Source organism: Microcoleus sp. AT8-B5, from assembly GCF_036705565.1.
GTDB lineage: Bacteria > Cyanobacteriota > Cyanobacteriia > Cyanobacteriales > Microcoleaceae > Microcoleus.
In genome coordinates, this window is record NZ_JAUBUY010000040.1 from 1 (window position 1) to 57,111 (window position 57,111).

Sequence of the window (57,111 nt, forward strand, 5' to 3'; positions counted from 1 at the left end):
TACAATCATGAGTTAGCTCTAGCCGATTAAAATTAAAACTTCTGATTATAACATATATCTTTTTTGCAAGAGGTCTAATAAAAGAATGAAAAAGCCCGCACCCACCAGAGAGCAGAAAAAAACCGAAATCGAGCGGTTGAGCCAAGCTGAAAGAGTGGAAATGGTACTGGATCTGCAAAAAATTATTGCACAATTGCAAGAAAAACTAGCTATTGCTGCGGGCAAAAGTCGAACCACCAGTCAGACTTCATCCAAACCCCCATCAACGGCTCCGATCCAAAAACCCGATAAACCAACAGTTAAACCAGAAGCAGACCAAAAAAAGAAACCAAGCGGACAACCAGGTCTTGACGGGGAGAACCCGCAAAGGGTTTGGACGAGTACACAGAACCGAAATTAGCTCACCCCACATCTGTCTCAGGGCTTAAAGAATGGCTATGGACGGCTAGTGGAGAAGGATTCTGTTTGTTTCATGCGGCAAATACTTTTGTGACGTGTGGAAGTAGAAACCATGCTGGGTACAAAACTTGCAGGAGCCTTAAGCTCAGATGATTTCAGCGTTTATAATGTTGGGAAAGTTGCAGCCCAACAGAAGTGTCTGGCTCACTTACGACGGCATTTCAAGAAAGTGCTGGGACTTCCTGGCAACAATAATGCAGCAGTCCCTCAAATATTTCTGTCATTAATAGATGAAGCTTTTACCGCCCCTGAGTCCTGGCGAAAGACAAAGGATCGACTGTTATCGATCGCGGATTCATCCCTCCGATAGGCTGGTCGCTTTTTAACTATTCGAGGGGGTCTAGGGGATCAATAAGTCCCACACCATAATCTTTGATTTGGTGTTGGGATACATGGACACCCCCACACCGATTTTATCCGGTCAATCAGGCGTAAAATCGGTAGCAGGTATAGATTTATAGATTTGCAATTCTGTGTTAGACTTGATTGCATGACTCTGATCATGAACTACTGCTACCGAATTTATCCCGACGCCAGCCAAGAAGAAACGATGCTTCATTGGTTGGAAATTTCTCGCAAGGTTTATAACTACGCCTTGCGAGAAATCAAAGATTGGGTCAATTCGCGTAAATGTAGTTTAGATTATTGTTCGCTGGAGAGAGAATACATCGTTCCAGCCGACAAGCCATTCCCTACCTATTACGTTCAACAGAACGAACTTCCCAAAGCGAAGAAAACGTTCTCGTTGTTGGGCGAAGCCCCTTCTCAAGTTCTGCAAACTACTATTCGTAGATTGCATGATGCTTGGAATTATTTTCAGTCGCGGGGGTTTGGCTTTCCTCGCTTCAAGAAGTTTGGACAAATCAAGTCCATGCTCTTTCCTCAATTCAAAACCAATCCTATTACGGGATGGCAGATAAGCTTGCCCAAACTTGGGAAGATGCCTATCAACTTGCATCGACCTATCCCAGAGGGGTTTGTGGTTAAGCAAGCACGGATATTGAGGAAAGCTGATAGGTGGGAAGTTGTAGTAACAATTGAGTCTGATGTGTCGATACCTGACGCTCAACCGCATGGAGATGGGCTGGGTATCGACTTGGGATTGTCCAAGTTTTTGACAACCTCGGATAAAGAGTTTATTGCTAGACCCCGATTCCTGACATCCTTGTACCGCAAGCTGGAATTGCTGCAACGTAAGTATGCCAGAACGAAAAAGGGTTCTAAGAACCGTGAGAAAGCTCGAATCAAGGTTGCCAGATTCCACAACCACATCGCTAGAGTTCGGAAGGATTGGCAATTCAAACTGGCTAACCATCTGTGTACCAAGGAAGGTATTGGGATGGTCTTTGTTGAGAACTTGAACTTGAAAGCGATGTCCAGGGGGATGTTGAGAAAACATACCTTGGATGCTGCTTTTGGTCAATTTCTCAATCTGTTGGAGTGGGTCGCCAAGAAGCATCAAATCTATTTTTGTCGCGTCAATCCAGATGGAACGTCTCAAACTTGCCCTAAGTGCAACACACATACGGGTAAAAAAGAGCTTTCCGAACGAGTTCATAAATGTGGTGAGTGCGGATATCAAACCGATAGAGATCACGCAGCATCCGAAGTTATTAGGTTGCGTGGTTTAGAACTCATTAGTACGCAAGGACTTTGCGGAATAGAAAATGCCTATGCAGTCGGTCTGCCGGGGATTGATGAAAGTCAGTCGCCGTCAGAGGCGAAATCCCGCAGGGGAAGAACTAGGAAATCTTCCAACAGTGATGTTGGGAAGCCCATACCATAATCTTTGATTTGGTGTGGGAGGATGTCACATTTTGCGCTATAAATGGAAATTGCAACAGCATCAAGCACGCTCCGAACACAGCTTTAAGTTTTAGGAGAATTTTCATGGCAACGCAAAACCAATCTCAAACCTCACAGCAAAATTCAGCTAGCGACGATCGCCCTGAATCTCGGCAGCCGATCCGCACTTCTGAAGATTGGGAAAAACCAGAGCTCGAAGAATTCGATTTGTGTTTGGAAGTCACCGCCTACATCTACAACCAGCAATAGCAGGAAATAACTATCATGCTTTTGTTGATAAAACACTCAATTCTGAGGATTGGGCTGGCAAGTGCTGGAATCACGATCGCAGCTTGCTCTGTCGCTCCCCCAAATACGGCTACTGTTGCCCCTACTGCTGCCCCTACTGCTGAAGCATCCCCCGTTCAAGCAGTATCTCCAAGCAGCACGGCTCAGGGGTTCAAGCAAGCAACGGTCGCGGAAGGGTTAGAACGCCCCTGGGGCATGGCATGGCTGCCCGATGGCAGTATGTTGATTTCGGAAAAAGCAGGGCGACTGCGGTTGCTGAAAAATGGGGTGTTGGAACCAACTCCGATCGCGGGCGTGCCGTCCGTGATGTCATCAGGCCAAGGTGGATTGATGGATGTTTCCATTCACCCTCGATTTGCCGAAAATCGATTTGTGTATCTGACTTACGCCTCGGGCACCGCCGATGCGAATCGGACTCGCATTGCCAGAGCGAGATTTGACGGCAAAGCTTTGCAGGATTTGCGCGTCATCTTCGAGGTGTCTCAAGTCAAGTCGGGTACGCAACATTTTGGATCGCGCATCCTGTGGCTGCCGGATGGCACCATGTTAGTCGCGATCGGAGATGGCGGAAATCCACCGGTGCAGCTAGAAGGCGCTCTGATTCGGAAGCAAGCACAGAATTTAGGCAGCCGTCTGGGCAAAATAGTGCGGTTAAACGATGATGGTTCAATTCCTCGCGATAATCCCTTCGCAACAAATGCCAATGCAGATCCGGCTATTTGGAGTTACGGACACCGCAATATTCAAGGGATAGCCTTCGATCCGGGAACAAAACGAGTTTGGGTAACGGAACACGGGGCGCGCGGCGGCGATGAATTGAATCTAGCTGAAGCGGGCAAAAACTATGGATGGCCGCTCGTCACCCACAGTCAGGAGTATGCAGGCGGCGAGATTTCACAGGAGCGATCGCGCCCCGGTATGGTAGATCCAAAAGTCGTTTGGACTCCGGCAGTGGCTCCTTCTGGACTGGCATTTTATACTGGCGATCGTTTTCCTGCTTGGAGGGGCAATCTGTTTGCCGGGGGCTTAGTTTCTCAAGACGTGCGGCGGATCGAGCTCGATGCAGCAGGAAATGTCCTCCGCCAGGAAGAAATTAGCATCGGGCAGCGGGTGCGGGATGTGCGGCAAAGTCCAGATGGGTTGCTGTACGTTCTCACAGATGACTCGAACGGTAAATTGATTCGGCTGGAACCGACTAATAACTGAGGTCGATTTGATTCTGGCTGCTGAATTCTGAATTCAGAATTCTTATTTTTAACGGATTTTGATAGATGATCGTGAGAATTTTGGGAGCAGCGGCGGGCGGGGGATTTCCCCAATGGAACTGTCATTGTCGGGGCTGTGAAGCGAGTCGATCGGGCCGGGCAACAGCGCTAACTCAATCATCGATCGCAATTCGATCGAACGGCGGGGATTGGTTTTTAATTAATGCTTCGCCGGACGTGCGCCAGCAAATTGAACTAATGAGAGCGCACAACTGTTTTGCTCCGCAAAACGGGCGCTCGCTGCCTTTTGCTGGCATCATTTTAACGGATGCTGAAATCGACCATACGACTGGGTTGATGTTGTTGCGGGAATCATCGCATCCTTTAAAAATTTACAGTTCAGATCGAGTCAAATTCGCCCTGACAACCGGCTATCCATTATTTTCGACACTGCAAAATTATTGCGGTGTCGATTGGTCGCCTCTAGATGCTGCCATCTCGCTGGCATCGGATCTGGAAGTCGAGGCTTTTGCACTTTCGACAAAACCGCCGAAATATATGCAGAACGAAGATCGATCGCCGGATGAAGTTTGGGGCGTAGGATTGACAATTCGCGATATCAGCACTGGTAAAACTCTAACTTATGCACCCGGATTGGCGGCGATCGACGAGACAATGCAGCGCCGTTTAAATGCCAGCGATTGCATCGCGATCGACGGCACGTTTTGGACTGATGACGAACTTCCAGCCTTAAGTGTTGGAGCGCGATCGGCACTGCAAATGGGACATTTACCTTTATCGGGAGAGCGAGGCAGTTTGCGGCAGCTTGAAGGACTAACTGGGTCGCGCAAAATTTTAGTTCATATCAACAATACCAATCCAATTCTAATTCCAAATTCTCCTGAGCGACAAGCAGTTGAAAGTCAAGAGGTTGAAATTGGTTGTGATGGATTAATGTTTGATTTGTGATAGGGCAATCATAAATGATTCATAAATTTTTTACCCCAAAAATTCCCCAAACTCGCTCGATCGGGAGTAAGAACTTCACAAATGATTTTCCGTAATGCCAGCCTTTTTTATTAGGTCGAGCGAGCGGAGGCGAGATATAGCAATCCTGAAAATATGCAATGATAAATTCATCACAAACTAGATCCGCTCGAACCATGCAAGAATTATTGTCACCGATTGAATTCGAGAATTTGCTGCGCCAGCAACACCACCGCTACCACCACCTGCACCCGTTTCACCAACGCATGAATGCAGGAGAATTGACTCCAGAAGAAGTTCGGCGCTGGGTAATTAATCGCTTTTATTATCAACGCAATATTCCGCTTAAAGATGCTGCAATTTTATCGAATTGTTCCGATCGAGAAGTGCGGCGCGAGTGGATTCAACGCATTATCGACCATGACGGCCGGAATATCGATCGCGACGTTAGGGGTGCGGAAGCAGGAGGAATTGAAGCATGGTTGCGATTGGGTGAAGCGGTGGGACTGTCGCGCGATCGACTGTTGGACGATGGAAATGTTTTGCCCGGAGTGCGATATGCTGTCGATGCTTATGTCAATTTCTGCAAGACTAAACCTTGGATTGAAGCGATCGCATCTTCGCTGACAGAGTTGTTTGGACCTGATGCAATTCGCGATCGATTGGTTGCGTTGGAAAAATACTATTCATGGATCGATCCGAGTGGATTTGATTATTTCCGAGTGCGATTGCATCAAGCCCCTCAAGATGCTCGCTACGCACTGAATTTAGTGGTGCAAAACTGTCAGACTGTTGAGATGCAACAGAAAGCTGTTCGGGCATTAATTTTCAAATGCGATCTGTTGTGGAGCCAGCTTGAAGCGATCGAACGAGGAGACACTCGTCCCTCAGAAACATGAGGGGAGAGGGGAAGAGGGGAAGATTTTAGATTGGGGGATTGGGGGATTGGGAGATTGGGACAATTACTAACTGTCAACTATCAACTATCAACTGTCAACTATCAACTGTCAACTATCTTGAAAACTAATGAATGGTAACAGTTATCCCTATCTTGCTTGTGGAGTGCGGCTGTTTTGGGATGAGATCAGGCAACAGCATTTTCTCTTGTTTCCCGAAGGCGCAGTCAAACTGAATAAAACGGCTTGGGCAATTTTAAAACTGTGCGATCGCCACCATACGACCGACGAAATTATTGCAGAGTTATCCGCGCAGTTTGCTAGCCCCAATGTAGAAGCAGATGTCCGCCAACTAATCGCTCAAATTTCGCAGCGAGGTTTTTTAAATGAATGAAATTGCGCTACCTTTTAGCTTGGTTGCAGAGTTAACCTATCGCTGTCCTTTGCGCTGTCCTTACTGCTCGAATCCGATAAATTGGAGCGATAATTCTTACCAGCAAGAACTCCAGACAGAGGATTGGTTGCGAGTAATCCGGCAAGCTCGAAAGTTGGGTATTTTGCAGTTGGGGCTGACTGGTGGAGAACCTTTGCTACGCAAAGACTTAGAAATATTGGTGGAAACCGCGGCCGAGTTAGGACTTTACACGACATTAGTTACGGCCGGAACTTTACTCACAAAAGAACGGGCGGCAAATTTAAAAAACCTGGGTTTAGATCACGTTCAAATTAGCATTCAAGATAGCCTCGCGGCGCAGTCCGATCGCATTGCCGGAACGCGATCGTTCGACCAAAAAATCGCTGCGTCTCAACTGGTAAAAGAGTTAGGTTTGCCGCTAACATTGAACTTTGTTTTACACCGTCAGAATCTGGATCGCCTTGAGGAAATGCTATCGCTGGCCGAGATGTTGCAAGCCGATCGCGTTGAATTAGCAAACACTCAATACTACGGTTGGGCGCTGCACAATCGGGATGCTTTATTGCCGACTCGCGAACAGTTAGCCCGCGCGGAACAAGTGGTGAAAGCAGCTCAACAAAGGCGCAAAATTCCGATGGGAATTCTCTATGTTATTCCAGATTACTACGCTCAATATCCCAAACCTTGCATGGGCGGTTGGGGGAATCGGACGTTAATTATTACTCCCAATGGCGACGGTTTACCGTGCCAAGCGGCAATGGCAATTCCCGATATTGAGTTTGGCAATATTCGCGATCGCGCGCTTGATTGGATTTGGTTTGAGTCTGCGGGAATGAATCGATTTCGCGGCACGAATTGGATGCCGGAACCTTGTCAGAGTTGCGATCGTAAAACCTTGGATTGGGGTGGTTGTCGCTGTCAAGCATTTCTGTTAACCCAAGATGCACGGGCTACCGATCCTGTTTGCCATCTTTCACCCCAACACTCTCAAATTCGATCGGTGTTAGATAGATTGTCCGTGCACAAAGAAGATTTTGTCTACCGCGATCGATCGGCAGGAACAAAAGGATTTAATTAAAAAGGGACAATCTGGAATTGCAACCTCTATTAATCTAATTTAAAACAGAATGGCGATCGCCATTCTTCCACCGCTTAAACAATTCCGGCGTCACCAACTTTTGCGTAAAAAAGATTGTCTCCAAAACTATCAACAATCCAAAAATAATCAACCGCATATCTCTCAAAAATTGTGCCAACCCAACCGGCAATTTCTGAATAGTAGCCAATCAGCCATCTCCGAATCAAACATGGATTGATTTGAATTTCAGCTAGCAATGCTGCAAAAAGAAGCAGAGGAACTAAAGAAAAAATAGCTAACTTTAATACAATTGAGGGATATTGTTGGCGGCTGCTTGGCGAACATCCGAGTTTGGGAGTTTATCAGTTGGTTGTGGAAGTCGAAGGAGATTGAAGGGAATTGATAGCTATATCACACCGATGTATTGTATCCCACAATGGTTTTAAGCAATAGCGAGATAAATGCGTCCGAAGTAATAAGAGTAAGATGCGAATACTTCTCTTGTTTGCACCGTACCATCTAATGCGGCAGAAATCTTGGAATTGATTTTCGGTCCCAATAAAACCCTGCTATTGCTGTCGATCGTACACTCAACTTTTCTCGTAAGCAGGTGGCCGATACTCGAATAATTCTTGCTCTGCCGCCGCAAATTTAGACCCATCCCTCCCAGAAGCAGGCCGAGCAAAGGACGCTTTGTTGCGAATCCCCTGGATATCTTCAGAAGAACGCTCAGACGATAGCACAAACTGAGTTCTCTGATAACGCAGATCGGCCAATTCAATTTTACCAGGTCGCCCTTCACAATAAGCTCGCTGGGCACAGCGTTTAACTGCGATCGCAATTTCAGCACTCGTTGCTCCGGCATAATCAGATAGTAGCAAATACCACTGTCTGTCGCTCCAAAGATTCTCTTTTCCTTCCCCAAACTGCTCTGGGAAATACTTAGCCAAATGCAAATTGAAAATCTCATAGCGAGCGCCGCTGTGCGGCAAATCCACAAACCAGATTCCGCCGTCGTCAAATCTGCGGATAAGTTCAGCCGGCAGCATTTCTAAGCGGTTAACAGTAGCTAACATTAACACGGGGCTTTCATGCTCCTGCATCCATGTGAGCAATTTCTGCGACAGCCGCCTAGCTACACCGCCATCAGCATTTGATGCCCAGCCAGAAAAACCCTTGTCAAAATCGTCAAAGAACAACACGCAGCCGCCCAAATTATCGGCTGTATCCAGCATTTTGTTGAGAGCGCGATCGGGATTAGAAGAACCTAGAATATTGCCCCAACTTGCTGCTAAAAGCGCATAACCTAATTTCTTAGCAGCTAGCTTTGCACTCAAACTTTTGCCCGTCCCCGGCGGCCCCCACAGCAGCATTCCTTTGGGGGGTCTGAGGTGATATTTCTTGGCATCAGCTTCTGACAGCTTTACGACTTCGCTCAAATAAGCGTCTAATAAATCTAAACCGCCAGCATGAGGCACGTCTGGAGAAGCAATGAACTCCAACCCCTGGTCTCGAAGTTGCGATATTTTATGCTCTAATACCAACTGTGCGATTTGGACAACTGAAGCGGTCACAGAGAGCGATCGATCTAACACTAATTCAATTTCAGCCTGTGGCAGCCCTAGACTAGAAACAGCCAGCCGTTTTTTAGCAGCTACCGCATCTGAACCAAAATCAAGGGAACAATTGCGATCGCAAAAATTATCTACAAGAACTTCGACTTCAAAACGATCGGGTAACGGACATTTGAGTAGAGGAATTAATGGACTTAGCTTTGATGGCAGTTGGATGTACTCACCCAGCAGTACCCAATATTGGTGGGCCCAACGCCCTTTCAGTTCAAAGAATGCGTTAGCCAATTGAGAATAACGGCGGATAAGAGGCTGTTCGCTACTCTCTGATTCCAAAATATCCTCTAACAAAAAGATACCGGGGCAGTCATTTTCCAGCAGAAATTGCAGGACATCGCTTTCGACAGATAGCTCAGTTTTGCAGAGGACGCATTCACTATTATACATCTCTGAAAAAGCATCTGAAACGCTTGTCATGTTTGAGTGAAAACCTAAATTTGGGAGATGTTTATCGAAACACTGCACCTGTTGAAGAGTTGACTGCACCTGTTGAAGAGTTGACTGCACCTGTTGAAGAGTTGCATAGCCCGGATTCCAATAATAAACAGGTAAACAACACTCATTAGCGTACTGATGAAATGATGACAAGATTGTTTGGCGATCGGCACTGTAATATTCGAGGGCAATAATGGGAGTTTGAATAACTCTTAAGTTAGACCAGTTATTGGAAATCTTCATGCGTTATACACCACTACTTACAGGAGATTTAACATAAAATTTAACTAATGTAATTAAAATTTAACTTCCTGCTAATGAGCGAAATTCTCCCCCTCAACTGGAGGGGGTAATTGTGCCTAACGGCACTCATAAATTGATGTTATGTAAGTTAAATTGTCAATCATGGCCACAACTAAAAAACAAACAGCAGCCACTCCAAATCGCTCTCAGTCACCAGTGCCTGCTAAATCTAAACCGCCCGAAAAACAGAACAGTCAAACAGTCGGCAGTAACAATGGAGCTAAATCAAAACCTCAACTTAACCTCAGCTCCGAGCAACTTGCTGTCGAGCTAGTCAAACAGATTCGCAATACAATTCATAAGAAGTACGGTGTGACAATTCAGCGTCGCGATAGCCGTATTTCGACAAAGGTTGGCCACGCAATTCGCGAAAAACTGGGATTGGATATTCAAGCTCAGTTGAATAAGCGCAACGGTAATGGCAATGGTAAAAAGTTCGACTGGCAAGAGTGGAACAATACTGTGTTTCCCAAGCTAGTTGGCCGGCCCGAGGAACTCAAGTATGGTGTCGAAGTTGTTGCCTTAGCGATGAGCCAACTTTACGATACAATTGCTGACAACCCGCAAGCTGCCATTGCCGATTTAATGGAGTTCAATGCTCAAAGCTTAAAGCGTCGCAACGAGTTAGCTAAATCCTCAGAAGAAGATACTGAAGAACTCGATGAGGACGACGAACTCGATGATGAAGATGATGAAATTGATGACATACTCGATGAAATTGATGAGGATGACGAAGACGAAGAAGGCGATGAGGATGAGGATGAGGATGATGACGATGAGGAGGATGATTTTAGTTTAGACGAAGACGAAGAATTTGAGGAAGACGACGAATAATTGCTAAAGTTTGACTAGAAAGCTCTGCTGAAAAAGCAGAGCATTTTTTTGCCTCTATCGAGGCCTTTTCCACGAATCGCGATGCTGGGTAATGATTGTCGCCACCGTCCGAATCAGGACGCTCTGGGAAGCAGACCCAACAAATTCACAATCAAGGAAAATTGGACCTTGGTTGTGAATTTAATTTTACCCACTCACCCACCCACTAAATTTTTTGAATTAATTGTAATTAGCAGACTGCCGTCGCTTTAGTTGTGAAAAAAAACACGCTTGAGGGTTAATCATGGCTAATCGCAAATCCGCTCCAACTCCGATGCAAAAGCAATTTGCAGAAACTCTTGAAGAACAGCGCTTCGAGATGTTTTTGCACGTTGCCCGCGAGTTAACGGGACGTGCCAAACAACGACAGTTACAGAAAGGTAAAGCTCTTGACTGGGAAGCGTTCAATACTTGGTTTAACAAGCAATATGAAGGCTACTCGGCTGACGAGATGCTTGAAGAAATCTTGAGCAACGTTTACTGGCTTTCATCTGAGCAAGCAGTGATTGACTTGCACTTCCGTTATATCGAATCGGCAGTCAAAGCTTCTCATAAGAAAAAGGCAACTGACGATAATGAAGAGATTGATGATTTTGTCAAATAATCAATGACGACCCCCGATAAAGGGGATAAAATCCTGCTCCAAGCAGGATTTGTTTGGCCCGCCCACCCACCGCACCAGTTCGATTTGCGACATTTATGATCGCATTCTCACAAGGATTTAGTTAATAGCACTTATGGAGTAATAACTTGATTATGTCATTCTGAACCCTTGACGGAGTTTACCATCGAGCGTAGGAAAGCTTCCGCAAGTAATGCGAATAATCTCAAACCTTTGCAACACAGTTACAAACCGTAAGTTATATATAGTTAATTGGTTTTATCCGAGAATGTAGGTTACTTAATAAGTCAGCGTAAAACCGTTTTGCAATAAATTAAATAACTGTTCTTGTTAAAAAGCTTTGATATTAAACGCGAGCGCGTTTGAGAGATGTTCCACTTGCAAATTATAATCATGTACGAACCTATTCAGCATTTTCTTACCCTCACAATTGAAACTGTGGTAATTTTTGGTTACGGTGGCTTAATTGTTCACTATCTCGCTACGCTGTTAGCATCGAAGCGGATGAATCATTCTGAAAAACTCTCAGCAGAACTTGCCCCAGATTTTGTGCCTCTTCTCAATGAAATTGCTTCCTTTCCTGCTGTTACCGAATCGGCAGCAACTCCAGAACCCACAGAAGAACAGCGCCTCACCTCTTCGCTACAATTTAAAGCCGAATTTGCTTCTAATATTCAACTCGATACCGATACATTAAATCTACCCTTCATTCAAGTCGATAGCCTGACTCTTCGACAATGCCGCACCGTTATTAGAGCGCTCAATTCCACTCTCCCACGAAGTGAGCATATTCGCGTGAAACTCAACAAAAAAGATGTGCCAGCAGATTCGTTAAAATTTCAAATCAAGAAGCACTTTGACCATCGACCGCAGCAAGTTGTCTCCCTAATTGAGCAAATTTTGAGAGTTAGTTAGCACGATCGGGGAATCAACAAGCCAATTAGTCTTTTATTTCAAAACAACTTATGGTAACGATTTGATAGAAAGTTTTTTTGAATGCACCCTCCTTTTCCTGACCCAGCTATTAGTTACTTTCTTGAGCGCCAAGGGGAATCCGACCCTTGCCAATCTGTTCGCTCAACTCGTTGAGACTCAATCCCCGTTCAATTGTGATCGCACGAATTTCCTCCATCCTACCGACGTTACCTAGATATAAGCTACATAGCAGCATATCTGCCGGCAGCGAAGATTTTTTGTGCGGTTAATTGCAAGTCAGGAAAGATTGATGAAATAAGCCGATCGTCATTTTGAAACAACTGTTTTTGATACTCGTCTTCTCGCAGCGTACAAATTGTAACTGTCGGCTGTTTGGGTTTGCCAATATATTCTCTGCCACCAATGCCCAAATAGTCAACAATCCAATACTCAGGCACTCCAAGCAGGGCGTAATCTTCAACTTTGCGAGCGTAATCGTTCTGCCAGTTGGTGCTAACGACTTCAGCAATCAGTTTAATTGAGGAACCTGATGTAATTACAGGTTCTTGTTGCCACAAAGGTTCATTAATTAGTCGAGTTTGGTCTAATACAAGCACATCGGGGCGAAATGCTGTTGCTGTTCCTAATAGTTTGATGAGACAGCGAGGGGGGATAAGGTAGGGTAGATCCAGGCGGTCAATTTCTACATTCAGTTTTCGTCCCAGAAAACCGGATACTTGTTCGTGCGGCCCTGTTGGTTCCATTTCGGTTAATTCACCATCAATCAGTTCGTAGCAATCGCTGTCGCCGTAGTTTGTAATAAATTCATCAACAGTTATAAGTTTTGGAGGTGATTGAACCATTGTGTTTGTTCCTCATCCGACGGCAATGTACGTCTTTATTCAAAGCCTCCCCATACCTGAAAGATTGGCTGTGGGTTGTTTGCGACTTTGTTCCTCGGCGTCAGTCAAAGTAATCTTGCGCCTGCCAATCTGTTCGATCAACTCGCTCAAACTCAATCCGCGCTCTCTAGCAATAGCGCGAAAACCTTCCCACCCTGCAGATGTTACCTGAATGTTCCTTTGCTTTTTTGGCTCCTCATATCGAGGTTCGCCTCCGCCTAACTTTAAATTAGCTAGAGAGTTGGGGTGGAGCTGCGTTCCTTTGCTTGGGGGCATTTTGCAACATTATCCTTTCGACTTTTTTCTTTATTATCCCACATTACGAGCATAATTCCGTGGTACTATAGGTAATATGGAATCAACCTATACGAGTCAACTTCTTCAATCTGGTGTCTGGCTTTGGGGCTGGCAAGTCAGGGGTTGACTTATCTCAGGAGGCACTAGGAAATGCACCCAACTCAGGAGACACCGGGCAGCGAGCAGCGTCAACCTTTAGTAGTTTTGCTCGGCTCAACCCAAAAGCACCACCACACTGTTGCAGACTCCCTGCGGATTGACCCTGATTTCCAAACGCTCATCCCTCCTTTGAGTGCCAGCGAGTTTGCTACCTTAGAAGCCAGCATTCAAGAGAAAGGGTGTCGGGACCCTTTGGTGGTTTGGGCTGAGGAAAAAATTCTCATCGACGGTCACAACCGCTATGCTATTTGTACGGCGCACGGCATCCCCTACCAAACTGTAGAGATGTCTTTCGACAGCCCTAACACCGTCAAAGTTTGGATGCTCCTCAATCAACTCGGCCGCCGCAATCTCACGTCTGAGTCAGTCAGCTATTTGCGCGGCACTTGGTACGAACTCACCAAACAGTCCCGCGGCGGAGACAGAAAATCAAGTGGTCATTTTGACCACTTGAAAACAGAGACAAAGTTGGGGGCACAGTTCAAGGCATCCCCAAAAACAATTCGCAGAGACGCTCAGTTTGCTAAAGCAGTAGATACCCTGAGTTCTATTGGAGGAGAGGATATGAAGTGGAAAATACTGAATCGCTCTGCGGGGATGACCAAGAAGCAGGTCATCGCTTTGGCGATTGATGCTCGCAGCCGTCCGGCTAAGGTTGCCAAAACTTTACAGGGGCGCGACCAAAAAGTAAAGCCTGAAGGTGAACCTACCATCGCTCATCACCTGACGCTCAAAATTGGTTCGTTAGTAGAAGTGTACGCGCCAGATCGCGAAGATGTTAACGGCAGGTTAGGCCGCATTCAGTCAGTGGGCGAGAAAACGGCCACTGTGTGGATGCGACACATCCCCACCGTTACTATGCAGTCATACACCTTCAAGCACTCGGCTCTCACTGCTGTACCGCTAGACAATCAACCCGGACTTCAAGAAATTTGCGATCGCACTGGCCGACTTCACCAATTAGGAAATCTAGACCCGTTTGAAGTCGAAATTCTGAACTTGTTAGAAAGAGCAACGGTTCTTACTCCCACCGAATTGCAGTATTTAGAACAGATTGAGGATAGACACAAACTTGATTGAGTGCCTCATGGTGTTGCTGAATCAAATATTCGGGGAGATTTGCAGGCGGGGCTTCGTCGTAATAGTAGATAAATAGACAACCGATGATGCTGTCGCTGTGTTCTAATAACCAGCAGAAAGAAAGGGGTTTTTTGATTTAATTGATGACGTATTTTTCAAATTCAAAGTTAGGTTTGACTAGCATTGAGGGGTCGATCGATTCGCGTTCAGCAGCGAATGCTTGCCAGAGAGGGGCGAGATCCTTTGCGTCGGTTGCGGTGGCTAGACGGTGGCTGTAAGGGGCGATAGGGGCGATCGGCATAGTTGTGGCTGTCATAGTTTTTGGGGAGTGAATTTGCTCCGAAGGTGAAAGCCTTCCATTGTGTATTGGGATTTCGCGGGGTATTTTTACGCAAAATCGGAGTTTTTATAATAAAAGTTAATATATAGGACTCAAAGAGGGAGGCCCAGAAACCGGGTTTTTTACGAAAATACTGAATCGCAGTGTTGAATCTGCTGAAAAACCCGGTTTCTTTAGTTGGCGGGTGCAGGAGTGGAAAGCAGGCTATCTACTCAATCAAGGAGAGGATGGAGGAATAGAATCAATATTTGCCAAAGCAAAGTTGAGCATTTCTTCTGCCCGATCTATTGTTTGCACTGCGTCTGTTTGTGAGATTTGTATATCAGCGTTATAGTCAGCTTCTAATCGAGTTTTTTGGGCATCTATTAGGTAACGATGGAACTGCACCGGAACGCGGCCCGAACGAGCAAATTTTTGACCGAAACCGGCGATGACAGCGGAGTGGCGAGAATAAGATAATTTCTCTGACTCTAAAAATGCAGTGACTATGTAAAACATCACATAATAAGCGCGGGAAGCGGCAGAATCAAAAAAGCCTTGCTCACATAAAACCCGTGCAGCCTGCAAAGTTCTATCAGCTTTATCAAGTAACCTTTGTTGCTCTGGGTTCATATTGGGACTCCTTCGCGACGGATATTGCGAAAGAAACCGCTTTCATACTCTTGGTACTTCTGAAGTGTGGCAAACATACAGCTAATCACGACGGTATGTTCTAAGCATATATCGGCAATCAAAACAGAAATACGCTCGCTTTCTTGGGAGTAATTGAAGGGTTGTTTGAGAAGGATTAATATATCAATATCGGAGTCCGGTCTAGCATCGCCTCTGGCTTGGGAACCATAGAGAATGATTCGGATTAACTGTTCGCCATAAAGATTTTCTAATCCCTGGCGAATTTGGGCAATAATTTCTTTGAGTTGAACATTGATCGTTGAAGTTGGCATAGTTGTTTATAAGCCAATCGATGATGTTTTTAGCTAAGATGTTGGCAATATACCAATTATACTGGCAAATGATGCTCGTAGTCGTCCGGCTCAAGTTGCCAAAACTTTACAGGGGCAATGTCGTTCGGTAAAACCTGAAAAGCAACCTGCCATCGCCCACCACCTGACGCTCAAAATTGGTTCCTTAGTAGAGGTGTACGCGCCAGATCGCGAAGATGTTAACGGCAGGTTAGGCCGCATTCAGTCAGTCGGCGAGAAAACGGCAACTGTGTGGATGCGACACATCCCCACCGTTACTATGCACTTGTACACCTTCAAACACTCGGCTCTCACTGCTGTACCGCTAGACAATCAACCCGGACTTCAAGAAATTTGCGATCGCACTGACCGACTTCACCAATTAGGAAATCTATATCCTTTTGAGATATAAATCCTCAACTTGTTAGAAAGAACAACGGCTCTTACTCCCACCGAATTGCAGTATTTAGAACAGATTGAGAACAGACACAAGCTTGATTGAGTGCCTCACAACTATTCTTCCTTTTGAGAACAGCAATAACTTCGGAAATTTTAGTGGATTCACTTGACAGTTCAAACACTGAGTCAATCAATTTTTGTTGAGCTGCTAATTGTTGCAGTGAATAACAAGCTACCGCTCGCACTCGCTCGGGAGACTTGCTAGCATTTTTGGCAGCAAACGGCCCCCAGAAAGCACTCAGTACAATCTTAATCTGTTCCGATATTGGGTATGTTTGACTCAAACAGTAATCCCAAACCATCTCATCGAATGGGTCGTTTAGTGCAACTAAAACACCCGATATTTGCGACTGTACTTGCTTCTGATTGTGGTTCGATAACGGCTGATTGTTCAAATTGGCAATCATAGATTTCTCCTGTTAAGCTAACTTCTTTACATCCCATCCTCAATTTTAGTATTTGCCCTCAAGGAACAAACTCTCGTTCTTGAGGGGAGCGAATCCACAAAGTACAAAATCCTTTTTGTGCAGGTTTACCCTCTACTGTCAGCGTCACCCCCAATCGATTTATCTCAGTTTCACACAGTTTTTTGCCACCTTTCTCGCTCAACAAAGCTTGATTCCAGCTCATAAATTGGCGAGCATATTTTCCTTCATTGCTTGTTGCCCACTGAATTGTATCCGCGTTCTTGCGAGCAAACTGACCCTCTTTGCTCAGCCCCCATTCGAGCGCTACGGCTTGTTCTAAAGTGAGCTGGCGCGGCCCTTTTGGGTCGAGTTCAGGCGGTGGAATGAACCGGGGCACAGCTAACCCGATAAAAGCGCCGATCGCCATTGCCCCTAACACTACCCCGCTCCCAAAAATCACCGACCAAATATCGTGAGCAACTTTCTCTAAAGCTGCTTGTCGCACTAGGGTGGAAACTGAGTTGGAAATGTGGCGATGTTGCACCTTAACAGCCGCTTTTCCCTGCCGTTCTAAAAACTCCCTGCTTTCTTTTTCCCAATTTTCAGTAAGCTGGCGAACTTGTTCCAGTTCTTGAGAAATAACAGCTTGAGAATCTTTCAAATCACCTTGCCATTGAGATTGCCAATTCTTGAAAAACTGGTCAATCTCTTGTGGTTTTTTTTCTAACAGCAGTTCGAGTTGACCTGTAGCCAGCAATACGATAAAAAGCGGGTCATTTTTATTGAGACCGTATCGGTAAGCTGTCTGAATGACATGAGAGCGAAATTTAGAGTCTTTGCCCTTGAGTACCTGGCTGATTAGTGACTCAGTATCTCTCTCGTACATGGGAGGGGCAGATAAAGGCTCTCTGTTCAGAGCTTCTCTTTCCCTCGAATCATCGTCTATGAGTTCCCAAAACTCCTTTTCATTTAGCTTACTCCCATCTAATTTCAACTTTTCTTCTACTGCATCTTCTGGAAATGTATCTGGAGAATCGGGCAAATTTTGCGAATTTTCAGTGGGTTGTAGGGAATTTTTTTTGGTATTATTAAGTCTGCCCTGTTCCCTTGGCGTTTCCAATATCTCGCCAAACTCTTGAGAGTCAACTTCGGAAAGTTCTTCTAAAAGTCGATCGGACATTTAACCTCCTACCTAATCAAAATCCTAATCTTTATGCTGTTCTGCATCGCGCATTCTAGAGTCTAATAGGCTTGGGATAAGAACAATCTGACTTCCTTTCACAAGTCTCTATATCCCAAAAATTAGTGAAATAAAATTCGTCTGAAAGCGCTAACCCAAGCGTATTGTTTTATAGTCTGAATTCACATTTTTTCCCTCCCATAACGAGTGCATTATACATCGACTGTAAAATTTACCCTCCTGGACGTAAAATCGGTTTAGACACTACCTGTAGTAAGATGCGTTTCGGCACACCCAGCCCGTTCAGGAGTGGTGAAGAAGTTTTTGAAACCCTGGAAATCTCGTAGCGGGCGATCGATCAATCTTCTTATTTTCAGAATTTAAACGCAATAAGCAACGTTTATTGCTAAGAACCAACGCCTGGGATAACACAACTGCGTTGATTGCACTCAGCCAGCGGGCTGGTTTCGGCACACCCTATCAGTAGAGTGTGTGTGTAAGCCCTAATTTAGATTCGTGAACTACCAGACGCTGACCACTTAGGCGGTACAGCGCTGGCTTCCTGATTCAACGGGGCGGGGCGTCTAGCAAAACCGAAGTTTTACCAGATCGACTTACATCCCCTCCACAGGCTGAAGCGCTAGTTCCTAACGCCAGCATCCGCAAGGCTTCATTTCTAATATTGATCGCTGCATTTACATCACGGTCATGGTGAGTGCCACAATGCTTACAAGTCCATGCCCTAATATCAAGAGCGAGATGATCAACTCGATTTAAGCAGACATGGCAAGTCTTTGAGCTAGGAAACCATCGATCGATCTCGATATAAGTTTTACCTTCACTTTCAGCCTTGTACTTGAGCATGGTGCAGAACATACCCCAGCCAGCGTCGCTAATCGATGAGGCTAGATTAGGATTTTTGACCATGCCTTTGACATTGAGATTTTCCACTGCAATAACTTGGTTTTCGTTTACTATCTTGCGGGATAGTTTATGTAGAAAATCTTCACGACATCTAGCAAATTTGGAGTGGACTTTTGCCACTGCCAATCTTGCTTTTTTACGGTTTTGACTACCCTTCTTTTTGCAAGACAACTTTTGCTGTTTGCGTTTTAGGTTCTTTTGGCGTTTGGCAAAATATCTAGGACGATCAAACTTTGAACCATCGCTAGTAATTGCCAAGTGAGTTAAGCCAACATCAACCCCAACAGCTTTGTCAATTGGCAGTGATTTGGGATGAGATTTACCATCATTAATCAGAACGGAAGCAAAGTATTTACCGTCGGAATTGCGAGATACGGTGACAGTTTTAATGCCCCCTTCAAAGCTTCTATGAAGCCGACAATGTACTAATCCAATCTTAGGTAAATTGAGAGAGTTGCCTTCAAACTTGACATTTTGAGGATAGCTAATTGACTGCCTACCATGCTTCGATTTGAATTTGGGCAACATTGCCCTCTTGTCAAAGAAGTTTTTGTAGGCAGTGGATAGATTCAAAGCTACTACTTGCAAACACTGGGAATATGGTTCTTTTAACCATTCATATTCTTTTTTGAGTGCAGGAAGTAAGCCTTGTATATACCCCCTAGACAATCCCTTGCCAGTATTCTTGTAGGTTTCTTGACATAGGTTTAGGGCGTAGTTCCAGAACCATCTCGCACAGCCAAAAAACTTTGCAAGCAAGGCTTCTTGTTCACTCGTGGGATAGATTCTGTATTTGTAGGCTCTATACATTTATCAAGATTATGGAATACTGATCAGATTATAGCAGATAGAATTTCTATTGATTCGCTATCGCTCCATTTATTTTCTGACTCACTTTCATCCCGCCACTCATCCGATATCGCTCCATTTATTTTCTGACTCACTTTCATCCCGCCACTCATCCGATGCGGATAGAGTGCGGGACTTCCCGTTCGCATTAGTTAAAAGCTTACGATATAGCCTTTCTCACCCTAGTGAAGTATGCTGAATCCCTTGATTGTCAAGATTTTGAGCTTCAAGGATATACCTCACCTGACCAAGAACCGCTATACCTTTTTTACAAATTACAGCCTCCTGAGACTTTACAACCTGTTGCTTATTTGGTTACTCATTTTGTGGCTCATTTTCTATCTGCATTTCCTCATTTTTTTTAGTTCATGGGGCGCGATAACTTCTTTTTTATTGCGATTGGGTGCGTTGTTAAACAAACCTACATCTTCTATCAGACGGAAACAGTCTTCCAGAAAAGTATGCAATCGCTGCTGACTAATCAAGAAGAATTCAGAGTGTTTCATTGCTTGAGAAAATGACAACCGCTTCGTATCAATAAACTTGCGCTCTCTTGCACTCAGAGCCGGCAAATCTACCACAGGAATTCGGTAATTATTAATGAGCTTGTTCATTTCTTTATGGCTTTGTACGTGCGACCAATCTTTGCAAACTCCAAAATTGCGGACAAAAATGTGATTGAGCTGACCTTCAAAGTAGTTGAAAGAGTCAATAAACATTTCAATGCTGTCCGTCGTGCCCCCGCAAATAAACCACTTGCATACATCAACTCCTGACTGCTCTTTAAAATCGGGAGAAGTTAAATTAGCTTCATCAATCCATTTGTTGATAATGCCGTAAACCCGAGCTGGTAAATTGACAATTACAGGAGTTTCTACTGCTGTTTCAAAAATAATATCGATATCGAAAAACTTCTCTTCATCCTCAACTAAAGCTACGATTTTTGCATTGTGTTCAGGATAGCGCTGCTGCACGTCAGGATTTTGAAAATCGCCATCAATTAACGTGTACAGCAGTTCATACTTCTGATTGAATTCAACCAGAATCCGAGTTAGCATCGACTTGCCAACGCCACCTTTCTCGCCGTCAACCAAGTGAATCATGTTAGTCATTTCATTCCTCCTTGCTGGATGTCGATTTCTATTCAAGACTTAATAATTTTTAACTAAAGCTAGGCCCGACCATTGCTGGATCGAAACCAGCTAAGTTAAACGCGCTGTTTTCAAACTCAACTTCTCCCGAAAATTCCTCTGCTTCTTTTTCTTCGGGCAAACTTGCGGGATTTGAACTCTCAGGGGCAGTTAATTCCGTAGCAATAGATGTACTTGGATTCGACAAGTGAGAGAAAGTAGCTAAAGGAATTAAACCCGAAGAAATACCAGGGGCAATTACTCCTAACTCGGTACAGTTAAATCCCGCATCTCGGCAAACTTCATCTATCTGCCTGAGCAAAAAATTAATGCTTTCTCGCCTCAAATACTCTAAGTCTGTACTAGAATGACTACCGCTATTGCGTAAAGCTGCTAACAGCCACCGCGCTTTTATCAGAGGTAAAATCGTTTCTTTGAAGCTAAAAAAAGGATGATTTTGTAGGTAAGACAGCAAGATAGCGTCTTCGGAATCTGGCAAAACTTGACAGCGCCAGCAAAATTCCTTGTAGCGTTTTCTAGGCATAATTCCTCACCTTCTTTCCAGCACCTCGGTAGGGCCCTCCCAATAAGAGAGCTGCATCTAAGTTTGCTTCTGATTCCTCTAATGAAGGTTCTGTATTGGACGACGGCTCATCACTCAATTTGTTAGAATCATCTAAGCAGCTATGTTTGATACTTGAATCAGCCTTTTGTTGAGCGCCAATTTCAGTGTTTTGTTCAGTAATATCTTCAGTCTTTTGTTCAGCGGGTTCCTCAAATTTTTGTTCAGCGGGTTCCTCAAATTTTTGTTCAGTAATATCTTCAGTCTTTTGTTCAGTAGATTCCTCAAATTTTTGTTCAGTAGATTGCTCGGATTGAGCGTGAGTAAATTGCTCAAGTTTTAATTTAGTAGGTGGCTCGGATTTGGGGTGAGTAGGTTGTTCAGATTTTGGCTTGGTAGATTGTTCAGATTTTGGCTTGGTAAATTGTTCAGATTTTGGCTTGGTAGATTGTTCAGATTTTGGCTTGGTAGATTGTTCAGCGCCTTCTTTTACACTCTGTAGATCGGTTGGAGGGAGTGGAGCATCTCCTGAAGTGGAAGTTGTATCTTCTGCCCTCTGAGAAGTTGCCGCAACAGACCTTTGCCTCAGTACCTCACACTGAGATTTGAAGTAAGAAAATAGTCCGTAAACATCAGCTATGCGGCAACCTAAACCATCAGGGTCAAGTGTTTTTGGCACTGTTATACCTGCGTGCCAAGATAGCGAATAATGAGAAAACTGATTTCGCAGTTCTGGCTTCATATATTCAGAAGTCCCCCCGCAAAATACAATTTCATCTAAATCGGGCGGCAGCACTTCATTAATCCAATGAGATAGCATTCGAGCGTAGTCGAAGCGAGACAGCTTGACTGCTTCAATCAATTGGTCAACTTCTCGATCTTTAGCTGTTTCCTCTCGATTCCGAGCAATTCGGTAAAAGTAAGGGCGGTTGTAGCTTACGCCCGAAGAAGCGATTGATAAAGCCAAACGGGAAGCATCGTAGTTAGAGGTTCGCTCTTGAACTAGATCCACCAACCTTACCATTCCTAAGTCTGAAGTTTTGCCCTTACCGACAGCACCGCGTGCCGAAACTATTACCGAAGCATTGCTCCATCCTACCATAACAAAGGCAGTTACCCGCTGCTTGAAGGCTGAACCTAAATTACTGTTGTGGATCAAAGCAATGCCGCCACCTTCTTGCAAAGCTTGGGTTTTGTCCAGGGTGACGGATAGCTTGCCGGTGGGTGTTTCAAATGAAGCAGAGTATTGACTTAATAGCTCAAAAAATTGCTTGGAGTCATTAAATTCGCCTGGGGGCAAGAAAACGGAGATCGCAGCGCTAAATTGATTGCCTAAATCTAACTTCCGCGACACTACCCACAAAGCTGAAGCGTGCTTTGTACAAAGCGCTACTGTACTTCAGTCCCGCTAAACCGATGTGAGCATTGAATTGCGCTGCTGCTAGGTAGCCAACGGCTCGGCATTCATTACCAATTGCCACCCAAGCAATATTTTCGGGAGATGCTGATGCGAGGTTGGGTTGTGTGAAACAATTGGCTATGTCTTGGCTCACTGGCCCCACCTGCGATTCCATTACAAAGGAGTTTGCTTTACTGCCTGCTTGCGAGCTTTGGCAGAAAACTCTAGTAGATAAGCCGCCAAAATCTATAGCCAGAATCGCATCTGGTATTGAGGATTTTTTCTTCATAAACGCTGGCTTTTATTACGTTATAAAATGATAGTATTGGCTTCAGTTTAAGTCTGACCTCACCAAATCCGGTGGTTTTGGATAATTAAAATAGCCCCCTCCAAATGGCGGGGGACAGGCTGCCTTGCAAGGAAAACATCTCGTTTTTTGCCGGTTGCTTTGCCCTCCCTACAAAGAGCAACTCTGCTAAGGTTGCGCTAATATGAAAGGCCAAAGATGGATTTTGATAACTATCCTGTCTTCGTTTAACTCAAGTTGAGCCTGGATTTCTGGAGCTTCAAAGAAATAAATTGGGTACGGTAATCTTCGGGCAGCTTGATTTGATGTTGCCGCTCGAAACTTTGCAACTCGGCTTCCGCAAGCGTTTGCCTCAGTTTGTATTGGTGAGAATCGGCGCGTGTTCCGTGCAGATTTTTATCTTCTTGCTGCAAGGGTTGAAGCAGTTCTGCTAATTCTTTAATATTCTTTGATATTTTCAATTGCCGATTCCAGAGAGCAATCCATCATATCCCAGTCAATGCCATCATCGGGGAACAGCGATAATTGCCCGGGTGATACGTTGGATTGCCCGCGGTTGTGATAAGAAAGGTGACACGCAGTACAAAGGGCTATTAAATTTTCTGGACGGTTGTCCTCCGGTATCCGGTTGCGGTGGTGCACTGTCAAAGTTAGGGAACATCGTTCGGATTTGGTTAAGCCACTTTTCTTACCGGGTCGGAGGCATTGTTGATTGCACTTAGCGCAGCGCCAGAGCGCACTTTCTTTCACGGATAACGCAATCTCTCGCCAATTTTTTGGATACCTTTTGGGTTTTGCCATAAACGTCAAAGCTCATCTCTCTATAGGGCGATCGCTTTTGTTGCCATTACTCAGAATACCGTCTCATCCGGGCATAAAAGCGATCGTATTCGGGGAGGCAAGGGCATGGCGGGCTTGGGGTTTGGGTTTTAGTTTGGCTCGAAATCTGGGTTGGCGGCGATCGCCAATGGCGCTACAGCTCAAGATCCTATTAGTTTTTTCACTCCTTCAAGATAGAAAATCCTGATATTACCGAAACTCCTGTAGGCTTAAATACACTTGACTATCTAAGTAATTAATAATCTCCCGGCGTTGCGCTTGACTTAGATATGCTTTTGACCCTTGATACTTCAGTTTTAATTCTTCAACTCCATTTTCGATAAATTTCATTTTGCATTGACTGATAAATGTTGCTGATACATTTAATATTTTTTGAATTTTAGAACAAGGCATCCCCTCAATCCACATCATTACGGACATTGCTCGCTTCAGTTCTCGCTAAAGGAGGGGTTGCTATCGATAAAATCACTTAACTCTTTTAAAGGTTGTTGCTCACACATATTGTTTTTTTCACTGAGATTCAGTATGCAAGTATTATACTCCACAACCATTATAAAGTATAAATTTTTGTGAATTCTTTAGGATTGCTATATGCGGTCAAGTGATTGCTGCTGTGACAGAAGACGGCGAAACAATAGGGCTGACAGAAGCTCAGTTTCAATTAGTTGCGGCTAATCTGACTTTGGTTATCATCCTGTAATAAATTCTGCCTCAAGTCCGTACTTGGGGCAACTTGATTATTTTAAAAACTACCTAATAACACATAACTAATAACTAACACAACTAAAACGAAATGGCTATCGCAATGGGTGCAAACAACAATGGTGAGAACATCAGGCCCAGAAAGAAGACGCAATTACCTGCCTCCCAGGAATCTGTTACATCGACTGAATCTACGCGCCCAACACCTCCTTATTGGATGCCATTTGCACTCAATTGCTAGCAGCATCAGAACAGGGAATAGAAGCACTGACCGCCCTCAAAGCTCAACTAACAGCACAGCACGACACCCCGGATACTCCTGAATCCTACTCAATTGTGCAGCAAGCGTGGCAACACATGAATCCAGAGCAACGCGCTCTTATCTCCAGTCGCTGCGATGCTCACCGAGAAAAAGAACGAGTGCGCGGTAAATCATTACACCAACTCACCGCCGAACTGGAGGACTTTGATGAGCTAATCGACAGCATCGAAGGTGAAGAAATCACACCCGAATTAGAAGCAGCGGTGCAACAACTACTCGAACAACGCGATAACACCCACGACCAATGGCTCATCAAAGTAGACAATTACTGCGCGGCCATCACCAACCGCCACGCTCTGAGCAAACAACGGAAAGCTGAAGCAGAACGCCTGAGTAAACTAGCAGCATCGGATAGCACACGGGTTGATTGGATGAAGCAACAACTCAAGAAGTGTCTCGAATCCCAGGGTGTGAAAAACCTGAGCTTACAGCGTTTCCACTTAACTATCAGCAAGAATGGCGGAGTGTTGCCCATCAAACTCGCTTGTGAAGTAGCACAACTTCCTCCCCAGTTTCAACGCATTGAGGTATCAGCCGATAACTCCGCTATCCGCAAAGCTTTGGAATCAGGAGATATCGAAGCTCAGGAAATTGCACAATTCGGAGAACGTGAAACCCACTTGAGAGTCCGCTAGACTTAGCATTAAAGCCTAAGAATATCCTGGGTAACAAAGCTAAATTGTCAGGCTTAAATGTTAAAATAGAAACAAAAATAATGGCAAAATCATGGCTACCGCTAGTGTAGAAAAAATAGTAAGTTAGAGGTGACACCATGCACTTTAGGTTTAGATTGCGCTCAAATGGGTTTAGATGAATGCGGAGAGTGCATCAATGAAGAAAGTTGCCACCACTACACAGAAGCTTGGAATTTGTACGAGATAGTGCTACTCAAAGGATTACCATGAGCGGTGTATATATGCTGGCCTGGCAGAGATGCGAATACCGAATGGAGGAATGAGCAATGGGGATTTAAGCACCTCAATAACTGCGATTGGTTACACTACACAGCATCATTGAATACCTTTGCCCAGTGGCAACACGCCTATTACAAACTTAGCTCTAGAAAGAACACCAAGTACGTTCGCAGTGACTTATTTGATGAGTTTGAAGCGTTGAGAACGCAGGTAGATACGGAGTACGGGAAACGCCAAGAAAGCAGCGCTCTCATCCTATTTGAATAACAGAACACATAAAAATGACCAGAAACCTTCACACATTCCTCAGAACGGCTTGCTTCGTGAAATGCCGTCACCCTTCCCATCACGGACGATGATACACATTAAAGCATCATAAACTTGAGGGCATCATTCAAGTTTGGTTCAACTATTTTGAGCTGTTGGATGAGGCAGAAAAAGTTTTGAGAACAGAAGGGCTTGAACTAAAGATAACTTTGGCTTATCAATCTAACGGCTGTTTTCTTTCGCTCGATTGTTAGATAGCTACTACACTCTTTGATTAATGGAGTCATAAAATATGCAGATTTTCTCCGAAGAGAAAGTACAATCCCATGTCTCATTCCAATCGGATGGTATCGCGCTATGAGTATCCCTACTGCTATCACGACAATGTGTATAGCTTCAAAAAAATGATTTATCCAATCAACCCGTTTGATGATGGGGTATGGATTGAAGCTAATCGGGTTCCGCCTGAAGTGTTCGTGCAGTCTATTAAAGTAGAGTTGATTCTGAGAGATGCGAAAAATCCTTGGCTGAATGCCATCAAAAATGATTCATCAGAAATGATGGTTCGTGTTGATGCCCAATGGATTCAAACATTTAAAACACCCCGATATCTGGGAGGTAACTCAAATGAAATAACAACAAAATAAAGAGCAATTCGTTGGTGAGAATTGACTGAAACAACGGTAGATATTGAATACACGAAAGGGCAAAAAACCAGCGTTTCCATGCCCTTTTACTTGAACAAGGAGGAATCATGTTAGGAACACACTTCATCGAATTACCCGTAGCGATGCCACCCATGTTACCGGGGATGGTGGGAGTCAACAACACTCAATACTTTGCTCTTTATTACCAAGGAAGCAAAGCCACATGGAGTAATGGCAGAGCAATGGCTACATTTAGCTACTACGCCGTGTATGCGCCACTGATAGAACACATAACTCTAGCAATTCACTTAGAGCCTTACAACTTAGGTTCCGATGATGAGTTACCAGAACACGCTATTTTATGCGACTGCGTTCGCAATAAGATGTATGTAGGTGCGTACAAAGAAATCGATTACTTCTTGTTACAGCAGCATTCCGATGAGTTACCCACCTTCTCACAACAAGAGTTTGAAGCAGCCATAAAAGCGTTGGAAGATATGAGCTTCGAGCAGATGCAGAAGTTAGGAATGTTCGAGATGTTCGGCAATACGAATCCACAAGCGCGCCAACAAACCGTAGAGTTAGTGCATTGGCTAGACCAACAAGTCACCGAGGAATTGATACATCGCTACATAGAATTGGCTAAGCGGGGCAATTACACAGCGATGATGGCAATAGAAACTCTCAAACGTAGAATTGCGGAAGCTAGGAAGCAACAACAGGAATTAGAGAAAAATTAAATTATCTATGCCGAGGAAGTATCAATATTACAGCCTCGGCATGGGTATAAAAAACACTGATAGTGTAGCGAACGCGGAGTTAGCCCATGAAACGCTCAACTTGGAGAGATGCTGCCATCCATAGCATTGCCAACGCTCTTTTAGAGTACGAAGCTCAATGCTTACTCCTGGGAGAATCAATAGAAGGGAAACTAGCTAAAAAATGGGTATCAAAAGAGCGCTATCCCTTTGGATTTAGAGAATACACACCGTACAGGATATGGCTGCAAGAAGTTGCCAAGATTCCCTATTTCATTAGCACGGGATGACCTGCTGCATCTTATCCGGGGTGGCGTAACGGACTCTCAAGGCGCAACCGAAGATGCAATGCAGTCAGCGACGGACAGCTCAGCTTATCCTAAGCAATAGTCTCGCTTACTGCATTGCTTCGCTCGCCAGACGCAGCAGATCGCTAATCTTGTCCTACCGCTACATCACAACCTTTGTGTTTTCTACGTTTACGGCGTTTGCACCTACCGCGGCGGGGATTGCAGATAGGGCAGAGCAAGCGGTTGTTGTGGAGCTTCTTTAATTCCCGTTCCCGACTCCACCCCCCGCGCCAAGTCCTCACCAACACCAACTCCCGCCCTTGTTCCACCGCCGATGCAGGTGATTCGCGCTCCCACTTTGGATTTGTGTTCCCTCAACCGAGCGCCGATGAGCAACGTATTTTTATAAATCCTGGGGATCTCAGCCAACTTGATTCTGAAAGAATAGTTGAACTGCTCCAAAACTTTCTAAATCTACCTAAATCTTGAGTAAAGTCTGAGATGGAAAACAGCTTTTCTAGATACCCCTCCTTGAGGCTGTGAGCTATCCACCACCCATGCTGGGGAACTTGCGTTGGCCAGGTAATGATGGATAGCAGTACAAGAATAAAGTTGTAAGTTTTAATGTTAGGGGTGAGGAAGTTCACAGCTTGAGTGGCTGCGGCCGCCATCTCTCAATCACGAGGAAAAGGGGATGGATCGGGCAACTTTAAGGCAAATGGCGATGGCTACGCTTTCACAAGTTGGCATCCAATTTGATGAAGCTAACGTAAAGGCGGAGATTGACGATAACTGGTTTCTTGGTAGCATTGAGCCAACCAATCAACTTTACTTTGTGCATTTGCTAGTTGACGGACAAGGGCGGGAAGAACCGGGGCGACATGGTTGGGTAGAGTTCAATTGGAAAGGAGAGGTGCTCCCGTTGGGCTCTGGAGGAACAGGATGAATATGGTAACCAAGAAATTGCCAGCAGCAATGATGGGATTGAGTACGATCGCATGAATCCCCCTATCCGTAAGCCCATGCCCATTCGCTATCCACCACTCTTACCCCCTGCCAGCCGCACACCATAAGGGCGGTAGTTAGTGCATATCGCCCTGCCCCAGCGAGTCTCCATCAGCCACCATTTCTGAGAGAAATGTCAGGGGATTGCTCATATCAGCAGCGAAACCAAGGATGGCGCGATCTCGATGCTCGTAAATTAAATCTCCCTGAGCATTAAACAAGAAAGTTGCGCCTCGTTGAGTGAGATAAGCAGCATTTGGAACATAGGTTTTCCAATGACTCAGCACTTCTGTCATATTCCGCAGCCGCATAGTTGCCAATTCAAATGGACGCTGGAAACCCTTACCACCTGCCCACCGGAAAGTAGAGCCTCTGAGAGTTGGAAGAGGAAAAGCCTGGATAATTTCATCATCACCAATTAATTGAGGTGCTCTGGCGTCGCCTCGATATCCTCTCCATACTTCTGCCAGAGTGCCAGGGCTACCAATCCCGGAACACATGAACAATAGATTGAGGTAAGCATTCATAGCAGCCGATAAACCGGGTAGTTTTAACGATAAACCTGGATACAGGTCAAGTTGTTGGTGCAGTTGACCAGCGGGATCTACAAACAAACAGTCGGCAGGAAATCCTGTATAACCACAGAATCGCTGACCCGATGAGAGTGAGCCAATTCCCACAGCTCGGATTGCTATCCCTTGTGCTTCAAGCCGTTGAGCGTCCCGCCGCAACCACCAAGCATATTCAAGGCTGTCAAAATCTCCCAATTGTGGCAAAAGCAGCACCAATTGCCTCATAGAGGATTCGCAACCGCTCAAGATCGGTAAAACGGCTCCATCGCTCACCCGTTGGCGTTCGGTTTGGCTCAAGAGGGTATGGATATTCATCGGCTAATTATCTATTGAGGAATTGGGAAAGTAGAAAATCATCAGTTTTTGAACAGATGCTTTACTCACATCAAATCGGGCGGCTGCTTTCCGAATTGATGTATCACCTGATTGAGAGGCTTTAACTCTTTTTTCACGAAATTCGAGCGAATCAGGGCAGCACCGGTGGAATTTGCCATAGCTGAACAGACACCTCCATTCTCTAACGACCCAGTGCCACCTGCTTGAGAATGGCGAGTAAGGTGTTATGCAAAAACAAGAAGTAATAGATACCGAAAGCAGCCAAGCCCCCTAAAAGCATTCCTGGATCTCGCAGAAGCTTGGCTATACCAATGAAAGCACCAAGGAAAATTGACACAACGATAGCGGTTTGAGGGTCGAACATGAGGAAAAAGACTCCTTTCTCTGAATGTGTTGCAATCCAGCATAGGTGGGAAGCCCAAGCGTCAGAGGCAATGCGATCCAGATTTGAAGTTTTATTAAGCTTTGCGGTAAATGCCGCCTGCCTTATGCGTGCAAAGCAATTCCCCTTTGTGCCACGCCCAGCCGTGCAAATTACCGCTAGCTGACACTCCTAAACGAGCGTGCTTCCCACAGCGATTTGTTGTAGGCAACCAATTGCTTTCTGAGCAATGGGTCATTTTTTGCCTCCATTTGGCACGTCCACAGAACCATCCCAATCCAAGAAAAACCCACTTTGTGCCAAACTAAGTTTGTTTTTAATCTCTGCTCTTCTGCCTTCTTAAGTTGTGGGTAAGTGCCATCCAACTTGGCTTGCTTCAGAAGTTGAGTGTACTGCTTACCTACTTGCCTCCACTTTTTCATCGGAACCTCATAGTAGGGTTCCAGGCATACAGAGAAAGAACCATCCACATCTTCTTTTAAAGTTTCTGCAAATAAATCATAGGCTGATTGAAATGGATATTGTCTCAGGCTACCTTGGTGAAAAAATTTGTACGAAGAATGGGCGGATGCCAGGGGGAAATGCTCCACAGAAATCGTGTTTTGAAGTTCGGTGTGGAGTCTTTTGACATATTTTTCGGCAACTTCGCAAAGCTCCCACCGGGCTTTGTACTCATTAACGCAGCAGCTCATTAACTCCGCTTTTCGTTGAGAAATCTCTTGCCGTTTTACAGCTTCCTCAACTGGGTAATAGTCCTTAACAAGCCACTTTGATTTCCAGCACTCAGCCAAAAGAATCTGGGTTTGTCTTGCTTTGTGCCATTCCTCTATCTGAGCTGGTGTCTTAGCTTGCTGTAGGAGGCGATCGCTGGGTAAGCTAGCTATAAGTTGGGCAATTTGCTCATCTATTTCAGGGATTTTTTGATTCATTAGGTAATTCGGGATGAAGTGGAGGACTTCGGACGGCACAGACTAGGGGGGGATTGCGGGCGAGCGAGGAGACAGCGATGGCTCCGCCTCGGCTTACGCCTACGCATTCGGGGAGTTGGGGCCTGGCGTGTTGGGGTTTTGGTTTGGGTTTAGTTTCTCGCAAATGGGGGTGTTGGTGGCGATCGCACTCGCGTCAAGACACGGTTGCTTTACCCGCATCAAGGATACCTCGCAAAAACTGGACTAATTCAGCAAAGCTATCGGGGTTATTTTCAAGCAACCATTCTGTAAGCATTACTGAGTGTTTGATTTTCCTAAACTCGACCCGCGCTTCCGAGAAATTGGCAAATAGTGCATCTAGAAGTTTTGCTGCATCAATATTTTTGTCAACCCATTGGGAATCGGATAGATCCTCTTCAGTAGAAGTTTTTGAAAAATAATTCTTATTTAATTTATTGCTTTTGAGCCATTCTCCAATTTCTTCCCCGGTAAGAGATTGTTTTTGCTCATTATCTTCTTGATTGAGTACGAATGCTATGGCATCTGGATGCAGCAGAAAATTTTCATACATCCGCCTTTTGATGAATTTAATCGGATGCGGCTTCCTTCTCTCTAAATCCTCAATATCCGACTCCGACAAACATTCTTTATCGAAGACAAAACCTACAGCAGGAGGGTACAAATTATTCCCACCGCTGATGCGCTTATATAAGTCAAACATAACATCAGCAAAGTGAGCTTTCTTTCCCAATAAATCCCCCGTGTTTTTGATGCTGACAATTTTGGTTCCTGTCAAGAGTTTTGGAACTAGCTCGGACAATATGAGCGGAAAGCACTGCTCCTCGGTGGGCCCTTCCACCCAGAGAATGCTGTCGGCACCAAAAACATCAGACAAACTCACCCCCTGTTCAGCTAAAAGAGAGCGCTGTTCCCTAATATCTCGCGCATTCATCGTTGATGCTTGGGTTTCGCCATCCTCATATCGAAGCTTCACGATAGTTGAGGGATTGGCAGCAGCAATAATCTCAGCCGAATGAGTGGTAATAAAATACTGGTGTTGCGGAAACTCTTTGAGGATTTCTATCAGCTTCTTAGCCGCCCCTGGATGTAAATAAGATTGGGGCTCGTCAATTACGATGGGTCTGGGCTGCGGCGAGGTCACTACCGCGTAAAGGATTGCCAACACCTGACCAATACCAGTCCCGCAGTCCGACAAAGAAAATGCCAAGTCTTCTCTCTCACTTTCGACAGATTTTGTGGGCCAAATTAATATTTCAAGGTTCGGCCCATGACGGATCTGCTTCTCCAGAATTCGAGCTGAAACCAATCCGAACTGTGGAAACATGGTAGAGACGTACTGATTGAAACGCTCGTACAGCTTTTTTTTAATAATTCGTGACTGCAATAAATGGATAACTTCGGCCAAGTTTGAAGCGTTTGAATTGAGCTCTTCATTGTCTCCGACAGAGCATTGTCCAACGAACCGCTGGGCTTGAAGTTGAGAAACCCAGCTTCTGAATTTGTGAAAAAGTGTTACGAAAAAATCTTCTCCTCTATAGCTAGAGTCTGTTTGATTAGTTTCTGGATCGAATGTAAAACGACCGCTTTCGTCTTTTTTGATAAAATTTTTGTTTCGGTGCCTTGAAAATCCGAGCGGCATTTGGTTGGGTTGATAGTACGTTAATTCAATAGCCGGATCTAAATCTTTTATTGAAATGTCCTTCCGCTCTACTGAACTTCCGGTCGATTTAGGAACAGTTAACTCTACATCGTTGGGATTGTCCATCCAATTTAGAAATAAAGTAAGCAGTTCGGCTGCAGGTAAATACGAATTGCTAGCACAAGATAATTCTACATAGTGGTTAGCTGGCAAATCATCGAAGAGGCGATGGATTTCTGCTTTTGTGAAGATTAAAGTTAATTTAGCGGTAGATTCTCGGATCGGCGTTGAATTGGGTTGCGGAAGCGTTGCGATACTGCGGTGCGGGCTTGTCTCAAAGCTCAGGCTCAGAGCTTCCAGCACCGCTGTTTTTCCTGAATTGTTGGCTCCCACAATAATATTGATGCCGGGTTGGAATTCTAATACCCCAGAATCCCGGAAGGATTTGTAATTAAGTAGCTGGAAACGGGAGATGTACATAACTGTGTTTCGGGGCAAACTTTAATCAATAAGCTAGCGTAGTTGTAGGAGCGATCGCACTTTTGCTCAGTTAATCCCATCTGGCAAGTACAAGTCATCACCCGGAAGTCGCCGCTCGATAACTTCTTGCCGGTTCTCCAACATAACCGAATCAACGAATTTACCAAACCGCACATTGTACTCTCTTTCAGTGCGCTTGTGGCTGAATGCTGCGTCAGCCCGCCGTTCGATGGATTCTGCCATGCTGGCTTGAACCAAAGCTTGAGCTTTCACGTTGCATGAAGGTTGCTTCATTGAGCCAGTATGCCGTAGCTAATGCAATGGGAATAGGCTTGATTAATTGAGCGTTACCTTCCACTGGAATGCTTTGGGCTTGTGTAAAATTGTATCTGCCAAAAGGCAAAGCTAAAGCCGATTTCCCAGCGAGAAACTTAGTTAATGCGCTGCCCTTTTTGTCCACCGCACCCATAACCCCAATCGCATCAACCTTGTAGCCGCCGTCGGGTAGCTGATAAACATGAAGCCCAATTGCACCTAGAAGGATGGTGGCGGAAATAGCTTTAACTGTCATTTGTTACTTGATATTAGTAGTTCTAAGTGCAAGGAAAGTGTAGAAACCGCATTGAGTAGTTCTTTAATAGAAGTGAGGAATCTGAATCTCACTCTCTTTCTTCTACCCGAAAACCAATGGGTTTTTTGGGTTCGGTCGGATACTGACGAGGTAACTTCATCAAGAGAATGCTAATTTGATTGACGTGCTGGATTAACTCCACGGGTTGCCCCTCTTGAGTGCGACCGATAAAAGATATCAGAGAAGGATCGCAGTACCTCATGTCTTCGAGAGAAAACACGACTGTTTGACCAAAATTAACGAGCCTAACCCCAACTTCATGCTCGTTATCCAACAAAGAAGTCAAAATCAATAATCAAATTAGCTAGGTGTTCGTAAAACTGGCTGGCATAATTAGCCTGGGATAATGCTACCAATTTTTGAACTTCTTGTTGAGAACTCTGTGTGTTAGAAAGCGCCATCTATTTCCTCTACTGTCACCACAACTATAAGTCAACCTGTACTGTGATGTTGACTAATCAATCAATTATATCTGTGGTGAAAAAATTAGTTTGCGGACTACCGAACCCAGAAAGTACGGTTTGCAGCACTGTTTTGGCAAGCGCGTCGGGAAAGGAATAGGCGGTATTGGGGGAAAGAATGCACCACCACTTTGAAGGGGTAAACTGCGTTATCGCAAGATTCCTCGCTCATTCGCTGTCGTCCCAATCAAGTTGCCAGGGATAATCAAAGAGCTTCAACAAAACTTGTTCCAGGTAATTCAGGCCCAATTGCCACGCTTGATATTTGGCACTGTCAGAAATACGGCTTGCCTTCTTGCGCTCTTTGCTTCTGGGATGAACTATGGCGTTTCGCAATTCGGTAATTGCCTGCGGCCCATCAACCCAGTTGTATTCCTTTGACTGCTGAACCAAATCAGTCCAACGGTGGTGTATTGACGAGTCAATCCCCAGTTGCGAGAGCAACAATCTAATTTGATCGGCAGCGGGAATTTTTTCAAATCCATGCGCGCTGATGCTCCTCTTTTCTTCTACCAAAAACACCCACGCTAACCTTTCCAAAGCTGTTTGCTCCAAAACAATTGAACCATTTATGCCACCCGCTTTCTTGTTGCTTTCTAAATACCAGTGAATTGACTCTTGCACTAGCTCGCGCCAATTATCATTTTGCCAGCGGCGCATAAACCCTGGGAATATATCAACCACTTCTGTAGAATCAATGTCAAACCAGATACAGCCATTTTGCCAAGGGTCTGCTTCGACCAGAGTGGGCCACTCTTCCCAGACCTGCTTTCCTGCTTCATCATAACCGGTCAAAAATATGGGAGCGACTCTTATTCCTCGTGCGAAAGAAAGATATTCTGAAAAGGCTTCTAAGAGGGAGCGGGCTTCATCCAGGCTATACAGGCTTTTGTCAGTTCGTTCCAATTTGCACACATGGGTGAAGGCATAACCTCCTTGTTCTTCAAGCAGTTCTTTTGTCTCTGGTGCGTTGTTCATTGTTACCAGCACTATCCGCCACAGATCGGTTTTGTAAACAAACTGCCCGAACCAAGTGTCTAAATCCCAATCCCATCCGGGGTCGTCTTCCCGTTGAGAACAAGCATGGGCGGTAAAAAAGGGAATATTAGTTAAATGAAAGAGCAAGGATTTTATTTTTACTTTCGTGCCAACAATAACTGGCTCATTAAAAAATCCAGCAATCTCAATTCGGCTGCGAGTTCCGTTACTTGTAATTTTTGAAGGGTAGGGTTTTGTTATGACTCCTATTTCTCTCAGATTGAGAGTTACTTGCCCAGATTCTAAGTCTGTTTGATTTGCATAAATAAATTCAAATTTGGTATGTGGGGCGGGAAACCATGCAAACTTTACAGTTGCTTCTCCCTCAATAACATTACTTTCTTGAACAATTGTTGCAGCACCTTCATACAATAGTATCGGCTCATTAGGTTGGTGTTCTTCGTAAAGCTTTGGATTCTGTAAATAGTTGCTTGATAACATATATTTGTTTCCTGAGTAATTTATGTAGTGTACCATGCTACAATAGATTTTTGGTTTTTAAATTACGGTGTAACGGTTAATGCCTGTACTTGGGGGCGATGGCTACGCCTTCTACGCACTTATCTAACCATCAAGGTAAGCACTGACCTTGTTTCCACTTTTTTGGGGCGATGGCTACGCCTTCTACGCACTTATCTAACCCGCTGCTCTCTCAATTTTGACTCACATCATCTTCCATCCCGATCGCCGAGCGCATCCAACTCAAAATCACGCTCGCACTTTGGGTTTCATCTCGTACAAACCCTGCAGCACGACCTTGACATTGGGAAACGCGAAATAATTACTTAGTTTGCCGATGCAATGGGGGCGCAGGTTGCGTGCATATAAAGTGTAGCGACCGCACTCTTCGAGATTGGGGGCATGGGGGGCGTGTTGGGTTTGGTTCGGTTTCTCCAAAAATTGGCGTATTAGTGGCGATCGGCAACAAGTTTGGTAATAGATTGGTCATGGTGACAATAGAGCTTGCTAAGCCTGACACTCCGCTTATTTCCGAATATGTTAACCGTGGATAAAAACTTGAAAACTTTGTCGGTTTTCCTACCGATTCTAGCACTGGGCATGGTTGTCACACCTGCACGCGCAGGCCGAATTGAGGGAGCATCTGTTTCCTGTTGGTTGCTTCGCCGAGACCTGATAGAACTTAAGCTTTCCCTGCATCTATGAGTCAGTTTCTTGGGCTGGAGGCGGAGGAAGGACTTTGCGCTGGGAAGATGGCAGGCAAACAAAAATGACGTGGGGATTACAAGGGCGCGGAGAAAAACCTTGTGCCGAGGATAGCACGAGCATAGATGGTGTCTGCGGTGTGGTATATTTCCGCCATCCCACCACCTTACAACGGATTTCTGAAGAAGAGAGCTACAAGCGCGCCATAAACCGCCAACTGGCCGTGACCTGTGTCCAAGTACAAGATAAATCAATCTGCTGGCTATTTAGATGAAATTAATAACAAAGAGAGGTGTGAGTGTTAAAATTACCTTCGCAGAAGTACCAAAAATAGAGGAAATCTCAATAGCAGCTTTCATTCTTATTGTCGGGCAGCAACTAATAATAAATGTTGTAAATAGAGGAAATCTCAATAGCAGCTTTCATTCTTATTGTCGGGCAGCAACTAATAATAAATGCTGTACCTGTTTCAACCTTGCTTGCTCCTATTTATTTTTAGAGATGCTTTTTTCCCGGATGTTTTTTGAGGGCGATCGTACAAGCTGAAAACATCGACCTCAACCTCACTCAGCACTTTGGCTTCCATCCCGTACAAATCATTCAGCACAGCCTTAACATCAGGAAACGCAAAATACTCCGTCAGCTTGCCAATGCGGTAATTAAAGGGTTGATATCGGTGTTTGAAGTACAGTTCCACATTCCCCCGGTGTTCCCACAATCCTAGCAAATTGACAACCACATCCGAGTAATGCGCTCTGACATCCCGCTGCACTTCGGCGATGCGTTCGGAGATCGATCGAGTTGTTACCCCAATTTTATAGAAGATGTTGCCGCTCGCTTTGACCTCAAGGAAGTAGAGCGAGTTCACCAGAATCCGACGAAGCTGTGCTCGATAAATTAGCCAATCAGCTCTCCGTTCTTCTAAACAAGATAACCTCGCAGATAAAGCAATCTCTACAGAGCCTTCCAATGAAGCCAGCTCCGATAGCAGCAGCGGTTCTTGGACTTTGTTGAACAGTCCCAGGGGAAGCGCGCCGACGGGGATTTTACCCAAGTCGGTAAACTGATAAGAGCGAGATCCCTCTGATTCCAACAATCCTTTCAATTGCCATCGAAAGTTTACCAAGTCTTTGGGAATGCCGTAATTTTGTGCGCCGTATTCTTTCCACAGCACTTTTAGTTGCTCCAATTCCTCACCCTTAAGCTGGATGTTAGAGTCGATAAGGGCATTGCTACCCCTATCTCTCCTTCAGAACGGAACGTGAAACTTTCGCTTCATTCCGCTCCTCAATAATTCCATCCTTGTTATGGATACGATTTAAAACGGTTTATCGTCATGGTTCTTGTGGAGGGAACCATCTGATGCCGTCTTTGTGTCGTGACAATGCTTGTGTAGAATTTGAAGGTTATCATAGGTATCTTTTCCACCTAATGATGTTGGTTTAATGTGGTCAAGTTCTACAATATCTATACTCGTAAAGTACAAATCACAGTGAGGACAAATACCCTTTTGCTGCTTGATTAGTTTTGACACCCTGGTAGGTGTTTCTGGGTATTCTCCTCTTCGCTTACTCCAATAAATCCAGTCTCCATTGTACGGAGTAAAATTACCCTTGACTTTGACGTGCCTTACAATTGGCGTGTCTGAGTGTCGGTTTAATTCTAGTCCATCTTCGGTTCTGAAACACCAATTTCGGTTGCCTACTGTTCGCCAGTATTTGTCCTTGTTGATGTTACCTTTCCCCCTGCTTCTTGCCCAGGCTCTTAATTTCTGATAGGTTAGCATATCTACCTTTGAGAAGGTTGCCTTGCTAACTTGTGCGGAATAATAGTTTGACCAACCCCTAATGATTGGGTTCAGCTTGCTAATTAAAGCAGCTTGTGGGGCGGTTTTATGGGAATCTATTACCTCGGCTATCTTGGCTAGGTGGGCTTTGACTTTCGGTTTGGAGGGGGTGATTAGTGTGTTAAATCCTAGCTTGGTTCCGTGTCCGTTTTTGGCACATCTGTAGTTACCTACTTTGTACTGTTGAACATGGAACCCTAGAAACTCAAACCCAACATTTCCATTTATTTCGTTGAGGGTGTGGGTTAGTCTTGTCTTACTTGGTTTTAACTCCAGTCCTATGTCACTTAACCAATGTGCAATTATCTTTTGACAGGTTTGTACTACTTCTAAATCTTCGTGCATTATCACGAAATCGTCGGCGTATCGGATTAAACTAAGGGATTTACGGTTTTTCACCTTATCCCCTCTTTTTGCTTTTAGTGTTTCCGCATATTGCTTAACCCGTTCCTCCATACCATGTAAGGCAATATTAGCCAACAGTGGCGATATGATACCTCCCTGTGGTGTACCCTCATTAGTATTGGAGAAATTGCCGTTTATCATCACTCCTGCCTTGAGCCATGCTTTCAGTTGCCGCCTCAGAGTAGGGTATGTTTTTACCTTGTCTAAAAGTGCTTTATGGTCTATGCGGTCGAAGCAGTTGGCAATATCAGCGTCTAGCACATATTTGGTTTTCTGTCTGATATTGTTGTATATTGCTCCTATCGCATCGTGACAAGAACGCCCTGGTCTAAAGCCGTATGAGTTAGGCTCAAATTTTGCCTCCCATTCAGGCTCTAACGCTATTTTTACAAGCGCTTGCAATGCACGGTCGTCTATTGTGGGTATTCCTAATGATCGTTTTTCATTACTTCCGGGTTTAGGTATCATTACCCTTCTAGTGGGTTTTGCCTTTCCAGTAAGTTTCAAACGACTAACTAAGGTTGTACGTTGCTTTGAGGTCAATGTTTTCACACCATCCACACCAGCCGTATTTTTACCTTGATTGTCTTGTGTTACCCGACGTACCGCGAGACATTTTGCTGACCAAGACCTAATTAAAGTCTTTTGAAGTTTGCGAACTGCTTTAGCATCGCCACGTTCACTCGCTTGATAGATTCTCTTTTGCAACTTAAAAGTTACCCTTTCTAGCTGGCGCCAGTTAAGGTCTTTCCATTCCACCGTCTGATTATTCAGCGTTTTAGACATATTCATTGCTACTAAAAACTCCATCTTTGGAATTACCGTGTATCTGTCAGCATATCTCTACCATTACGGTAAAGCCTTCGCTTCTGATACAATCCCGCCCCTTTAAATCATTCATTAGCTACTTACTGGATTTCGACCTCTCCAGAGATTTAAAAGGATTACTTCGTTCCGATTACACACTCTTGAATCTTTAGCGTGATACTATCCACCGGGTTTCTGGGTAATGCTTATAGGTCGATTCAACAATCGCCTATACCCTATCCTTACCTTTTGGCTTGGTGTTAATCAGTCTTTACCGTGTTTCTCAACGGGTTTATACTTGATGAGAGCCGTTACACCATTCGACATAACGATGGTTCAAACATATCTTTGCTTATGCTACGCATGGATTCTTACTCGACAGTTACCGGGTTCGGCTCCTAGTAGTTCTGCCTTTTATTCCCGCTTTAATCTATTAGTTGCTACCCAATAAACTAGGGAATATGCTTTCACCGCTGCATCTGCGGGGTAGGTTTCGCACCTACTTGTATAATCAGTTGTCAGAAGCCTTACTGGGTAAGACTTAAGCTAACCGTCCCCAGGGGTTTACTACCCTTTTAGGTTAAACGAATCGCACGTTGAAATTATCATAGAGAGGCAGCGAGGGAAACGCTTTTGTCTTAATCCGCTGCAAGACTGGTTTACAACTTTCCTCAGTATGGGCAAAGTGATGTTCTTTCACGTTCCCCTTTTTTGCTGTCAATCCGCCGCCACAGTAGAGACAAGTTAGCTGAGTTTTTCCGCGCACAACCTCATCAATGCTCGTCAGTTCGCCACTGCGAGCAACACCAAATTTAAGCCACATCGCCCTTCAATTCTCCTCAATGCAGGTTTGAAGATGCACCCGCTAGATGAAGAATTGTAACAATATTGCTTGTTTATAGCCTCTGCCTTGGGCGAGAACCAACCTCCAGGTGCTGCCGTGTGCGACTCTTTTGAAAGGTAAATTTTGGATAAAGGCAAGTCTAAATTAGTCTAAATTAGTATTTATAACAACACTTTGAAAGAGTAAATGCTCGATCTACTCCCAGAGCAAGAGCCACAAACCTTGAAGCTGGCGTCACCGGTGCCGCTGGCGCTTCATCCCGCGTCGGTGTACCTTGACAGTTTGGGAAGCGATCGCTCGAAGGCAACGATGGGGGCGGCGCTGGACATCATGGCGAAGTTGCTGGCGGGCTCGGAGTGCGACCGGATGACTTTGAATTGGGCCGCTTTGCGCTACAAGCACACGGCAGCGCTGCGCTCGGCTCTGGAGAAACAGTACGCGCCAGCATCGGTCAATCAAATGCTATGCGCCCTACGGCGGGTGCTCAAGGAGGCTCTGCGGTTAGATTTAATCGACCCCCTGGATTACAGCAAGGCGGTAGACGTGAGAAGCGTCAAGCAATCGGGAAAACCAAGGGGGCGGGCGCTATCCCCGGATGAAATTGCAGCGCTGGTGCAAAGCTGCTCTGGCGAGAGTACCCTTGATGTTCGAGATGCAGCTTTGATCGCTATCTTGCGGGGGGGAGGCATCCGCCGCGCTGAAGCAGTCAGCCTTAATTTGGACGATTTCAACCGCTCTACGGGAGCATTGGAAATTCGATTCGGGAAAGGGAAGAAAAACAGGATGGTTTATCTCCCAGAGGCAGCGATGGCGTTGGTGGAACAGTGGCTCAAGTTGAGGGGAGAAGCACCAGGGCCGCTGCTTTTTCCCATCCGTAAGGGAGGAGAAATTCAATTTCGGCGGATGACTCCTGATGGTGTTTTGAAGATTTTGCAGCGACGGGCTTTCCTCGCTGGAGTGGATTCTTTCTCTCCCCATGATTTCCGCCGCACGTTTTGCTCAGACCTCCTCGATGCTGGAGTCGATATCGTGACAGTGCAGAAGTTGGCAGGTCACGCTTCCCCTGTGACGACCGCTAAGTACGATCGCCGGGGCGAAGAAACGAAGCGACGGGCCGTGCAGCACTTAGGGTTTTGATTTTGAGGATGGAGAGCTCTTCGCAGATTTTCTTGAGCAATGCTAGGCCGTGCCTTCTATTTTCATAATAAGCGCGATTGTGTCCACGTCTGAGAGTCTGGCATATTGACGGAGATACTGTATCGGTCGGGGGTATTTCTTAACGTGGTAGTCCAGCTCACGGAGGGCGGACGTAGAATATACAGCATCCGTCGCTTGGTTCAAGACGGGACTGGACAAAATTAGCCCGTTCCTTCGCTGAGCATTATACAGCGCGATCGCTGCATCGGCATCCGCATAAATGCAGGCGCAAGCCGAAGCATTATTGGCTGTCTGTAGCGATGAGGGAAAGGAGGTACAGGCGAGTGTGTGGAAAAACGCAGGGTGTCGGTTTTTCCAAGACTTTAGGGGCTAAGCTTTCATCGGGCGTTGCTGGATCGAGGTAGGATAAATGCGATCGCGCGAGGCGAATATTGCTGAATACGACTTGGGTTGAATTGGTTTTTATGAATTGCTCACCGCCTCAATCGTACCTAAATTCAGCAGCGCTAAAAGTTCTAGTTGCTCCACACTTCCACTAGGTTACTGTGATTTCCATCACTGGTAACACGGACGTGGCTTACCCAACACCTTCAGTATTATCACGGAAAAATAGCAGCACTATCACTTGCTCTTAAGGGAAACAAGGAGATGATTAAGGTGTCGAGTTCAAAGCAATCCCATGTCTCCACTCAACCTTCTCCCCGGCGCTATCAACGAATTAATCGCCACTGTCACCGATACTCACCGCCTCACTAAAGCTGACCGCTACGGCATGATGGCCGCCATTCTCGATGAGTCCATCAGCGAAGAAGAACGCGGCTCGCTCGATCGCCTGATTCGCTCCCTGGTCAAAGGTCGGATTCAAATCACTGATGAACTCTCCATCCTCTCGTAAGCAGAAAGCTCGTTGAGAACTCGACACTCTACAGCGGCTTTCCGTTGGGGAAGTTTAAACAAGTCACTGATACAACTCTCTAGAGATAGCTATTTGTATAGAACCCATTTGACATCTTTGAGGCTGCGAGTCGATCGCCCGTTGTCTGTCGATCGTCCGTTGTCTGTCGATCGTCAAAATATCTCAAATGGGTTCAAAAGAACCGCTATTGACAGGATGTTCCTTTATATCTTGCCCTTTTTGTCAAATACAATTTATACCAAATTAGATGACCTTACCATGCAGATCTAAATTATTTCGGCTTATACTAGGTGCACTACTACAACGATGGGTTATCGCACTAAAGCCAAGTACGGTAATCACTACTTTATTCATGTAGGATACCTATAAGTTTTCAACGCTAAAATAATAGACAAGACTCATTTTATAGTATAAAACTACCAACTTAAAATGTAATATTATTTTCAATAATGCAAGTTTTATCACCTTCATGTTATTGAGCAATCACCTATAATACTAATCCTAAAAATTCTATTTAAATATAAGTATATTTATGAGTAAATTGGATATTCAACTCAACGGTTTCAAGGTAGCACTCTCTGCACAAACCTTCAAAGGATATGTGCAAAACCTACCGAATAGCCAGGAATTAAAAAGTTTTATAGAATTACTGGGAGATGAGTGGTTTTTTCACTGGCGAAAAGGTAAACTGTACGGTATTCCCAAGGTCACAAATCCCCAGAAGTCTTTTGGTCAACTGGAGGATTTGAGCTGTAAGGAACATTTACAACTTATAATCAGTAGGATAAGCTATTTACTACCAGATATTTTCTTAGAATATAATCCTTTAAAGCGCAAACCTTTTACTTTCCTTGCTCAAAAAAAAGAACTTATCCGTGAAGTTATTAGCGCTGTCAAAAATTTACCAGACATTATTTCTAGTTTCAAGGTCTTTCCAAAATACATTCTTGAAGCAAAAACTTTTGAGATTCAGAACGATGAATCTGGTATTGGATTATTTCTTCGTCTCAAAACTAATTGGCAAATTCATGCCTCCCTAAGCACACTTCAAAATGAGGGTGTTGAACTTCGGGATTTATATGTGGTTCGCCGTCAATGCGCTCCGGGTCAGCGACGCTTAGTTGGGCGGATAGATAGTCTTTCAACACAAATTGTTTATCTTTCTGAATCCTTTGACAAAATAGATTCTATTCATGAGGAAGAAGTTTGGCTAGAAGGTTCTAAAGCCTCGTTTAGTAGTTGTCTGAAAGCAATACTTGGCGATAAGTACAAAAATTTTGAATCGGCGCTTAATAACGAGCATAGTAAGCTATTGATTGGACCGGCAGTTGATGCAACTCTGACTGAAATGCATAGTTTTCTTACTAATAAAGCCCATAAGTTTCTTGCCAATAAAGCGACTTTGAACATCGCACCCGATCTACAAGCAACAATTGGCGCTCGCATTGAAGCTATAAATACGAAAGAATATCAGTCTGTAATTGCAGCATCATCAGTTGAGTATTGCTTTGATGCGGCACGGACTAAAAAATCGCTTTATCCTTGGGTTGGCATCGATCAATATGGACCATTCAGCCGTCAAACTTTTTCTAAAAAGACTCCAGAAATAATTGTCTTTTTCCCAGATACAGCACAAGGTGCAGTTGAAAATTTTCTCGTTAGCTTACGTGACGGTATTAGCATTAAGAAGAAAAAAATTGATGACGATAGAAATGTAGAGTGGCAAGAAACATCCCGGTACACTGGTGGATTGGCAAAAATATTTGGTCTTGTTAATCCGAAATTTACATTAGAACCCCTTCCCTGGTTGAAAAATACACACAATCCACCCGCCATTGTTTATAGGGAAACAATTGAAGGAACTTTAGCTAGTCGAGAGATTATGCCTGATGCCGCAATGGTGGTGCTTCTGGATAGCCATACACGGCTACCAGATTCGGAGAATCCCTACCTCCACTCCAAATCACTTCTATTAATGGCAGGTATTCCCGTTCAAGAGGTTCGTTTAGCCACAATTAATCAATCGAAAAATGAGCTGCAATACACTTTACAAAATTTGACGGTTGCACTTTATGCCAAAATGAATGGTGTACCTTGGACTGTAGATCACGATCTGACTATTTATGATGAACTGGTTATTGGTGTTGGCACCTGCGAATTATCAGGTAGTAGGTTTACGGAACGACAGCGATTTATGGGAATTACCACAGTGTTTCGAGGAGATGGTAATTACCTTTTGGGGAATTTGTCTAAAGACTGTACTTATGATGAATATCCTAGTGTATTAAGGAATTCCACTCTCTCTATCTTGCGGGAAATAAAGAATCGCAACGGCTGGCAACCAGATGATACGGTAAGACTGGTATTTCACGCTGCGAAACCACTTAAAGATGTTGACGTTGCTAATATTATTGCTGAGTGTGTCACTGAAGTCGGTAACGAACAAAATGTTGAATTCGCGTTTTTAACGATCTCCCACGATCACCCATTCACAATGCTCGATAAATCTCAACAGGGTGTTAACGTAAAAGAAGGCGAACGCAAAGGTATTTATGCACCAGAACGAGGTACTATTTTGCAACTTGGGCGCTACACTCGCTTGCTGAGTACAAATGGATCGAAGCTGATTAAACGATCCAGCACACCTCTACCGACGCCGTTACTCATTAATCTTCATCCTCAATCGACTTACCGCGACCTGACCTATCTCACCGAACAAGTGCTGAAGTTTACTTCGTTGTCTTGGAAATCATTATTACCCGCATCCGATCCTGTAACTATCTATTACTCTGAACTGATTGCGGGTTTACTCGCTCGTTTACAGAATGTTCGGGGATGGTCACCTGCAATGCTCAATATCAAACTTCGTGCAAGTAAATGGTTCCTATGATAGATGTAATTAGGAACTGTTTCAATTCTCAGTTAGAAAGCATTGCACAGTATTTACAGGCGAACTATCACAGTGAATCACCCGAAAGCGGTTTTGCTAACTATGTTTTTCATCAAACAAACAGTCATATTTCCTTTGAAGTAGCCAACGATATAGACATAACACAACTCTCACCCAACCGCTTTAGTGAAGCACCTGTTCTGGCAGCCGTAGGCTATAGTCTTGCCTGTGGCAGACAATTTAGTGAAGATTTTCTCGAAAGCTGGGCAAAGGGATTAACTAGATTATCTGGTCGGAATCATTTTCCGGCAGATCGGACATCGTTTTTCTATCGTCCTACAGAATTGCTTGGTATTACTTTAGGCATTAGCCGCTACTACAAAACTCAGCCCGATCATTCAAAATGGTTGCAAGATATCCTCACCAAAGGAGAACAACGATTAATCAATAGCGATATTTGGACATTTTTGCTCAGTGCTTATACTGCAAGCATCCTCTCAGTGACTTGGAGAGCAAGAAGTTGGCCTTTAGTCAATGAGATGGCTGTTGATGAACTTGCCTTAGCCAAATGGCTTTGTAGTATAGAACCTACTCTTGCCAAAACTCTCGGATTAGCTCAATTAGAACTATCGCTCGATAAAGCCTTATTGGAACACTGTATTGAATTTTCTGACTCCTTACAGGATAGCGCACGAGCAGCTCTCCTCTTCTTTGCCCTAAAAAGAACGCTCGCTCAAACTTTTCAGTTAATATGGAATGAGTGTGAACAAATCCGTGATAATCCCCAGAAATCTGTAGAATGGCTCCAGGCTACCTGCGACAATATTCATACAGTCACTCAGCACCTGCAAGCTCAACTTGCTAGGCAATCTGATATTGGAGCATCTAATAAACACAATATGCAGATGCTTTTACAAGCTTTGTCTATATTGCGTTCTGATACTAACATTCTAGAAGTAGAAATTCATAAACAAATCCGGAGAGACTCTAGCTTATACATAGGTAATAATAATAAAGGTACTATAATCACAGGAAGCAATGTTACTATGACTCACAATCAAAATGAATCTATGACTAACGAAACAACAATCAATGCTCCAAATTCAAGTATTGGTTTTGTTCAAAGCGGCAGCGGTAGTGTTTCCAATTTCTCCCAAAATATTGGACAGAATGTTGATGAAATTACTAGGCTAATCAATTCTCTCCGCGATATGGCTCAAGAATTCCCCGAAGCCAAACGTGAAGAAGCATTGGTTCATCTGGATGACTTGCAAGAGGACATCAATACTCCTGACAAGCGAAAACCCCAGAGAATTAAAACCCGCTTAGTTGCCCTGCTGACATTTGCTACGATGAGTGCTGGAGTTTTAGCTGGAGCGGCTGACTTTAGCAATAATGTTCTGGAACTTTCTGAGAAACTAGGAGTTTCAATCGAGTTAAGTCACCCACAGTCAACCCGGCAATTACCTCCATCAGTACCCTAATCAGCCAAGCTATCACTCTACTTGTAGGAGACCGCAATCATAATCACTCAAAACCGCAATCAGGATTTTTTTCGAGACCACATTAAATGCAACTGAATTAAAACTTCAGACCAGATTAAATGAAGCACAGACCAGATTAAATGCGACCAGACCGCAATCATCCAACCGAGACCACATTAAATGCAACGCCGCCGGCTATGTCTGTGAAAACTTTTTCACAGCCGGCCGAGAGCAGAGCGTCTCACTGTAAGTCAAGGTTTTGGTCGAGGGTTGAAACCCTTGCGTAGCCAACGAGCATATACTCGTGCCTCTGTTTTCAGGGCGAAGTGTAAGGGAATGTTACATAACTAACTATCGGTCTACGTTTTTGAGACACAAATTTTGAGATAAGTTTTACAACAGTTTTTGGTGGCGCTAAGCCTGTTTCTGGTTGGTTGGAGTGGGTGTTGCAAAAACGGTCGTTTTTGCAACAGTTTCTGAGGGGAAAGTTAGATCAAGTCGTAATGTTGGATTTGTGAAGGGTGAGGCAATTATTAAGGAGCCTCAGCTTTGACTCTCTCGCGTTGCTTTCAGTTGGTTGCATTTAATCTGGTCTCGTTTACATGATTGTGGTCTGGTCGCATTTAATTTGGTCTGAGTAGCGTTTAATTTGGTCTGAAGTTTTGGTTCAGTTTCATTTAATGTGGTCTGGTAAAAATCCTGATTGCGGTCTTGAGTGATTATGATTGCGGTCTCCTACAAATAGGTAGGGGTGTTCGGGATGTTTGTAGGTTTCTAACAGCAGCCCCAACTCTTGAATGAGCGGGATAGTGCGGGTGCCGAGCTTGCCTTTGGTGTTGCCTTTACGGATGATCATTTCGGAGCGGATGACGCCCGCCGGGGTGAAAACATCGATGACTTTCAAGCTGCACGCTTCGGCAATGCGACAAGCGGTGTACAGACAAACTCCAAAGAGGGCGCGGTCGCGATCGCTCTGCAAACCTTCGTTAAATAAAAGTTCGATTTCCTCTTGGGTAAGTATCTTGGCTTGTCCGTGTCCCTCTATTTTCATCTTGGTGTAGACCCGACCCGATACCAGAAAGTTTGCCGCAAATACTGCATTGCTGCATCCGTCGGGGGTATTTCTTAATGCGGCGGTTGAGGCAAGGCGAGGCTGAGAAAAGGGCAGAACTCAGCACTCTCCAGCGGGGGCGATCGCAGTCTGGTTCGTTGATATTGTTGGTATTGATGCAAGCGCTGCGCGATCGGTGAAGCAAAACCGCCATCGAGCATAACCTCACTGGTACTATTCACCAATCGGCAATTTTTGCGATTGAATTCGGAACAGCAGAGTACCAGAATTGATAAAAATTACTCAGCAAGTTGCCTGCTAAAATAATGAAGTACATTTATATCCAAGCTTTTCCAAATTTTTCCAATTCATCAACTCAATAGTCTCCAACTCAGTAACACTCAACTCATCTTGCCAAGCATTAATTCTGTCACTCCCAACCGGCTCTAAAGTATTGGGATGCCACACCATCTGACTCGGCGGAACTAAACCTGACTCGGCATTTTTGTGATAAAATTCCAGCATTGATTCCTGAAAATCTACTCCAACCCACTTGCAGATTTTAGCTAACTGTGCTGATGGCTCCCTTACCAAATCTTCGTAAGAAACTAAATAAAATTGCTCCCATTTTTGATGGTATTTTTCAATTATTTTAACAACTTGATTCCATTGGTGCGTCAGTCCCGCTACCGTTTTTATCCCCGGCCACACTTCCCCCCTTTCTTGCTCTTTTGCTACTAATTTTTTGATAGAACTGTAACAAGCCCGAAAATCTCGCACAATCAAAATCACCTTAACACTTGGAAAATATCTCCTGATTTTTCCTAATTGATAAATGTGAAAAGGATTTTTGTCTCCCCAAATCGAAGCTGTCGGGTCAAACTGCTGGCGGTAAGTTTGATAAACTGTAAAAACTGCTTGAGCGTAACTCAATTGCTTGTTATTTGTCAAGTTATCTAATAAAAGCTGTGGGTCAATATTCCACTCCCAAAACCTGTGAAAATTGTTGTTGTAAAGGTCATTTAAAAAATCTTCAATTTGAGGCAGCAAGTCGTTGACAGCACCGTATTTTGACTCTAGGGCAACAAAGAACAGACTTTCAGGGGGAATGCAGATATCTGGATGCGCTGTTAGCATTAAACGCAGGAGAGTTGTCCCCGAACGTTCGGCTCCTATTACAAAAATCGGACTTGATACGGTCGATTTGTTGCTGGGTGAATTAGCCTTAGCGCCTAAAAAAATATTTGACTGGCTGTTGGGTGAATTAGCATCCGCGCTCGAAAACTTGCTCCTATCTATTTTATCATTAACTTGCTTCGGGCGCAAGCGAAATTGACCGACAAGTTCTACTCCCAACTCCAATTTGTCAGCAAGTCCGCGACGTTGAAGCGCCTGTTCGACAGCGGTGCGGCATAATAATATTTGCTCTGCCCGATGCTGGCGAGAAACGGTTTGCTGGTGGATGCGGTAATAATAAAGCGGTTTGTTGATTTTTCTAATTTCTGTAACTTCACTCAGCCGCAGGCACAATTCGTAATCGACAGCACTGGCAAATTTTGGGTCAACACCGCCACAATTATTGTAAGCTGAACGGCGGATTAAGCGAAAGTGAAAGACGATGGGATCTACTAACAGTTGCTCTGGCGAATAGGGGATTTGGCAGAGAGGGCCTTCGCCGCCAACGCAGTCGTTTTCGTCGATGAGTAAATAGTTGGTATAAACAACTCCTACTTGAGGATTTGCATCTAAAATAGGAACTGTTTCTGCTAGTGCTTTGGGGGCGAGCAAATCGTCGCTATCCACGCAGCCGAAGTAAGGAAATGTGGCTTCTCTAATGGCGGCCATTAGGGAATAGCCCGAACCTCGGTGTTCGGCGGCGAGGGCTTTGATTCTGGGGTCAAGTTTGGCGTAGTTGCGGGCTATATTGAGAGAGTTATCTGTGGAACCGTCGTCCCAAATTAAAAGTTCAAAGTTAGGGTAAGTTTGGGCGAGAACGCTTTCTATGGCAGCTTTGAGGTAGCGTTCTCGGTTGTAGACTGTCATGACAATGGAGATGGGAGTCATAAATAGAAGGAAGAAGGAAGTTCGGCAACGGATGAGTGTAACAGATGTTAGAAAGAAGGAAGAATACCTATATCGTAAGCTTTTCAGTGATTCAGAGGTCGGTTTAATTAAGTGGACTTACTTACCTGCTAAAATAATGAAGTGCATTTATACCCCAGCCTTTCCAAATTTTTTCTATTCATTAACTCAATAGTTTCCACCTCAGCCAAACTCAACTCATTTTGCCAAGCATTAATTCTCTTAATATCAATTGACTTGAAAGTATTTGGATTCAACACAACTTGGCTTGGAAGAACTAAACCTAACTCGGCATTTTTTTGATAAAATTCCAGCATCGAGTCCTGAAAATCTACCCCTAACCATTTACAGATTTTCGTTAACTGCACTGAGGGTTCCCTCACCAAATCTTCATAATAAACTAAATAGAATTGTTCCCATTTTTGATGGTATTTGCCGATAAGCTTAACAACTTGGTTCCACTGGTACATCATTCCCTCTAATGTTTTAGGTCCCGACCACACCTCTTTCATTTCTCGCTCTTTTGCCACTATCTTTTTTACAGAACTGTAACAAGCCCGAAAATCTCTGACAATTAAAATCACCTTAGATGCAGGAAAATACCGCCGGATTTTTTCTAAGTGATGAATGTGGCAAGGATTCTTGTCTCCCCAAATCGAAGCTGTCGAGTCAAACTGTTGGCGGTAAGTTTGATAAACTGTTTCCACTGCCAGGGGGTAGCTTAATTCCTGGTAACTTTTTAAGTTATTTAATAAAAATTTTCGGTCTACATTCCACTCGCAAAACTTAGGAAATTTTTCATTGTAAAGGTCGTTTAAAAACTCTTCAATTTGAGGTAACAAGTTGCTGACATTGCCGTATTTCGGCTCTAGTGCAACAAAGAAAAGACTTTCGGGGGGAATGCAGATATCTGGATGCGCTGTTAGCATTAAACGCAGGAGAGTTGTCCCCGAACGTGGGGCTCCTATTACAAAAATCGGATTTGAGGCGGTCGATTTGCTGCAGCATATTTCTTTTTGCTTGCGTTTGTACAGAAAAAATCGACTGACGATATCTACTTCTAGCTCAAATCTTTCGCTCAATCCTCGCCTGTGAAGCGCTTGGGAAATTGCTGACTGAGATTCAATAATTTGGTCTAGTTGCTGTTCGACTGTATGCGCGGAATGCTGGCGGTAGTAGTAAAGGGGTTTGTTGAGGTGATAGAATTGGGTAATTTCTGAAAGTCGCAGGCAAAAATCGTAATCTTCGGCGCGGTTGAATTCGGAGTTGATGCCGCCTATCCTATCGTATAATTGGTGGCGAAACAGGCGGAAGTGGAAGGTCATAAAGTCTACTAACAGTCTATCTGGAGAGTAGGGTATTTGGCTGCGGTGCCCTAGTCCTTTTACTTGAGTTTTTTCATCGATCGTTAGACAATCGGTGTAGACTATTCCGATTTCTGGTTGTGCGTCTAATACGGCTGCGGTTTCTTCGAGGGCGGTGGGTGCGAGCAAGTCGTCGCTGTCTACCCAACCTATGTATGTTCCTTTGCACAGTGTATGAGCCGCTTTGAGGGCTATTCCTCGGCCTTGGTGGGGAGCGGCTGTTACTTGAATTCGCGCGTCTTGCTTTGCGTATTTGCGGGCGATGGTGAGACTGGAGTCGGTGGAACCGTCGTCCCAAATTATGAGTTCAAAGTTGGGGTAGGTTTGGGCGAGAATGCTTTCTATGGCGGCGCTGAGGTATTGTTCTCGGTTGTAGGTGGTGGTAATGATGGAGATTAAGGAGGTCATTGGGAAATAACAAGCGATCGCAATTTGACCGAACAAAAGTAAAATACTTTGATATTTTTATGCAGAGGTTTGAATCCAGATTTTATGGTTAAGTAAATGTTAGCAGACATTGAGATAAATTGACACATCTCTTAAATTTATCAATTAAGTAAAACAGTTAAAGTCTAGTCAAAGGAAGGGTCTGTATACCATTTTCTCATGTTTTCGTACCATTTCATTACTTGCTCGTGTTCCTCAATTAACTCAGGGCTGGCTCCTGCTTTTTGGTAATCTAGGTACGAATCATTGTGCTGAAATTCACAACTAACGTGATAGCCTTGCGGTAAAGTCTTCCAATAAGTTGCTTCCCAGGGTTCGAGGACATTCCATTTTTCGGTTCCTGGGATGTGTCGCTCCTTAAAAATCAAGTGGTCTAAACTCAACAATTGCTCTATAATTTCTCTCTGGGTACTGAGAATTCCATATTCATAATAAGGGAACGCCCCACGAAAATTCACAATAAAAAACTTATTCCAATCAGGATGAGCCATTGCTTCCCATCTAGCACCACCTTGAGGAGTTAAATAGTAGCTTGCTACAAGTCTTCCAATTAAGTGGTCTTGAATTCCTGCCCTTGTTAAGACAACATCGGAAGCTGGCTCGGTGTCGTATTCATCGTCAAACACCATTGCTTTAATGTCACCTCTCTGAAACAAGGAATCTGCAGCAAGCACTACTTCAGCCTGAGATAGATGCTCTGAGTGTGCAAAACTGATTAGTGCCTCCCATTTGCATATTACAAACTTAAGCATCAAGTATTCGATTTTGAGATTCGGACTTTTTGCTAATGCTGTGGAATAGTTAAGTTCGGCTTCACACTGCTTAAAGTAGTTTGTATACCATATTCTAGTGCTAGAATACCAGTTGTTTGCTTGTTTTTCTCGTTCAATTAACTTAGGATCGCGCTTAGCAGATTCATCAAATTCAACGCTTCTACTTTCATACCGAACTTCGTAACCAATAGGAAGTGTTTTCCAATAAGTAGCTTGCCAAGGAGTCAATATTTCCCATGATTCAGTGCCAGGGATAATATAGGCACGGGTATTTCCATGATCTATTAAATGGTATAAGGCTAAATATGCTTCTAATAATTTACGATCGGCGCAGCCAAGGAAACCATTATATCCTGTCCAATACAAATCCCAATTAGGTTGAGAAAACGACTCCCATCTTTCTCCTCCTTGAGTCGTCAAGAAATAGCCCAAATTTATTTTTTGATGAATAGCCGACTCAATTTCTGATTTGGAAGGTATAAAACCTCTATTGAGAAAGTCTTCTAATTTATACAAAGGTGTATCGGAGGAAGTAATTGCTAGCAAGTCTCCTTTTTGAAAGAGATCATGCAATACATCAGTAATTTCGGCTACTGTGAGATTGAGGGGTGCGCGATTGATGGCCAGGTCTCCGTATCGCTCATCAGGAACAATCCAACTGAAACCAATCACTTCCTCAACAGCAGTATCTAGAAACCAATACTCTAATTTGTTCATCTTCCTTTGTTGTAGTATTTAGTCGGTGGGTCATATTTATCTTTGATGTTCAGAATAGCAAATCGGCTTACTAAGTCGGGAGGATTTCCTTCTTTACAACATGTACATTCAGCTATAGAGCCAGCACTTTTCTTTGGGAAAAGGTCTTTGATGTAAACGTTGTAATGATTAGCACCTGTAGGATTTTTACATTTAAATTTATCCCCTGGGTCGCCTTTTCCCCCTTGAGGCTCAAGCTCTCTAAAATCTTTGATCAGAGGATGATTTCCCCTAAAGTTCTGCATAGCTTTAACAGCAGATTTAATAGTTGTATCTTTATACCCTTCAAAAGGCAAATCATTTGTCACCAAATCACTACACTTATCATATGAGCTGAATGGGGGATCGTCACAGGTTGGACAATTGCTACCTTTCTTTTTGGGTGTTCTAGTTGGAGAGGCTGACTTTGGTGCTGACGCAGGGGCTGGCGCAGGGGTTGGTGAAGGATAAGGCTTTGGTCGATTAAGCGATGGAGTAGGCTGAGTTTGTCCATGAGGGCGAATCAACCCTCTCCGCAGTCTTTCCTCAAACAGTCGATCGTCCTGACCCGCAGGCAAAGGATTCAACAATCCACCACCACCAGGAGGCGCAAGTAATATACCCGCACCACCCAAACCAGGTATACGTCTCAAAAATGGAATCAAACCTCCCCCAGGTGGTGCAGCCACAGGCGGTGCAGCCACAGGTGGTGCTGTAGGTATCAACTCTCCTGTTGGGTCTGTATAATTAGTCGAACTATTCCCCACATACCGATACAAATTAGCATCCCCACCCGCAAACCCGATCGTATCCTCACTAATAAACCTCCCCACCTGCGGGTCATAATACCTCGAATTGTAATAATAATTCCCCGTCTCAGAATCCAACTCCCGCCCCGTAAAACCAAAACGGAAACCCACACTCGGATTAGTTTGACTCCTTACTTTCCCAAAACTATCATAACCAATCCGATTCTGAATCGCCCCATTACTATCAACCAAATCCCGCACAGTACCCAAATTATCCGTCAGTGGCCACAACACGCTACCGCCAGCACTTTCATCCGCCAAAATTTCGTCAGTTTGCACCCCGTGCAAATAGCGGTGCGTTTGATTTCCACCACCATCAAAAGTCAAAGCAATATGCTGCCCGTCATACACCAAACGCTCAACTTGAGGCGCTGCACTACCAGCACCATCCGCATCAACTTCCCTAACAATGCGGCGATTCAAACCATCATAACTATACTGAGCCGACTTAATTACAGAACCGCCACTATTCTTACCAACAACTTGAGTCAACCGATTCCGATAATCCCAACTGTACTCAGTCACCTCACCCGTCACAATATCAGTTCGCTTCCTGAGATTTCCCTCACCATCGTACTCGTAATTGTAAACACCATCAGAATTCAACTGATTGTTACTTCCCCTCTGATATCCAGAATTAGTTCGATTGCCATTATCATCGTAACTGTAATTCTCATCACTCTGAGTGGTGTAATCTGCCCCTGTCAATTGGTCGAGTTTATCGTAACTGTAACTGGTGCTACCCGAAGGCGAATTAAATCCAGTCACTCGATTGGCAAAATCGTAAGTCCAAGCATAATTAGCTAACGCCACATTCCCCTTACCGTGACTCAAGCGAGTTAAACGACCAACACTGTCATAAACATACTCGCTTTTAGCCACCAAATTCGTGCCATTCAAATCGCTGTAACGAATAACATCCTTAGTTTTACCCGCAGCATCATAACTCATATCCACCCGCTTGGAACTTACTCCATTGCCGCTTTGAGTAATTCGAGTCACCCGGTTCCCATCATCGTAAGTAAAGGATTTGGTGCCGCGCAATTGACCGTTAATTGTATCCGTCACGGAAAGCGGATTGTTAACCTTATTGTAGGTGTACTTCAACAGCACATTTGGTATGTTGGGAGTTCCCGCATTATCGACAGTTTCCAAATTGCCAGCCAAATCGTAAGTCAAAGTGTAAGTTGCATCGGGGTCGCTAATAGTTTTAAGCTGACCTGCTGCATCGTAACTTGAAGCAATCGTGCGAATCGGAGTATTAGCTGAATTGAGCCATTGTTCTTCGGTTGGGCGGTTGAGTTTATCGTAAACAAACTTGCGAGTGCGGTTGTTGCCATCTTTGGCAGTTATCAAATTACTTGCGGTATCGTAAGTGTAGCTGCGAGTGCGGTTTAGAGGTAGATTGGTTTCTGTTTTCAGGCGATTTAATTCATCGTAAGCGTAAGTTGTTTTGTTGTTTGCAGGGTCGGTAATAGAAGCAATATTGCCGACATTATCGTAAGTGGTAGTTGTGACTTTGTTGAGGGCATCAGTGACAGTTGTTTGACGGTTTAAAGCATCGTAACCGTAGCGAGTGGTGTTGCCCAAACCATCAGTGACGGCACTCACGTTGCCGTTGGCATCGTATTCTGTAGTAACCGTGTTGCCTAGCGGGTCGGTAACAGCAGTAACTCGGTCTTTTTTATCGTAAACGTAGGCAGTTTCCTCTCCCAATTCGTTGGTAAATCTGAGGAGATTGCTGTTAGCGTCGTAGGTGGATTTTGTGGTAGAAGTTAGGGGATTTTTAGTGCCGATTTGGCGGTTGAGATTGTCGAAGGTGTATTCGGTGGAGTGGTTGAGAGCGTCGGTGATTTTGGTGCGATTGCCTGCTTTGTCGTAAGTGTACGTAGTGGTGTTTAGCCGGGGGTCGGTGACAGTTTTTTGGCGGTTTAAAGGGTCGTAGGTAAAGGATGTTTTGCGCAGGAGAGGGTCGGTAACTGATAAGACATTGCCGACTTTATCGTATTCAGTGGTGGTACTCCCCGATGGAGTTAAAGCATCAATGACGCGGGTTTGTCGGTTTCTGGCATCGTAAACATATTGAGTCTTGTTATTGTTCCCGTCAATTTCTGCAGTAACGTTGCCAACCTTATCGTACTCGGTTTTGCTGGTGCTGGCGATCGCAGTCGTTGCCCCTTCAGTCACATCGGTTCTTCTTCCCAAGTCGTCGTACTTGTATTCAGTGCGGCTATTATTCGCATCAACTTGAGCCACCATTTGATTAGCAACATCGTACTCAAATCGAGTAATTTTATCACTAGGGTCAACCTCCCGAATTAACCGACCCCGTGCATCATAAACCTTATTTGTCCGATTCGCCTTAGCATCAAAACTCGCCGTCTGATTGTTATCCGAATCGTACCGCATCTTTTCCTTAGAACCGTCAGGATTAACCGTCTCAACCAACCGATTCCGACTGTCATACCGATACTCAGTTCTCCGACCCAACGGGTCAAGCATTAATACCTGATTCCCATTTTTATCGTACTCGTAACTGGTTACAGGAGAGGTGAGCGGCCCGCTGCCATCCGGGTCAGGAGCCTTAACCTTAACCAACTGATTCATGATATTATACTCAGACTCAGTACGGTTCCCATTCTCATCAATTGTTGCCGTCTGATTTCCCGCACCGTCGTACTCAAACTGCTGGGTTGCTTCCTCGATAGTTCCTTTAGCAAAAATCGTCTTTTTCAACTGATTCATCGCATCGTATTCGTACTCAGTGCGGATGCCATTTTCATCAATTACCGCCTTTTGATTGCCCGCAGCATCGTATTCAAATTGCTGCACCGCTTCGTCAACTGTTCCTTTGGCAAAAGTAATCTTAACCAACTGGTCTTTATCGTTATAATCGTAATCTGTCACCCGTCCGTTGGGGTCATTTTCAGTGTCTATGAGGTTTTTGTTAGTGTAGGTATAGCTAGTAACAACATCATCGCTGCCGCCAACAGCGCCTACTACATTTGTCACTTTCGTTCTGTTGCCAGTAAGCGGGTCAATTTCGTAAAGAGTTTGGCGGCCTAATTCATCAGTTTCGCTGGTTACTTGATTGAAAACAGGGTCGTAAGTATAACTCCGCTTGCCAGTACCACCTCCCCCACCAGCTTGCACATTATTGTTTAAACGAACATCAACTCCACCACTAGCGAAGATTAAATCCAAATCGCTATCAAGATCGATATCTGCTAAT

61 protein-coding genes are annotated in these 57,111 nt (G+C 44.5%); 25 read left to right on the plus strand and 36 right to left on the minus strand.

Going from position 1 to position 57,111, the window contains the following annotated elements; genetic code table 11:
* Positions 1-85: 85 nt before the first annotated feature.
* From QUB39_RS22615 to pqqE, 9 genes are all read left to right on the plus strand, one after another.
* Entirely contained in the window at positions 86-400 is a 315-nt protein-coding gene (locus QUB39_RS22615) for a hypothetical protein (RefSeq protein WP_333058496.1), read from the plus strand.
* A gap of 111 nt (positions 401-511) precedes the next feature.
* Positions 512-769 (plus strand): IS66 family transposase, encoded by a 258-nt coding sequence (locus QUB39_RS22620; protein WP_333058498.1) that lies wholly within the window; start codon positions 512-514, stop codon positions 767-769.
* A gap of 180 nt (positions 770-949) precedes the next feature.
* Complete coding sequence (locus tag QUB39_RS22625; RefSeq protein WP_333274622.1) at positions 950-2,245, plus strand: transposase; 1,296 nt, start codon at positions 950-952, stop codon at positions 2,243-2,245.
* A gap of 104 nt (positions 2,246-2,349) precedes the next feature.
* The gene (pqqA, locus tag QUB39_RS22630) at positions 2,350-2,514 is read left to right on the plus strand and encodes a pyrroloquinoline quinone precursor peptide PqqA (protein WP_333058502.1); all 165 of its coding nucleotides are present in this window, start codon (positions 2,350-2,352) and stop codon (positions 2,512-2,514) included.
* Positions 2,515-2,529: 15 nt separating this feature from the next.
* Positions 2,530-3,759 (plus strand): PQQ-dependent sugar dehydrogenase, encoded by a 1,230-nt coding sequence (locus QUB39_RS22635; RefSeq protein ID WP_333058504.1) that lies wholly within the window; start codon positions 2,530-2,532, stop codon positions 3,757-3,759.
* 65 nt (positions 3,760-3,824) lie between these two features.
* A complete protein-coding gene (pqqB, locus tag QUB39_RS22640) occupies positions 3,825-4,727 on the plus strand; it encodes a pyrroloquinoline quinone biosynthesis protein PqqB (RefSeq protein WP_333212554.1) in 903 nt (300 codons plus the stop codon).
* A gap of 194 nt (positions 4,728-4,921) precedes the next feature.
* Positions 4,922-5,644 (plus strand): pyrroloquinoline-quinone synthase PqqC, encoded by a 723-nt coding sequence (gene pqqC / locus QUB39_RS22645; RefSeq protein ID WP_333279438.1) that lies wholly within the window; start codon positions 4,922-4,924, stop codon positions 5,642-5,644.
* 127 nt (positions 5,645-5,771) lie between these two features.
* Positions 5,772-6,035, plus strand: a complete 264-nt coding sequence (pqqD, locus tag QUB39_RS22650) for a pyrroloquinoline quinone biosynthesis peptide chaperone PqqD (RefSeq protein WP_333058621.1) — start codon at positions 5,772-5,774, stop codon at positions 6,033-6,035.
* Positions 6,028-7,134 (plus strand): pyrroloquinoline quinone biosynthesis protein PqqE, encoded by a 1,107-nt coding sequence (gene pqqE / locus QUB39_RS22655; protein ID WP_333058622.1) that lies wholly within the window; start codon positions 6,028-6,030, stop codon positions 7,132-7,134. Before pqqD ends, pqqE begins: the two co-directional genes overlap by 8 nt.
* A gap of 34 nt (positions 7,135-7,168) precedes the next feature.
* Here the strand turns inward: pqqE and QUB39_RS22660 are convergent, their stop codons facing one another.
* The gene (locus tag QUB39_RS22660) at positions 7,169-7,342 is read right to left on the minus strand and encodes a hypothetical protein (RefSeq protein ID WP_333058623.1); all 174 of its coding nucleotides are present in this window, start codon (positions 7,340-7,342) and stop codon (positions 7,169-7,171) included.
* A gap of 382 nt (positions 7,343-7,724) precedes the next feature.
* Positions 7,725-9,443, minus strand: a complete 1,719-nt coding sequence (locus QUB39_RS22665) for an ATP-binding protein (protein WP_333212551.1) — start codon at positions 9,441-9,443, stop codon at positions 7,725-7,727.
* Positions 9,444-9,605: 162 nt separating this feature from the next.
* Here QUB39_RS22665 and QUB39_RS22670 point away from each other — a divergent pair, with 162 nt between their 5' ends.
* The 3 genes from QUB39_RS22670 to QUB39_RS22680 all read left to right on the plus strand — a co-directional run bounded on the left by QUB39_RS22670 (position 9,606) and on the right by QUB39_RS22680 (position 11,913).
* Complete coding sequence (locus tag QUB39_RS22670; RefSeq protein ID WP_333212549.1) at positions 9,606-10,337, plus strand: hypothetical protein; 732 nt, start codon at positions 9,606-9,608, stop codon at positions 10,335-10,337.
* A gap of 283 nt (positions 10,338-10,620) precedes the next feature.
* Positions 10,621-10,980 (plus strand): hypothetical protein, encoded by a 360-nt coding sequence (locus QUB39_RS22675; protein ID WP_015179737.1) that lies wholly within the window; start codon positions 10,621-10,623, stop codon positions 10,978-10,980.
* 411 nt (positions 10,981-11,391) lie between these two features.
* Positions 11,392-11,913, plus strand: coding sequence for a hypothetical protein (locus tag QUB39_RS22680; protein WP_333212547.1), 522 nt, complete (start codon positions 11,392-11,394; stop codon positions 11,911-11,913).
* Between the two features lie 242 nt (positions 11,914-12,155).
* Here QUB39_RS22680 and QUB39_RS22685 read toward each other — a convergent pair whose 3' ends face one another.
* Together QUB39_RS22685 and QUB39_RS22690 are read right to left on the minus strand one after the other, a co-directional pair.
* A complete protein-coding gene (locus tag QUB39_RS22685; RefSeq protein WP_333058079.1) occupies positions 12,156-12,776 on the minus strand; it encodes a Uma2 family endonuclease in 621 nt (206 codons plus the stop codon).
* Between the two features lie 39 nt (positions 12,777-12,815).
* On the minus strand, positions 12,816-13,091 hold the full coding sequence (locus tag QUB39_RS22690; RefSeq protein WP_333058078.1) for a hypothetical protein: 276 nt from the start codon (positions 13,089-13,091) through the stop codon (positions 12,816-12,818).
* 171 nt (positions 13,092-13,262) lie between these two features.
* On the opposite strand from QUB39_RS22690, the gene QUB39_RS22695 reads away from it, so the two are divergent.
* Entirely contained in the window at positions 13,263-14,351 is a 1,089-nt protein-coding gene (locus QUB39_RS22695) for a hypothetical protein (RefSeq protein WP_333058077.1), read from the plus strand.
* Between the two features lie 136 nt (positions 14,352-14,487).
* Here the strand turns inward: QUB39_RS22695 and QUB39_RS22700 are convergent, their stop codons facing one another.
* The 3 genes from QUB39_RS22700 to QUB39_RS22710 form a co-directional block, all read right to left on the minus strand.
* Positions 14,488-14,667: a hypothetical protein gene (locus QUB39_RS22700; protein WP_172186618.1), complete on the minus strand. Its 180-nt coding sequence runs from the start codon at positions 14,665-14,667 to the stop codon at positions 14,488-14,490.
* A gap of 240 nt (positions 14,668-14,907) precedes the next feature.
* Positions 14,908-15,303 (minus strand): HEPN domain-containing protein, encoded by a 396-nt coding sequence (locus tag QUB39_RS22705; RefSeq protein ID WP_015179743.1) that lies wholly within the window; start codon positions 15,301-15,303, stop codon positions 14,908-14,910.
* Positions 15,300-15,635, minus strand: a complete 336-nt coding sequence (locus tag QUB39_RS22710) for a nucleotidyltransferase domain-containing protein (RefSeq protein WP_015179744.1) — start codon at positions 15,633-15,635, stop codon at positions 15,300-15,302. The genes QUB39_RS22705 and QUB39_RS22710 overlap by 4 nt, the downstream gene beginning before the upstream one ends.
* Before the next feature lie 193 nt (positions 15,636-15,828).
* On the opposite strand from QUB39_RS22710, the gene QUB39_RS22715 reads away from it, so the two are divergent.
* Positions 15,829-16,065: a hypothetical protein gene (locus QUB39_RS22715; protein WP_333058076.1), complete on the plus strand. Its 237-nt coding sequence runs from the start codon at positions 15,829-15,831 to the stop codon at positions 16,063-16,065.
* Positions 16,066-16,096: 31 nt separating this feature from the next.
* Here the strand turns inward: QUB39_RS22715 and QUB39_RS22720 are convergent, their stop codons facing one another.
* The 10 genes from QUB39_RS22720 to QUB39_RS22765 all read right to left on the minus strand — a co-directional run bounded on the left by QUB39_RS22720 (position 16,097) and on the right by QUB39_RS22765 (position 24,121).
* On the minus strand, positions 16,097-16,519 hold the full coding sequence (locus QUB39_RS22720) for a hypothetical protein (RefSeq protein WP_333058075.1): 423 nt from the start codon (positions 16,517-16,519) through the stop codon (positions 16,097-16,099).
* A gap of 58 nt (positions 16,520-16,577) precedes the next feature.
* Positions 16,578-17,699 (minus strand): DUF6753 family protein, encoded by a 1,122-nt coding sequence (locus QUB39_RS22725; protein WP_333212542.1) that lies wholly within the window; start codon positions 17,697-17,699, stop codon positions 16,578-16,580.
* A 567-nt stretch (positions 17,700-18,266) separates the two neighbouring features.
* Entirely contained in the window at positions 18,267-19,433 is a 1,167-nt protein-coding gene (locus QUB39_RS22730) for an RNA-guided endonuclease TnpB family protein (protein WP_333058073.1), read from the minus strand.
* 377 nt (positions 19,434-19,810) lie between these two features.
* On the minus strand, positions 19,811-20,584 hold the full coding sequence (locus QUB39_RS22735) for a mobilization protein MobD-like protein (RefSeq protein ID WP_333212540.1): 774 nt from the start codon (positions 20,582-20,584) through the stop codon (positions 19,811-19,813).
* 49 nt (positions 20,585-20,633) lie between these two features.
* On the minus strand, positions 20,634-21,146 hold the full coding sequence (locus tag QUB39_RS22740) for a hypothetical protein (RefSeq protein ID WP_333212538.1): 513 nt from the start codon (positions 21,144-21,146) through the stop codon (positions 20,634-20,636).
* A complete protein-coding gene (locus QUB39_RS22745; protein WP_333485166.1) occupies positions 21,139-22,464 on the minus strand; it encodes a hypothetical protein in 1,326 nt (441 codons plus the stop codon). Before QUB39_RS22745 ends, QUB39_RS22740 begins: the two co-directional genes overlap by 8 nt.
* A 19-nt stretch (positions 22,465-22,483) precedes the next feature.
* Positions 22,484-22,852, minus strand: coding sequence for a hypothetical protein (locus QUB39_RS22750; RefSeq protein WP_333212085.1), 369 nt, complete (start codon positions 22,850-22,852; stop codon positions 22,484-22,486).
* A 245-nt stretch (positions 22,853-23,097) separates the two neighbouring features.
* Complete coding sequence (locus QUB39_RS22755; protein ID WP_333058069.1) at positions 23,098-23,331, minus strand: hypothetical protein; 234 nt, start codon at positions 23,329-23,331, stop codon at positions 23,098-23,100.
* Positions 23,309-23,671 (minus strand): HNH endonuclease, encoded by a 363-nt coding sequence (locus QUB39_RS22760; RefSeq protein ID WP_333212083.1) that lies wholly within the window; start codon positions 23,669-23,671, stop codon positions 23,309-23,311. Before QUB39_RS22760 ends, QUB39_RS22755 begins: the two co-directional genes overlap by 23 nt.
* A gap of 228 nt (positions 23,672-23,899) precedes the next feature.
* Positions 23,900-24,121, minus strand: a complete 222-nt coding sequence (locus QUB39_RS22765; RefSeq protein ID WP_332979205.1) for a hypothetical protein — start codon at positions 24,119-24,121, stop codon at positions 23,900-23,902.
* A gap of 504 nt (positions 24,122-24,625) precedes the next feature.
* On the opposite strand from QUB39_RS22765, the gene QUB39_RS22770 reads away from it, so the two are divergent.
* The 6 genes from QUB39_RS22770 (at position 24,626) to QUB39_RS22795 (ending at position 27,610) form a co-directional block, all read left to right on the plus strand.
* Positions 24,626-25,369 (plus strand): siphovirus Gp157 family protein, encoded by a 744-nt coding sequence (locus tag QUB39_RS22770; protein WP_333058068.1) that lies wholly within the window; start codon positions 24,626-24,628, stop codon positions 25,367-25,369.
* Between the two features lie 129 nt (positions 25,370-25,498).
* Positions 25,499-25,639: a hypothetical protein gene (locus tag QUB39_RS22775; protein ID WP_333058067.1), complete on the plus strand. Its 141-nt coding sequence runs from the start codon at positions 25,499-25,501 to the stop codon at positions 25,637-25,639.
* 108 nt (positions 25,640-25,747) lie between these two features.
* Positions 25,748-25,915: a hypothetical protein gene (locus QUB39_RS22780; RefSeq protein ID WP_333212080.1), complete on the plus strand. Its 168-nt coding sequence runs from the start codon at positions 25,748-25,750 to the stop codon at positions 25,913-25,915.
* Positions 25,916-26,241: 326 nt separating this feature from the next.
* Positions 26,242-26,562 (plus strand): hypothetical protein, encoded by a 321-nt coding sequence (locus QUB39_RS22785; RefSeq protein ID WP_333058066.1) that lies wholly within the window; start codon positions 26,242-26,244, stop codon positions 26,560-26,562.
* Positions 26,563-26,669: 107 nt separating this feature from the next.
* Entirely contained in the window at positions 26,670-27,302 is a 633-nt protein-coding gene (locus tag QUB39_RS22790) for a hypothetical protein (protein ID WP_333058065.1), read from the plus strand.
* 86 nt (positions 27,303-27,388) lie between these two features.
* Positions 27,389-27,610 (plus strand): hypothetical protein, encoded by a 222-nt coding sequence (locus QUB39_RS22795; protein WP_333058064.1) that lies wholly within the window; start codon positions 27,389-27,391, stop codon positions 27,608-27,610.
* Positions 27,611-27,814: 204 nt separating this feature from the next.
* Here the strand turns inward: QUB39_RS22795 and QUB39_RS22800 are convergent, their stop codons facing one another.
* Positions 27,815-27,967: a hypothetical protein gene (locus QUB39_RS22800; protein ID WP_333485167.1), complete on the minus strand. Its 153-nt coding sequence runs from the start codon at positions 27,965-27,967 to the stop codon at positions 27,815-27,817.
* Positions 27,968-28,304: 337 nt separating this feature from the next.
* Between QUB39_RS22800 and QUB39_RS22805 the strand changes: the two genes are divergently transcribed.
* Positions 28,305-28,556, plus strand: coding sequence for a hypothetical protein (locus tag QUB39_RS22805; RefSeq protein WP_333058062.1), 252 nt, complete (start codon positions 28,305-28,307; stop codon positions 28,554-28,556).
* 136 nt (positions 28,557-28,692) lie between these two features.
* Here the strand turns inward: QUB39_RS22805 and QUB39_RS22810 are convergent, their stop codons facing one another.
* From QUB39_RS22810 to QUB39_RS22865, 12 genes are all read right to left on the minus strand, one after another.
* Positions 28,693-29,502: a peroxiredoxin-like family protein gene (locus QUB39_RS22810; protein WP_333058061.1), complete on the minus strand. Its 810-nt coding sequence runs from the start codon at positions 29,500-29,502 to the stop codon at positions 28,693-28,695.
* A gap of 202 nt (positions 29,503-29,704) precedes the next feature.
* The gene (locus QUB39_RS22815) at positions 29,705-29,887 is read right to left on the minus strand and encodes a hypothetical protein (RefSeq protein WP_333212077.1); all 183 of its coding nucleotides are present in this window, start codon (positions 29,885-29,887) and stop codon (positions 29,705-29,707) included.
* 176 nt (positions 29,888-30,063) lie between these two features.
* The gene (locus QUB39_RS22820) at positions 30,064-30,834 is read right to left on the minus strand and encodes a hypothetical protein (protein ID WP_333212075.1); all 771 of its coding nucleotides are present in this window, start codon (positions 30,832-30,834) and stop codon (positions 30,064-30,066) included.
* Positions 30,835-31,027: 193 nt separating this feature from the next.
* Positions 31,028-32,974 carry an AAA family ATPase gene (locus QUB39_RS22825; protein WP_333058059.1) on the minus strand — a complete coding sequence of 649 codons (1,947 nt, stop codon included), beginning with the start codon at positions 32,972-32,974 and terminating at the stop codon, positions 31,028-31,030.
* A gap of 66 nt (positions 32,975-33,040) precedes the next feature.
* Complete coding sequence (locus tag QUB39_RS22830) at positions 33,041-33,217, minus strand: hypothetical protein (protein ID WP_333212073.1); 177 nt, start codon at positions 33,215-33,217, stop codon at positions 33,041-33,043.
* Complete coding sequence (locus QUB39_RS22835; protein ID WP_333212071.1) at positions 33,189-33,545, minus strand: hypothetical protein; 357 nt, start codon at positions 33,543-33,545, stop codon at positions 33,189-33,191. The genes QUB39_RS22830 and QUB39_RS22835 overlap by 29 nt, the downstream gene beginning before the upstream one ends.
* 88 nt (positions 33,546-33,633) lie before the next feature.
* Positions 33,634-33,891 (minus strand): DUF6173 family protein, encoded by a 258-nt coding sequence (locus QUB39_RS22840; RefSeq protein WP_333058057.1) that lies wholly within the window; start codon positions 33,889-33,891, stop codon positions 33,634-33,636.
* Positions 33,872-34,006, minus strand: a complete 135-nt coding sequence (locus QUB39_RS22845; protein ID WP_333058056.1) for a hypothetical protein — start codon at positions 34,004-34,006, stop codon at positions 33,872-33,874. The genes QUB39_RS22840 and QUB39_RS22845 overlap by 20 nt, the downstream gene beginning before the upstream one ends.
* 228 nt (positions 34,007-34,234) lie before the next feature.
* Positions 34,235-35,545, minus strand: coding sequence for a hypothetical protein (locus tag QUB39_RS22850; RefSeq protein WP_333058055.1), 1,311 nt, complete (start codon positions 35,543-35,545; stop codon positions 34,235-34,237).
* Between the two features lie 1,192 nt (positions 35,546-36,737).
* Positions 36,738-37,442 (minus strand): GIY-YIG nuclease family protein, encoded by a 705-nt coding sequence (locus tag QUB39_RS22855; protein WP_333212068.1) that lies wholly within the window; start codon positions 37,440-37,442, stop codon positions 36,738-36,740.
* A 144-nt stretch (positions 37,443-37,586) separates the two neighbouring features.
* On the minus strand, positions 37,587-39,329 hold the full coding sequence (gene ltrA / locus QUB39_RS22860; RefSeq protein ID WP_333058051.1) for a group II intron reverse transcriptase/maturase: 1,743 nt from the start codon (positions 39,327-39,329) through the stop codon (positions 37,587-37,589).
* Positions 39,330-39,906: 577 nt separating this feature from the next.
* Entirely contained in the window at positions 39,907-40,149 is a 243-nt protein-coding gene (locus tag QUB39_RS22865) for a competence protein CoiA family protein (RefSeq protein ID WP_333058600.1), read from the minus strand.
* A 207-nt stretch (positions 40,150-40,356) separates the two neighbouring features.
* Between QUB39_RS22865 and QUB39_RS22870 the strand changes: the two genes are divergently transcribed.
* The 4 genes from QUB39_RS22870 (at position 40,357) to QUB39_RS22885 (ending at position 46,618) form a co-directional block, all read left to right on the plus strand.
* On the plus strand, positions 40,357-41,307 hold the full coding sequence (locus QUB39_RS22870) for a tyrosine-type recombinase/integrase (protein WP_333058602.1): 951 nt from the start codon (positions 40,357-40,359) through the stop codon (positions 41,305-41,307).
* Positions 41,308-42,007: 700 nt separating this feature from the next.
* Entirely contained in the window at positions 42,008-42,223 is a 216-nt protein-coding gene (locus tag QUB39_RS22875; protein ID WP_333058603.1) for a hypothetical protein, read from the plus strand.
* A gap of 553 nt (positions 42,224-42,776) precedes the next feature.
* Positions 42,777-45,134, plus strand: coding sequence for a Piwi domain-containing protein (locus QUB39_RS22880; protein ID WP_333212064.1), 2,358 nt, complete (start codon positions 42,777-42,779; stop codon positions 45,132-45,134).
* Entirely contained in the window at positions 45,131-46,618 is a 1,488-nt protein-coding gene (locus QUB39_RS22885; RefSeq protein ID WP_333212063.1) for a hypothetical protein, read from the plus strand. Before QUB39_RS22880 ends, QUB39_RS22885 begins: the two co-directional genes overlap by 4 nt.
* Positions 46,619-47,291: 673 nt before the next feature.
* Here the strand turns inward: QUB39_RS22885 and QUB39_RS22890 are convergent.
* The 6 genes from QUB39_RS22890 to QUB39_RS22915 all read right to left on the minus strand — a co-directional run.
* Positions 47,292-47,669, minus strand: a complete 378-nt coding sequence (locus QUB39_RS22890) for a site-specific integrase (protein ID WP_333058083.1) — start codon at positions 47,667-47,669, stop codon at positions 47,292-47,294.
* A gap of 74 nt (positions 47,670-47,743) precedes the next feature.
* The gene (locus QUB39_RS22895) at positions 47,744-47,911 is read right to left on the minus strand and encodes a hypothetical protein (RefSeq protein WP_333212061.1); all 168 of its coding nucleotides are present in this window, start codon (positions 47,909-47,911) and stop codon (positions 47,744-47,746) included.
* Between the two features lie 76 nt (positions 47,912-47,987).
* Positions 47,988-49,733, minus strand: a complete 1,746-nt coding sequence (locus QUB39_RS22900; RefSeq protein WP_333058085.1) for a sulfotransferase — start codon at positions 49,731-49,733, stop codon at positions 47,988-47,990.
* A gap of 128 nt (positions 49,734-49,861) precedes the next feature.
* Positions 49,862-51,559, minus strand: coding sequence for a sulfotransferase (locus QUB39_RS22905; RefSeq protein ID WP_333212059.1), 1,698 nt, complete (start codon positions 51,557-51,559; stop codon positions 49,862-49,864).
* Between the two features lie 128 nt (positions 51,560-51,687).
* Positions 51,688-53,052: a hypothetical protein gene (locus tag QUB39_RS22910; protein ID WP_333058087.1), complete on the minus strand. Its 1,365-nt coding sequence runs from the start codon at positions 53,050-53,052 to the stop codon at positions 51,688-51,690.
* Positions 53,049-57,111 (minus strand): RHS repeat-associated core domain-containing protein (locus QUB39_RS22915; protein WP_333212056.1); only part of this gene is annotated, 4,063 nt, incomplete at its 5' end. The genes QUB39_RS22915 and QUB39_RS22910, both read right to left, overlap by 4 nt.

Bases quoted from the DNA above. Each gene is read 5' to 3' on its own strand.
- QUB39_RS22615 (WP_333058496.1), top strand. From the start codon at position 86: ATGAAAAAGCCCGCACCCACCAGAGAGCAGAAAAAAACCGAAATCGAG.
- QUB39_RS22620 (WP_333058498.1), top strand. From the start codon at position 512: ATGCTGGGTACAAAACTTGCAGGAGCCTTAAGCTCAGATGATTTCAGC.
- QUB39_RS22625 (WP_333274622.1), top strand. From the start codon at position 950: ATGACTCTGATCATGAACTACTGCTACCGAATTTATCCCGACGCCAGC.
- pqqA (WP_333058502.1), top strand. From the start codon at position 2,350: ATGGCAACGCAAAACCAATCTCAAACCTCACAGCAAAATTCAGCTAGC.
- QUB39_RS22635 (WP_333058504.1), top strand. From the start codon at position 2,530: ATGCTTTTGTTGATAAAACACTCAATTCTGAGGATTGGGCTGGCAAGT.
- pqqB (WP_333212554.1), top strand. From the start codon at position 3,825: ATGATCGTGAGAATTTTGGGAGCAGCGGCGGGCGGGGGATTTCCCCAA.
- pqqC (WP_333279438.1), top strand. From the start codon at position 4,922: ATGCAAGAATTATTGTCACCGATTGAATTCGAGAATTTGCTGCGCCAG.
- pqqD (WP_333058621.1), top strand. From the start codon at position 5,772: ATGAATGGTAACAGTTATCCCTATCTTGCTTGTGGAGTGCGGCTGTTT.
- pqqE (WP_333058622.1), top strand. From the start codon at position 6,028: ATGAATGAAATTGCGCTACCTTTTAGCTTGGTTGCAGAGTTAACCTAT.
- QUB39_RS22665 (WP_333212551.1), bottom strand. From the start codon at position 9,443: ATGAAGATTTCCAATAACTGGTCTAACTTAAGAGTTATTCAAACTCCC.
- QUB39_RS22670 (WP_333212549.1), top strand. From the start codon at position 9,606: ATGGCCACAACTAAAAAACAAACAGCAGCCACTCCAAATCGCTCTCAG.
- QUB39_RS22675 (WP_015179737.1), top strand. From the start codon at position 10,621: ATGGCTAATCGCAAATCCGCTCCAACTCCGATGCAAAAGCAATTTGCA.
- QUB39_RS22680 (WP_333212547.1), top strand. From the start codon at position 11,392: ATGTACGAACCTATTCAGCATTTTCTTACCCTCACAATTGAAACTGTG.
- QUB39_RS22685 (WP_333058079.1), bottom strand. From the start codon at position 12,776: ATGGTTCAATCACCTCCAAAACTTATAACTGTTGATGAATTTATTACA.
- QUB39_RS22690 (WP_333058078.1), bottom strand. From the start codon at position 13,091: ATGCCCCCAAGCAAAGGAACGCAGCTCCACCCCAACTCTCTAGCTAAT.
- QUB39_RS22695 (WP_333058077.1), top strand. From the start codon at position 13,263: ATGCACCCAACTCAGGAGACACCGGGCAGCGAGCAGCGTCAACCTTTA.
- QUB39_RS22700 (WP_172186618.1), bottom strand. From the start codon at position 14,667: ATGACAGCCACAACTATGCCGATCGCCCCTATCGCCCCTTACAGCCAC.
- QUB39_RS22705 (WP_015179743.1), bottom strand. From the start codon at position 15,303: ATGAACCCAGAGCAACAAAGGTTACTTGATAAAGCTGATAGAACTTTG.
- QUB39_RS22710 (WP_015179744.1), bottom strand. From the start codon at position 15,635: ATGCCAACTTCAACGATCAATGTTCAACTCAAAGAAATTATTGCCCAA.
- QUB39_RS22720 (WP_333058075.1), bottom strand. From the start codon at position 16,519: ATGATTGCCAATTTGAACAATCAGCCGTTATCGAACCACAATCAGAAG.
- QUB39_RS22725 (WP_333212542.1), bottom strand. From the start codon at position 17,699: ATGTCCGATCGACTTTTAGAAGAACTTTCCGAAGTTGACTCTCAAGAG.
- QUB39_RS22730 (WP_333058073.1), bottom strand. From the start codon at position 19,433: ATGTATAGAGCCTACAAATACAGAATCTATCCCACGAGTGAACAAGAA.
- QUB39_RS22735 (WP_333212540.1), bottom strand. From the start codon at position 20,584: ATGACTAACATGATTCACTTGGTTGACGGCGAGAAAGGTGGCGTTGGC.
- QUB39_RS22740 (WP_333212538.1), bottom strand. From the start codon at position 21,146: ATGCCTAGAAAACGCTACAAGGAATTTTGCTGGCGCTGTCAAGTTTTG.
- QUB39_RS22750 (WP_333212085.1), bottom strand. From the start codon at position 22,852: ATGAAGAAAAAATCCTCAATACCAGATGCGATTCTGGCTATAGATTTT.
- QUB39_RS22760 (WP_333212083.1), bottom strand. From the start codon at position 23,671: ATGGCAAAACCCAAAAGGTATCCAAAAAATTGGCGAGAGATTGCGTTA.
- QUB39_RS22765 (WP_332979205.1), bottom strand. From the start codon at position 24,121: ATGATGTGGATTGAGGGGATGCCTTGTTCTAAAATTCAAAAAATATTA.
- QUB39_RS22785 (WP_333058066.1), top strand. From the start codon at position 26,242: ATGTCTCATTCCAATCGGATGGTATCGCGCTATGAGTATCCCTACTGC.
- QUB39_RS22790 (WP_333058065.1), top strand. From the start codon at position 26,670: ATGTTAGGAACACACTTCATCGAATTACCCGTAGCGATGCCACCCATG.
- QUB39_RS22795 (WP_333058064.1), top strand. From the start codon at position 27,389: ATGAAACGCTCAACTTGGAGAGATGCTGCCATCCATAGCATTGCCAAC.
- QUB39_RS22805 (WP_333058062.1), top strand. From the start codon at position 28,305: ATGGATCGGGCAACTTTAAGGCAAATGGCGATGGCTACGCTTTCACAA.
- QUB39_RS22810 (WP_333058061.1), bottom strand. From the start codon at position 29,502: ATGAATATCCATACCCTCTTGAGCCAAACCGAACGCCAACGGGTGAGC.
- QUB39_RS22815 (WP_333212077.1), bottom strand. From the start codon at position 29,887: ATGTTCGACCCTCAAACCGCTATCGTTGTGTCAATTTTCCTTGGTGCT.
- QUB39_RS22820 (WP_333212075.1), bottom strand. From the start codon at position 30,834: ATGAATCAAAAAATCCCTGAAATAGATGAGCAAATTGCCCAACTTATA.
- QUB39_RS22825 (WP_333058059.1), bottom strand. From the start codon at position 32,974: ATGTACATCTCCCGTTTCCAGCTACTTAATTACAAATCCTTCCGGGAT.
- QUB39_RS22830 (WP_333212073.1), bottom strand. From the start codon at position 33,217: ATGGCAGAATCCATCGAACGGCGGGCTGACGCAGCATTCAGCCACAAG.
- QUB39_RS22835 (WP_333212071.1), bottom strand. From the start codon at position 33,545: ATGACAGTTAAAGCTATTTCCGCCACCATCCTTCTAGGTGCAATTGGG.
- QUB39_RS22845 (WP_333058056.1), bottom strand. From the start codon at position 34,006: ATGGCGCTTTCTAACACACAGAGTTCTCAACAAGAAGTTCAAAAATTG.
- QUB39_RS22850 (WP_333058055.1), bottom strand. From the start codon at position 35,545: ATGTTATCAAGCAACTATTTACAGAATCCAAAGCTTTACGAAGAACAC.
- ltrA (WP_333058051.1), bottom strand. From the start codon at position 39,329: ATGGAGTTTTTAGTAGCAATGAATATGTCTAAAACGCTGAATAATCAG.
- QUB39_RS22865 (WP_333058600.1), bottom strand. From the start codon at position 40,149: ATGTGGCTTAAATTTGGTGTTGCTCGCAGTGGCGAACTGACGAGCATT.
- QUB39_RS22870 (WP_333058602.1), top strand. From the start codon at position 40,357: ATGCTCGATCTACTCCCAGAGCAAGAGCCACAAACCTTGAAGCTGGCG.
- QUB39_RS22875 (WP_333058603.1), top strand. From the start codon at position 42,008: ATGTCTCCACTCAACCTTCTCCCCGGCGCTATCAACGAATTAATCGCC.
- QUB39_RS22880 (WP_333212064.1), top strand. From the start codon at position 42,777: ATGAGTAAATTGGATATTCAACTCAACGGTTTCAAGGTAGCACTCTCT.
- QUB39_RS22885 (WP_333212063.1), top strand. From the start codon at position 45,131: ATGATAGATGTAATTAGGAACTGTTTCAATTCTCAGTTAGAAAGCATT.
- QUB39_RS22890 (WP_333058083.1), bottom strand. From the start codon at position 47,669: ATGAAAATAGAGGGACACGGACAAGCCAAGATACTTACCCAAGAGGAA.
- QUB39_RS22900 (WP_333058085.1), bottom strand. From the start codon at position 49,733: ATGACTCCCATCTCCATTGTCATGACAGTCTACAACCGAGAACGCTAC.
- QUB39_RS22910 (WP_333058087.1), bottom strand. From the start codon at position 53,052: ATGAACAAATTAGAGTATTGGTTTCTAGATACTGCTGTTGAGGAAGTG.